Origin of the sequence: Campylobacter sp. (assembly GCF_030528245.1) — a bacterium.
Lineage (GTDB): Bacteria > Campylobacterota > Campylobacteria > Campylobacterales > Campylobacteraceae > Campylobacter_D.
This window is the reverse complement of the sequence record NZ_JAUMZG010000001.1, coordinates 1-56100: the sequence shown is the minus strand read 5'-3', so window position 1 is coordinate 56100 and position 56100 is coordinate 1. Positions and strand designations below refer to the sequence as shown.

Genomic DNA, 56100 nt, shown 5'->3' with positions numbered 1-56100 from the left:
AAACCATTGCTCGTAAGACCCAGATCGATATCGGCCTTGTAGGCTTTTATCATCCCGATAAAAGCGCTCAAATCCTTACGCAGCAGGGGCTCACCCCCTGTGATGCGGATTTTACCACCCCCCTATCGATGAGGGCGCGCACGAAGATAAAAAGCTCCTCAAAGCTCAAAAGATCCTCTTGCAGGACGTGGTCGAAGGGTATTTTTGGCATGCAATACAGGCAGCGGAAATTGCATTTTTGCGTAACAGAAAGGCGCAAATAATTGATTTCTCTACCATGAGCATCGACTAGCATGCGTTTTACTTGATGATTTTTTTAAATTTCAGCACGAGCTCCACATTTCCCGTGCCTATGCGTAAGTCTTTGGCGATCTGCTCGATGCTCCTGCCCGCCTTAAACAAATCAATGATTTTCTGCTCCTCAGCGTCATAATTGGGTGTGAGTTTGCTCATGCTTTGCGCCTTTTGCTCGAGGCTTAAAATCCGCTCCTGCTGCTCGTTTTGAAAGCGCTCGATGATGTGCTCCATCCCTTGCAAACTTTTCAAGATCGGCAAAATTTTACCCGCCACTTCCTTTTCCAGCATGATTTGCATTTCATTTTTCAAAAGCTCGTTGTTATAGTCCTCGTCCAAATTTTCCCTGCTCAAAAGCTCTTTTTTGATGTAGTGCAATTCCTTACTCATATCCTCAACCGCACTCACAAATTTCGCCACTCTCACGCTCTGCTCTTTGTCCTTGATATACATGTAAGCAAAAACCGCCCCCAACAACACAAGGCTAAAGACCCAGTAAAGCACATCTTCCATCATTTTCCCCTGCTATTGATAATATTTTCCCTCTGAATCGCCACGACAAAGGCGTCAAACACTGCCCTATCTTCGGGCTTGATCTTCACAATTCTCGCCAAATTCTCACTCTCTGCCCTGATGAAAAGGGCTAAAATTTGATGATTAAGCCCCGCTCTCAAATAATAAATTTTATCCCTTTCCAAAACCCCCTCGGCAAAATCAAAATGCTCAAAATTCAAGGCCCTAATCACTGCTCTTTGTTTGAGGGGTAAAAGTTCCCTATCCGCACTCAAGGCGTTTTCAAGCCTCAAAATGTCCTCCTTCAGACTCAAAAGCAGGTCAAAAATGATCCTCTCTCCCTCTTCAAATTCCACCCGTGCGGCAAGTTTTTTCCACTTGCTAAGGGCCGAGAGGGCGGAGAGTTTTAGGTATTCTTGCGAGAAGGGGTTGTTTTCGAGCTCGCAGCACTCTAAATCCACCTCCAGTCCTGCTGCAAAAAGCTTCAACTCCATAATAAATCCATCCAAATGAAGACAAAAAACACCACACTCAAGTAGCCATTGAGCGTGAAAAAGGCCCTGTCAATGTGGGCGAAATTCTTCCGCACGATGGAGTGCTCAAAAAACAAAATCCCCCCGCAAATCCCAACCCCTACAAAGGCCACAAACCCAAGCGGCGCCATCCAAACGAACAAAAGCCAAAAAAGCACGGCCAAGAGATGACAAAGGGCTGCGATGAAGAGCGTGGCTGGGGCGCCAAATTTCGCCGGGATGGAGTGCAGACCCCTCGCCCTGTCATACTCCATATCCTGCAGGGCGTAAAGCAGGTCAAAGCCTGCGGTCCAAAACATAACGCCCAAGCACAAAACCACGCTGAAGATGTGAATTTCACCCAGCACCACCACACTGCCCGCGATGGGTGCAAGTCCCAAGCAAAGCCCTAAAACCAGATGCGCCAAAGCGCTAAAACGCTTGAAGGCTGAGTAAAAAGCTAGGATGAAAAGCACGGGAAAAGAAAGGTAAAAGGCTAGGGCGTTGATAAAAGAGCTGCAAAGCACGAAAATGGCGGCGTTGGCTAGGATGAAAAGCACGACACTTTTGCGCCCTATCTTGCCGCTGATGTTGGGGCGGTCCTTGCAGCGGGGATTGTCCCTGTCGATGTCCTCATCCATGAGGCGATTGACCGCCATGGCGAAATTCCTTGCACTCACCGCACAAAGCGCCCCTAAAATCAAAGATGAGAGGCCAAACCAAGTACTGCCGTTTTGAATTTGCGAGGCCACAACCATCGCCGCGAATAAAAAAGGCAGGGCAAAAATGGAGTGTTTGAAGACCACAAGCTCTAAAATGTCCTTGAATTTGAGCCATAGTTTTGCCATCTTTGCCCTTTTGCTTTTTGTTATAATTTTACAGGAATTTCATAAATTTTTAGGAAAAAGCACGATGTTTTTCGAACTCGCCCTCATCGGCACCACCGCAAGCGGAAAAACCGCCCTTGCCAACGCTTTAGCCTTGGAATTTGGGGCTGTGGTTTTGAGTCTGGATAGCCTCTGTGTTTATCGGGAAATCAACATCGCCAACGCCAAAACTTCGCCACAGGATTTAGCGCGGATGGATTATTTTGGCGTGAATCTTTTAAGCGTGAGGGAGCGCTTTAATGTGGCCTTGTTCATCAAGGAGTATGAGAGGGCTAAACGCCACGCTAGGGCGCAAGGCAAGGCTCTCATCATCACGGGGGGGACGGGTTTTTATCTCAAAACGATGCTGGATGGCCTGAGTGAAAAGGTAGAAGAAGGTCCCGTTTTTTTAAGCAATGATGAAATTTACGCGCTGCGCTGTGAGCTGGATCCTCATTTTAGGGTGGAGAAAAACGACAGCTATCGCTTGAAAAAATGGCTCAACATCTACGAGAGCACGGGTCAAATCCCCAGTGAATTTTTGCAAAATACCCGTCAAAAAGGGGTGCTTGAGGGTATAGAAATTTACGAGCTGCTTTGGGAGAGGGAGGACTTGAAAAACAAGATCGCCAAACGCACGAAAATGATGTTAAAAAACGGGCTGCTCGAGGAGGCTAGTTATCTTTTTAAAAATTTTGATGGGAATTTAAAGCCGCTAAATTCCATAGGTCTAAAAGAAAGTAGGGATTTTTTGGAGGGTAAAATTTCTCGCGATGAGCTTGAAATCCGCATCAACACTCACACCGCGCAGCTTGCAAAAAGGCAGAGAACCTTCAACAAAAAATTCTCCGCCAAGCCCCTCAATCATCAAAACGCTTTGACAATCCTAAGGAGCAAATTTTAGCTGCCTATCACGCCGCCATCAAGCTTTCTGATCTGCATGATTGTGCTTTTTGGAGTGGTGTTGCCCCCGCCTGGAAAATGGCTTTCTATGAGCTTTTCGCCCGGATGCTGGATGCCCACAAACATAGTCGTGTAGTCCTCATTGAAGGCCAGCCCCGTGATCTCACTCGCCACAGGCCCGGTTAAGAAGCGCTTGATTTCGCCTGTTTTGGGGTCGGCGGCTAGCATTTGATTATTTCCCATACCCTCGTAATCGTCCTTGTTTGAGTAGGCCCCGTCCGTTTGTATCCAAAGCCTGCCATCCTTGTCAAAACCAAGGCCATCTGGGGAGTTGAATTTGTTCTCACTGGTGATATTGCTAGAGCCTTTGTTGAGGGTGCTTTGATTGTCAGGATTGCCTGCTAGGACGAAAATTTCCCAGCTAAAATCCTCATCTTTGTGTGAATTTTTAGGGCCCCACTTGATGATTTGCCCGTAAACATTTTTCGCTCTAGGGTTTGCTGCGTTTGGCTCCTTGCGGCTTTTATTGTTTGTGAGGGTGGCAAAAACCTCTTTCGAGCCGCTTTCCTTGTGGCTGGCTATCCACTCACATCTATCCATAGGAGTCGCGCCGACAATGGAGCCTGCCAGTCTTGGATTGATCAAAATATCCGCCTGAGACTTGAAGCCCTTGCTCTCATCCAAGCCGTTTTTGCCAAATTCTAGGGCGATCCACTTTCCACTGCCCTTCATATCGCCCACAGCGCCGTTAAACTGCCCCACATACAAAGTTCCCTCATCCAAAATTTTACTCGCATCTTTGCCCTTTTGATATTTGTGCTTGCTTACGAATTTATAGATGAACTCACCCGCCTCATCATCGCCCATGTAGGCAACGACCGAGCCGTCTTTTTCCACGATGAGCTCCACATTTTCGTGCTTGAAGCGTCCCAAAGCCGTCCTTTTCACAGGGGTGCTTTTGGCATCGTAGGGATTGATTTCAACAACCCAGCCGAAGCGATTGGCCTCGTCAGGGTTTTTAGCCAAGTCAAATCTCGCGTCAAATTTTTCCCAGCCGTAAGCGCTTTTTGTCTTAAAGCCGAAGCGCTTTTGCCCCTCATCAAAGCTGATATTTTCATCCGAGCTTCCAAAGAAGGTATCGACATTTTCCTCACAGGTTAGGTAGGTGCCCCAAGGCGTTTGGCCATTCGCGCAGTTGTTTAGGGTCCCATAGACAAATTTCTCGCCCTTAAGCACGGCTTCTTTGGCCCCTCCGCTCACGGTCATTTTGGTGTTCGCATCGATGCGGCGGTTGTATTTGGAGTCCTTGACCACGCTCCACACATCGCCCTTTTTTTCTATTTCCACAATGCTAACGCCAAGGCTAGCCTGCTCGTAAGCCACATCATCTTTGGTTAAATTCTTACCATTGTGATTGAACATAAGCTCGGGATTGACATATTCATTATTAACCGCCAAAATCGCCCGCGTTTTTGAAACCGGAAAATAGCTCATCCCGTCATTATTATCGCCGAAGACAAGTTGGGCGTTTTTAGCGTATGCGGGGCTGATATTTTTAGCCTCATCAAAGGGCAAAGCCTTACTGAAAAGCGGATCGCCCCAGCTCACCAAAACCTTAGCCTCATAGCCCTCAGGCACGACAAAATTATCCTCCGTGCTAATACCCACAGCCTTAAAGCCGAGCAAATCCTTGCCCCCGCTCACTGCAGCACTCAGGCTAGAAGCACCCAAAAAAGCCACCATAGAAGCAGCCGAACCCTTTAAAAAAGTCCTTCTTTGCATATTTATCCTTTTGTTATGAAATGAAATTTTGCACTTAAATTTTAAAGATTTTTGGAAACTTTTTAGAAACTTTAGACCCTCGCGCGGATGCTGATTGGGTCCGTGAAATCACCATTCTATGAAGGTTTTAGCCTTTTTGATCCGCTCCCAAGCGATGCAAATTTTGCTCCCATTGACCCCAAGCTCTATCTCCTCCCCCCTCACGGCCAAAAGCTTTCCGCAAATTTTGCTCTCATCCTCTAGGCTGAGTTTGACCCCTTCTCCGATGCTTTTTTGAAAATGCTCCAAGGTGCTGAGTTTCCTTTCCAGTCCGGGTGAGGACACCTCCAAAAAATACTCCCCCGACACGGGCGGACAGACATCAAAAATGGGCGATAAAATTTCACTCAAACGCGCACAGTCGTCCAAATTCACGCCGCCTTTTTTCGTGATGAAGATGCGAAAAATTTTTTTGCCGCTTTCATTCGCTAGCTCATGGTCGTAAAATTCCACCCCTGCTTCGCGGCACAAGGCTTCATAATCCATCATTTTTCCTTTTTTATCTTCTCAAAAAGCGCATCCAAATGATTTTGGTACTCCAGCCTATCGTCAAATTTAAAGTGAAAATTCGGGCAGCGATACCAGCCCTGCTCCCCCATGCAATAATTTTGCAAGGCCTTGGAGGCTTTTTTGAGTGCGTTTAAAATTCGCTCCTGCTCCTGCGTATTGAAAAACATCTTATCCAAATATACAAAGGCATCATAGCGCCCCCTTTTGCATTCCACATCCACCACGCAAAGATTTTTTAAATTCTCATCGTCCAAGTGCGCCAAAGCCTCAGGGATAAGCTCCCTCAAAACGCTTTCAGTGCGAAGCCTCTTTAGCGTGTCCGCCCTCATAGACTGGCCTGATTTTCCACCTCTTTATAGCTTTCTATGTAATCCCCCACGCGCATATCCTCACAGCCCTCTATGCCCACGCCGCATTCATAGCCCCTAGCGACCTCTTTGGCATCATCCTTAAAGCGCTTGAGTGAGCTGACATTGCCCTCAAAAACCACCACTCCCTCACGGATGAGGCGGATTTTAGCCCCGCGGTTTATCACGCCCTCTGTAACCATACAGCCCGCGATTTGACCGATTTTTGGCACAGAAATGACCTGACGAATTTCAGCCTGCCCCAACTGCTCCTCAGAAATGACCGGGCTCATCATCCCGCCCAGCAGGGCCTTCACATCATCGATGAGATTGTAGATGACATTGTAGGTTTTGATTTCCACGCCCTTGTCCTTAGCCTTCTCCTTCATCTCTCCTGTCGGGCGGATGTTAAAGCCCAGCACGATGGAGTCCTCACTCGCGCTAGCCAGTTCGATATCGCTTTGTGTGATGCCGCCCACGCCGCTGTGGATGATATTGACCTTGATTTCATCGTTTTTAAGCTTTTCCAAACTCGCCCTCAGTGCCTCCAGTGAGCCCTGCACATCGGCTTTTAAAATCACGGGCAGGGCCTTGAGATTGCCCTCTTTGATCCTCGCTCCAAGTTCATCAAGGCTCACCTTTGTGGATTTGCTCAATTCTCTCTGGCGGTTGTATTCTTGGCGTTTGCTTGCGTATTCTCTCGCCTCTTTATCACTTTTAACGGCGATTAAAATTTCACCCGCCTCCGCCACGCCACTAAGCCCCACGATGACCCCGCACTCTCCGGGGCGGATTTCTTTCAGTGCCCTGCCCCTATCATCGCTCATCGCCCTGACTTTACCATAGGCCGTCCCCGCCACGACGGTGCTTCCCACCTTGAGTGTGCCATTTTGCACGATGAGCGTGGCCACCGCGCCGCGGCCTTTCTGCACAGAGCTTTCTATGATGCTAGCCTTGGCGAAATTCTTAGGACTCGCTTTAAGCTCCAAAAGATCGGCTTGCAAAAGCACGATTTCCAGCAAATCCTCAATCCCCGCACCCGTCCTGGCCGATACGGGCACGAATTCGTAATGCCCGCCCCAATCCACCGGCATGATTTCAAGCTCGGCAAGCTGCGTTTTTACCATGTCCGGGTTAGCGGCTTCTTTGTCCATTTTATTGATGGCGATGATGAGCGGCACTCCTGCGGCCTTGGCGTGATTGATCGCTTCTTTGGTTTGAGGCTTGACCCCATCATCAGCCGCCACGACAATGATCACGATGTCCGTGATGCTAGCCCCCCTCGCACGCATCGCCGTGAAGGCCTCGTGTCCGGGAGTGTCGATGAAGGTGATTTTGCGCCCATTTTTCTCCACCATGTAAGCGCCCACATGCTGCGTGATGCCCCCCGCCTCGCCGCTTGCTACGCGGCTATTGCGTATGTGGTCTAAAAGTGAGGTTTTGCCGTGATCCACATGCCCCATTATCGTGATAACCGGCGCCCTAGCCTCCAAATCCTCAGCCTCACTCTGCGCATCATAGTCCTTGACATAGTCAAATTCGCTCGATTCATCGATGATGCTCACCTCCACGCCAAATTCCTCGGCTAAAATTTCAATCGCCGCCTCGTCCAAAAAATCATTCTTAGTCGTCATCATGCCCAGCATGAAAAGCTTTGAGATGATTTCGCTTGTGTTTTTTCCAAGCTTGTCGGCAAATTCATAGACGCGAATTTCTTTAGGAATTTCCACCCTTGTGATGGCCTCGTTTTCCTTTTTTTCCACGCGTTTTGGCGGCTTTTTGCGACCCCTTCTTTGTATGCCGCCCTCAGTGAAATTTGCAGAATTCCCCACAGCTTGGCGTAAAAAATTCGGCGGCTTTTTGATGGTGTTTTGCACCTGAGGCTGCTCCCTGACGCTAAAGTCTGGCAAAACCACCTCATCCTCATCCTCAAGCGAAATATCGGCAAAATCATGATCGCTCAAAAAATCCATCTTTTCAGCGCTTTCTTTTTTTGTCGCCTGAGTGGGCTTTTTTTCTTTCTTCTTTTTTTTCAAGTTCTCATCAGTATGGGAAAAAATCATCGACAAACTTGGCCGCTCAGAATTTGTCGCCGAAGGGCTTGGCTTCGGCTCTTCTAGCCTTTGCTCACCATCCCTTTTCTTTTTGACGATGACAAGCCCGCGCCTCTTAGCTAGGGTCGCACTGGCGAGGCTTTGAGGCGATTGGCTGGGTGGGATTTGCGCGGTTTGCTCAGCGGCGACCTCCTTTGCAGGCTCCGCTTCTTTAGGATCGGGCTCTTTTTTTGACGCAGTGGCTTTTTTCACTTCTTTGGCGGGGGTTTTTTCTGTTTTTTTGGGCTTTTTGTCCGCGCTTGTTTTTTTAACTTTTTTGAAAATTTCTGGGACGATCTTTGTTTGTATGTATTCATAAATCCCCGCCGCGATCTCAGCATCCACGGCGTTTGAAGCGGTTTTAATGCCAAGCCCTAGCTCATTAGCCTTTTGGATGATGTCCTTGCTGTCATAGCCGAGCTCTTTTGCGATTTCGTGTATTCTAATTTTTGCCATTGAAAACCATCTCCTTCAAATCCTGTTGCGAAGTTTTTATCGTGCTTTTACACGCCTTTGAAAGTGCCTTGTGCCATTTTTTATGCGTATTTTCAATGCAAATTCCACACAAATAAACCCCCCGTCCTGATTTCACACCAAAACAAAGCGCATTATCTTGAACGACAAAACGATAAAGTTCTTTTTGCTTGAAACGATTTTTGCATAGAATACACATCCTAACAGGCCTGCGTTTGGGCGTGATTATACTTTTTTTTGCATCTTTTAGCAAATTTCAAGCCCCTCGTTATCAAATTCCAAGCACATCGTGCGAAAGTCCCTAAATTTATCCCGCATTTTTTTGGCGAGGAATTCTGCCCCGTCCTTGTAGGCTAGATTAAAAAAACTTGAGCCCGAACCCGACAAAGTGCTCATCAAGGCCCCATTTTGCAGGGCAAATTTCTGCACTTCAAAAAGCTCCGGCAGGGTTTGCATGCGTTTGAATTCGTGCAGTTTATCCCTGCTGGCAAGCCGCAAAAGCTCGTATCTTTTCTCCAAAAAGCACGCCGTCAAAAAAGAAGCGTGCGTGAGGTTGAAAACCCCATCATCAAAACTCAAATTTTTGGGCAAAACATTGCGACTCTTCTCGGTACTCATCGATACATTAGGCACGACGATCACCCCGCGCAAATCCTCATCGATGTCCCTTTTGATGCTATGAACGCGGTTTTTCTCCACCACAGAGCAAACAAAGCCCCCAAGCGTGGCGGGGGCGATGTTGTCGGGGTGATTTTCATAAAGGAGAGCCTCGTTTAAAATGCTCTCCTTTTCAGGCCTAAAGCCACTCATGTGAAAGGCCGCCGCGATCGCTGCCACTATCACGGCCGAAGAGCTCCCAAGCCCCCTTGAAAGGGGGATGTTGTTTTGAAAAATGAAGCGAAAATTATCCCGCTTTCCGTTCAATCTCTCATAAATTTCATTAAAAATTTTCACAAAAATATTTTGCTTTTTGAGGTAGAGACTCTCACTGCCCTCGCCCTTGATACTGATGCTAAAAAAGGGGCTTTTTTCCACGCGCACTTCGTTAAAAAATTTCAAAGCAAGTCCCAAGCAGTCAAATCCCGGTCCCAAATTCGCACTCGTGGCTGGGGTTAAAATTTTCAAAACCTATCCTAAATCACATCCAAAAAATAAAAGGGCAAATTGTCCCCACTCAGGGCGAGCTCCTGCAGGCTCAGGGGCAGATGAAATTCTCCAGCGACGTCCTTTTTCAGGGTAATCTCACCCCCATCATACACGAAGCAAAAATGCCGATTCGCCGCTATGGGAGCGAAGTTATTGAGGGCAAAGGCGCTAACGGCAAAAAGGGGAATGCCCCTAACGATGCTGAGGGTTTTAAGGCTGATGTAAGAAATTTTAATCCCCATGTAAGAGCCGGGCCCATTGGCGTAAATGAGCCGCGAGAGGCTGAATTTCTCCAGCACTTCTTGCAAAACTTGAGGGACAAACTCACTCGCCCTCGCCCAGCTTTCGTATGTTTTGATGAGCCTGTCCTGCGCGTAAATTCCTAGCATCATGGGCTTAGAAAGGGCGTTGAGCAAAAGCGTGTGCATCTAGGCAAAGACCCTTTCGTAGGATTTTTCTGTGCCTTTTTCAAGGCTTACAAGCTCGTAGCAGTCTTTATTTTTCAGCACCTCTTTTGTTAGAAGATGATTGAGATGATGGCTGCCCGCATAAGCGATGTAGTCCCCAAAAACTCTATACCCCAGCAGGCTTAAATCCCCAATCGCGTCTAAAATTTTATGCCGCACAAATTCGTCCTTAAAGCGCAGTCCTTCGGGGTTTAAAATGCGATTTTCATCCAAAACGATGGTGTTTTCTAGGCTCCCGCCCAGTCCCAAATTCGCCGCTCTTAGGGCCTGAACCTCCCTTAAAAATCCAAAGGTCCTAGCCCGGGCGATGTTTTCGATGTAATTTTTCTTACTGAATTCAAAACTATAGCTTTGCTTGCCGATGAGCAGATGGTCAAATTTAATCGTGTAGTTGATTTTAGGCTCTTTGCTCGGCACAAGGCGCACAAATTTCTCCCCGTCTCTGACCTCAATGGCCCTTTTGATCACCATGATCTTCTTCGCCGCGTCCTGCTCCACCACGCCCGCCTCATCCAGCATCATACAAAAGCTAATGCTCGAGCCGTCCATCACGGGCGCTTCGTTGGAATTTAAAACCACGCGCACATTATCGATGCCATAGGCATTGATCGCACTCATCAAATGCTCTATGGTAGAAATGAAGCCCCTCTCATCACCGATGACCGTAGCAAGGCGCGTGTTGATGACATTGCGAGGCTCTGCCTTGTAGCTGGCGTTGAGATCGCTTCTGAAAAATACCACCCCGCTGTCTGCTTGCAGCGGCTCTAAAATGATATCGATGGGCTCGCCTTTGTGAAGCCCTATCCCCGTGCCTTTGACCGTCTTTGCTAGCGTGAGTTGTCGCATCATTTTCCTCCTAAAATGGCTCTTCTGCCCTCGTTGAGAATTTTATAAATATTATTTTCAAGCCACTTCCTATCCTGCCACTGCTCAGGTCGCGTTTCCACGCCCTGTACCAAAACGCCAAAATGCAGATGATCCCCCAGGGCCAGGCCGCTAAGACCCGTGCGCGCGATGACGCTTCCAGCGCTCACCATCTCCCCAAGCTCCACGCTTTTGGAGGAGCAGTGCCCATAGAGGCTATAAAGCCCAAAGCCGTGGTAGAGGATGAGATTGAGGCCGTAAATTCCATTTTCCTCCGCAAAAACCACCCTTCCAGCGTTATTGCTGATGATGGGCGCTTGCGCCACGCTGGCCAAATCAAGCCCCATATGATACGAGTCGCTGATGAATTCCTCCTCGTAAGAATAATACCGATGATCGGCAAAATCAGCCACTTTCATCGCATTTTTGAGCGGCAAAAACAGATGGATGCTGAAATTCTCAATCTTCTCCTCGGGCACTTGCGCGGTGATTTCGCGAATGAGCTTTTCGTTATCATCGCGCAGGGTTTCATTGACGAATTTAAATTTCTCAAAGCGCGTTAAATTACTGCTTTGCGGGGCATATTGATGGGCTAGGCTCTCTATCTTGCCATCCAAAAATTTATCGCTGAGCTTGATGTTAGAAATGCGATATTTTCGCTTCAAGGCCTGATACTTGATGCGCTCTTTTGTGGCATTACCCGCCCTGTCCTCAGCCATGATGAAGGCTTCAAATTCCTCATCCTTAGCATCCCAAGCAAGCAGGGCCGCATAATAGCCCTCCTTGAGGTAGGGGATGGCTTTGAAAATTTTACCCTTTTTTGTCTGGATATAAACCCGCGCCAAATTCGCATCACTGGCCTCAAAAACAACGCTCCCCGCCCCCCCTTGCTCGATTTGTCGGGAGTGGCTTAGGACCTCAACCTTGGGCCTGGTGGTATCGGTGATGATCAAAACCTGCTTTTTGCTTTCGTTGCCCAAATTCCACAGGCTAGAATCCTTCGCCCAAATTTCCATAGTGTAGGACTCTATCTTTTCCTTAAAGCCCGCTTTGGGTAGGTTGATTTGCAAGCTCAAATCTTTCTTCATCCCAACCCTCCCGTCGGCTAGCACCGTGCCGGGGTCATTTGCGCTCTTTTTGAGGGTGATTTTGATATTTTTCATTCCGCTTTCCTCGTCCTTGATGCGCACCCAAATGGGCGTTTTCAAGTCCGTATAAAGCACATCATCGACCAGAATTTGCGGGGAATTTCTCTCGAAAATGCTCAAATTTGACGCGAAAAACACAGCCATAGCGATGAGGATCAGCATGAGGCCGATACTTTTGCTTTTTTTCATCCGTTCAACATCCCCCCAATTCAAACCCGAGGCAAAAATTTAATATCAATTGAGTAAATATCCAGCAAATCACAATATCTCCCTTAGAGCGTTGGCCCTGCGCATCCACTCCTTGAGCTCATCCTCTTGGCTATTTTTTATCAACTCCTTGCAAAATTCCAGCTCCTTTTGGAAGCACTCGATGGAGGCTAAAATGTTGTTTTTATTCTGCAAAAAAATGCTACCCCACATCAGCGGCGAGGACTTTGCGATGCGGCACATATCCTTGAAAGAGGGGCCGCCAAGGTGGGCGATGTTGCGCTTGTCCTCCTCGCGCATGACAAAATTCGCCAAAGAAAAACTCAGCGCGTGGGGCAGGTGCGAAATGATGGCCGTGTGATGATCGTGAGCGATGCTGTCCATAAAAACGATGCGCATGCCAAGATGTGAGAAAATTTCCACCGCTCTTTTTTGATGCAGATCCTCAGCCACCTCGCTATCACAAAGCACACAAACCGCATCTCTGTAAAGGAACTTAAAGGCCGCTTTAGGGCCGCTATTTTCCGTGCCCGCCATGGGATGGGCAAAAATCGTTTGCCTCGCGAGGCTGGGGGGTAGATTTTCTATGATTTTTCTCTTGGTGCTGCCAAATTCCACAAGCGTGGTGCTTGAACTTAGGCCCTGCAAATTTTGCAGGATGGTAATGATGGCATCCACGGGCGTGGCGATGAAGATCATGTCGCAGTTTTTCAAGCCCTCAAAGGTAATAAGCTCGTGTATGAGACCTAAATTTAGGGCTTCTTTTGCATTTTCTGCGTCCGCATCCAAGCCATAAACGGCGCTGATGAGCTTATTCTCCCTCAGACAAAGCCCCAAAGAACCCCCCATCAGTCCAAGTCCTATAATCGCTACCCGCATCGTCCATCCTAAAAATGTGAATCATTAAATATTTTCGGTTATTATACAAAACATTCAATCAACGCTCTTAGGTGAAAATTTATGAAGAAAGTTATGAGCATTTGCGCATTTTGCTCACTTTTAAATGCGGCACACATCAAGGAAATAAAATTCAACGGACTGCAGCATCTTTCTTACGAGACGGCGCTGAGGCTTAGCGGTCTCAAGGTCGGCGAAGAGATCGATGCGGCCAAGATCAACGCGGCGATTTTGAACCTTTATAGGCAAAATTATTTTAAAAACATCGTTGTGGAAGAAAACGATGGAATTTTATCTTTCAATCTCAGCGAAAAGCCAAGCATTGCTAAAATCACGATCAAGGGCATAGCCTCCAACGACAGAAAGCACATTGAGGGGATTTTAGGCATCAGGAGGGGGGCCCTGCTTGATGAGGCGACGATAAGGGAGGCTAAGGAGAGGATCAGGGGCTACTACGAGGCGAAGAGCTATTTTGACACTGTGGTTGAGACCGAGCAAAAAAATCTTGAAAACACTGAGGGCTTGGAGCTTGAATTTATCGTCAATCGCGGTGAAAATATCATCATCGATAGCGTCCATCTTAGTGGGGGGGAGAAATTTTCCTACGCGGACATCGAGCCTGCCATTGTCAACAAAGAGCAGGAATTTATGGGCTGGATGTGGGGGCGCAATGATGGCAAACTGAAAATTTTTGAGCTTGATAATGACCGCTCGAGAATAAGCGATGAATATATGAAGCGGGGGTATTTGGATGTGCAAGTGTCCCCGCCACAGCTTAAGGCCTATACCGACTCTTACAGGGCGGATTTGACCTATGTTATCAAAGAGGGGCAGCCCTATAAAATCACGAATATCAGCATTGAAAATCCTCTTTTTGACGCAGAGGCTAATGAGGAAATTGTGAGTGATTTAAAATCAGAGGTCGGCGACATCATCAATATAGAGAAGGTTAGGAGGGACATCAAAAGCATAGAAACGCAGATTGCGGATTTGGGCTATGCCTTCGTGGAGGTTATCCCCGACATCCAAAAAAATAGCCAAACGCAGGAGGCCGATGTCGTTTTTAGGGTTATCCCGAATGAAAAGGTTACCATCAGGAATGTCATCATCTCTGGGAATTTGCGCACTGTGGATAGGGTGGTGCGCAGGGAGCTCTTCCTCACCGAGGGCAATCTTTACCACCGCACCGACCTCATAGAGTCCATCAACGCCCTCAAGCGAACCTCCTATTTTGAAGATGTCGACATCAGGGAGGAGAGGGTTGATGATACGCATATGGATTTGATCGTCGAGGTGAAAGAAGCCTCCACGGGCTCAATTTCTGGCGGGATAGGCTACAGCTCAAGCGGCGGCCTACTCCTCAACGCCTCGCTTTCTGATAGCAATATTTTCGGCTCAGGCCTTAAAAGCTCCGTGAGCGTGGATAAGGACGATGATACCTTATCGGGTAGGATCAGCCTTGAAAATCCTAGAATTTTAGACAGCGCTTACAGTTTGGGGGGGGTGCTTTACTCTAGCGATTACGATTGGAATGATTATTCTGAGAAAAACTACGGCTTTGAAATCACGCTGGGAAGGCAGTTTGCAAGGTATTTCAACGCCAACATCACCTACAATTTAGAGCAAAGCGACATTTACTCCCTGAGTGAGACCCTGAAGAGAACGGGCTATCAACTGGGAGAGAGCATTAAAAGCTCCATCACTCCAGCCCTTAGCTTCAATAATACCGATGACTATTACTTGCCACGCTCAGGCGTCATCGCCTCCACTAGCCTAGAATTTGCAGGGCTTGGCGGGGATCAGAAATTTTTATACTCCAATTCTAAATTCAATTTTTATCAGGGACTGGAGGATTACATAGGATACGATTTGATTTATCGCTATAAGGCGAGTTTTTATAAGGTTTGGGATAGGGGATATTTGCCGATAAATGAGAGGATTTTTTTGGGGGGGATTCGCTCCATTCGTGGTTTTGAAAATCGCACCGTGAGCCCTAAAAACGAGTATGATGACGAGATAGGCGGGAAAATCGCCTTTGCAAATTCTGCCGAGCTTAGTTTTCCCTTAATCGACAGGATCAAGCTGCGCGGGAGTATGTTTTTCGACTACGGGATGATCGGCAAAAAGAATTTGGACGAAATTCAAAGGATGAGCACGGGGCTTGGGGTGGAGTGGATAACGCCCATAGGACCTTTGCAGCTTGTTTTCGCCAAGCCCCTCAACGACAAAAAGGGCGATGATACGAATTCGTTTGAGTTCAGTCTTGGGACACGATTTTAAGGGGTGGGCATGAATTTTGCAGACATTTTTTCCAAGATCAGAAAAAAGCAATCAAGCCCCGCCGAAGCGCCCAACCACTGGGTCAAATGCCAAAGCTGCCACGCTTTGATGTATTATAAAGAAATCGAGTTTTGCTTCAATGTCTGCCCAAAATGCTCCCATCACATGAGAATTTCGCCCCTGGATCGCATCAAGCTTTTGAGCGATGAGGGGAGTTTTACGGAGTATGATAAAAATTTGGAAGCCGTCGATCCGCTCAAATTCGTAGATAGCAAGTCCTACAAAAAACGCCTGCTTGAGGGGGAGCATAAAACGGGCAGAAAAAGTGCCCTCATCAGCGGGGAGTGCGAGATGGACGGGCTAAAAATTCAGCTTGTGGTTTTTGACTTTGCCTTCATGGGTGGGAGTTTGGGCTCGGTGGAGGGCGAAAAAATCGTCCGCGCCGTGCAAAGGGCCATCAGCGGCAAAACCCCCCTGCTCATCGTCAGCGCTAGCGGGGGCGCGAGGATGCAGGAGAGCACCTACTCGCTCATGCAGATGAGCAAAACGAGCGCGGCCCTGAAGCTACTGAGCAAGGAAAAATTGCCCTACATCAGCGTTTTGACAGACCCTACTATGGGGGGAGTTTCGGCGTCTTTTGCGTGGCTTGGGGATTTGATCATCGCAGAGCCGGGCGCATTGGTGGGTTTTGCGGGCGCTAGGGTCATCAAGCAAACCATAGGGGCGGATTTGCCTGAGGGCTTTCAAAGGGCGGAATTTTTACTCGAGCACGGGCTTATCGATGCGATTGTTGAGCGCGGTGAGCAGAAAAAATTTATCAGCGATGCCTTTAAATTTTTTAGCGGAAAATAAATTGCGGATACATATTTTTTACATCCAAAAAAGCGATGAATTGCCCTTTTTGAGCGAAAAATACGCAAAACTCCTCGCAAAATACGCCCAGCTGAGAGAAAAAAATCTCTTCAGCAAAAAGATCGCCGCCGCGCAAAGTCAAGGCGCCAATGAGGCACAAAAAAGCTACGAAGAGGCCTTCATGCCCTACAAAAAGGGCTTTTGTATCGTGCTTGATGAGGGCGGTAGGGAGTTTTCGAGTGTGGAATTTTCAAGACTGATCGCAGATAGGGGCGGGCTGAGCTTTTTCATCGGCGGGGCCTATGGCTTGGGCGCGGAATTTGTGAAAAAATTTGACCTCAGTCTCGCCCTCAGTCGCCTCACCCTGACGCATCATTTTGCGCGAGTGCTTTTGCTCGAGCAGCTTTACCGTGCCTTTTGTTTGCAGCACAATCATCCGTATCATAAGTAGGATTTTTATGAAAAAAAAGGAATTTGACTTTTTTGAAAAATTTTTGAGGGATAGAAGAAAGATTATTTTGGACAATTTGCAGAATAATTTTGAGGAAATCAAGGCCCTGCACAACTCAGCGCCCAGCGATAGTGTGGATTTTTCAGTCATAGAAAGCAATTCGCAAATCGATCTTGCCATCAGCGCCAACCTCAAACAAGAGCTAAAAGACATCGAAGAATCGCTTCAAAAAATCACCCAGGGCCTTTATGGTATCTGTGAGGCTTGTGATGAATTTATCGACATCAAGCGGCTTAAAATCAAGCCCCACGCAAGGTATTGTTTCGCATGCAGGCAAAGTTTAGAAGGGAGGAAGGTATGAGGATCAGATTGTTCATTGTGGCGAGCTTGATTTATGGTGCTTTGGTGGCGGCGGCCTGTGTTTTTTACTTGGACTTGGGCGATTATCAGCTGGTTTTGGGAGCTATCGATGTCAAGCTTCCTGTGGTGGTTTGGATGCTTGCGCCCCTTGCGCTTTATTTTGTGTTTGCCCTTTTGCATTTGAGTTTTTATAGTTTTTTGAACCATCTCAAATTCAAGCATTTTTTTAAGGATGCGAAAAAATTTGAAGATTTTACGAAGGATTTACTCTTGGAAAAAAATCCCAAAATTGCCTTTCAAACCAAAGAATTCAAGCAGGTTGGCGAGCTGAGCAGGAGCTTGAGGACCCAGCAAAAACTTCCCGATCACCCCAAGATCAATGAAATTTTTGATTTGCTCGATGGCCTAAGGCGGGGGGAGGTGCTAAATCTTGGCAAATTTAAGCTTGAGGCGAAGAACATTTTATCCATCCAAAATGAAAAAAATCGCATCAAAAACGATGTGAATCACGCCCATGCTCGTTTGAAAAATGTCCATCAAATCAACGATGATTTGGAGGATCTTGCCTTTGAGAATGTGCTAGAAAAGGGCACTTATGAGCAGATTAAATCCATCAAAATCGCAAAAAATCCCCAGCAAATTTTAAGCCTCATCGCCCGCTTTCAAAGGGGGGATTTGGAGCTTTCTTTGAGCGAATTTGAGGTTTTGATTTTGCAGACTCGTTTTAACGAAGCGGAGTATTTGAGCCTCGCTAAGATGAGCGTGAATTTTTTTACCCCCGATGCCATCCTCAACATTTTTTTAAAGATTAAAAGCCAAAATAACGAAGCCTTGAAGGGCTATTTGTATTTGTTGGCTGAGTTTTCCATGTATGAGGAGCTTGAAAATCAAATAAGAAACGCAGATGAGGATTTCACCCCCTTTAAGGCCCTGCTACTTTTGCGGGAGAAAAATATCAAAATCAAACCCGATCATCTCATCCAATGATAAATTTTAACAAAAAGCCCCTGTTTTTAGCCCCGATGGCGGGTTTTTCGGACCGGCCCTTTCGCAATGTGGTGAAGAAATTTGGCGCGGATGTAACGGTGAGTGAGATGATAAGCTCCAACGCCCTCGTTTATGAGAGCGCTAAAACCCTGCAAATGCTGGAAAAAGCGGAGCTTGAAAAGCCCTACATCGTCCAAATCGCAGGGGGTGATGAGGAGGTCGTCAAAAGGGCGGTTTTGATGCTGAATGATTTTGATTTTATTGATGGGATCGATTTCAACTGCGGCTGCCCGGTCAATAAGGTCCTCAAGCAGTGCGCTGGCAGTGCTTTGCTTGAAAATTTAGAGCTTTTTAAAAAACTCATTTTCACCCTCAAAAAATACAACAAAAAGCCCTTGACGAGCGTGAAATTTCGTTTGGGCTTTAACGAAAAATATCCCGAAAAAATCGCCAAAATTTGCGAGGAGCTGGGGGTGGATTTTGTCAGCATACACGGACGCACGAGGAAGCAGCTTTACAGCGGAAGGGCTGATTATGAGGCGATCGCTAGGGCGAAGGCCTGCGTGAGTATCCCCGTCATCGCCAACGGGGACATCGATGCTACTAACGCGGATGAGGTTTATAAAATCACCGCTTGCGATGGTTTGATGATAGGCAGGGCTAGCGTGGGGCGGCCTTGGATTTTTTATGAGATTAAAAGGGGCGAGAGTGTGGATGGGGCGCTGAAAAAAACCATCATCCTGAGCCATTTTGAGGAGATGATGCGCCATTATGGGAATTCTGGGGTGGGAATTTTTAGAAAGCATCTGCACGAATACTCCAGAGGGCAAAAGGACGCTTCGGTTTTTAGAGATGCCATAAATCGCATCAATGATGCCGATCAAATGCGGATGATGATCGAGGATTTTTTTGGCTCACTGTGATAAAAGAGCGTTTTTTTCCCTGCACAAATCCTGCCAAGTAGAATTTTCTCCCAGTTTCAGGCACTCCTCAAGGCTTTTCCTTTGCGCCTGAGTGTCTTTGAGGCTTTCATAAATTTGACTTTGAGCATAAAGGGCGCGCGCCCTGTCGCCCGTGGAGAGCTGCTTGAGCTTTAGCAGGTCCCTTAAAAGCTCCAGTCCTTTTTCGTGCTGGGCTGTGTTTTGCAGGGCTTCGAGATAGATAAATTCTAAATTCGGGCTGAAAAGATTGATGCCCTTGAAATTTTGATAATCAATAGCCTTGGGCGCATAATTTAAAATACTGGTCGTCATTTTGTGATCTTGCGCGTAAGAAACCAGAGCGTCATAAGCCTCCACCATAGTAAAATTCATGGGAAAGCCTTCTAAAATTTGCAAAATTTTAATCGCCTCATTGTACTCGCCCTGACGCAAAAGCGCGATAAACTGCAGATAATAGGCCCTGAAATTTTCTGCTTCTTCTTTGAGTATCTTTGAGGCAATGATGTGCTTGGAAAGGCTTATAACCTTAGGGTATTGCTTATTTTCCAGCAGAATTTCAGCTTTTTTTAAGCTATAAAAAATCTCATCTTCTGGCATATTTTTGTCGATGTATTCTAGGGCCTGCTGATTGTGCGAGGTCCTTTGCAGGCACGATAGCATTTGCTTTTTATCCTCGATTTTTTGTCCGATCGCATAGGCGCTAAATTCATTGAAAGTTTTCACCGCTTTGATGCACTCATCGGCTTTTAGCTCCTCCTTCAAGGCTAGGGTCGCAGACTGCTCCAAAAGCTTGAGCGCTGCAGGGATCTTACCCTCCTCAATCTGCGCCTTATAAGCTAAGATCGCGGGGAAATTTTGCTCCTTAAAATACAGCTTCACATCCTCCTCTAGGGCCCGGTTTGCAAGCTTTTCATCCGTGTCTTTGTAGTCCTTCATCAGGCTTTGATAGCGCTCGTGCAAAAGGGTGGCATTATTTTCCCCGACATAAAAAAACACCTCATCGTTCGCCTTTTTGAGGGCATCCAAATAATTACCATCATGAAATTCGTTCAAATATAAATCGATATACTTCTTCGCCTGCTGCGCCTTGCCGTCTTGGGCCAGAGTGAGGGCTACATTTTTCAAGGTCTCCTCATAGCGCTCGTCAATTTTTGGCATTTTCAAAAAGGCTCTTTCATAAATTTGAGAGCTGGTGTGGACATCATGATGCTTGTCGAAAAGTTTGGCCAGCTCCAAAGCCTTCGTTATATCCTCTCCAAAATAATCGCCATTGGCTCTCAAAACCGTGTTGACAAATTCCACAGCCTCGCTGGGATTTTCATTAAGGAGCTCATCTTTGGCTAGGGACAAGGCCGCTCTGGAGGCTAAATTCAAATCCTTCGTATTGAAATAAATATCCTCATAAATCAAAACCGCCGCCTCTTTTTCATTGAGGTGATAAATATAATCGGCATATTCAAGCCGTGCAAGCTGGGTGAAATCATTGCGCACGAATTCATTATTCAAAATCGACATCGTGTAGTCCACATCCGCCCTTTGCGAGAGGGCGATGTAAGTCCTCAGCATCATGTAGAGCACCTCGGCGTAATTTCTATCGCTGGTGAAGGTTCTGGTGTAGTGCTTGAGCTCATCGATCATGTTTTCTAAAATTTTTTGATCCCTGATGCTGGGGTCGGCTGTGTGAATTTCATTTTGCGCTCTGAGTTTGTAGAGGATGAACTCACTCATGAAAATACTGCCCTTGTAGCGCGTGATGGCATTTTGCGCATCCGTAACAACCTGAGGATAATTGTGCTTTTCGTATTCTCTTTTGATGCGCAGGTAGGTGTTAATGTCCGCGCTTTGCGGGATGATGACAGGATCTGAGTTTAGATCAAGCGCCCCCACGAAGGGCAGGGTTTCGTGCGGGAAAATGACATTAAAATTCAGGCCATCCCCCTCATCCTCCCTGCCAAGCTGGGAAGAAAAGATAAAGGTGAAGCCCTTTGATTGGTGTGAGCTGGAGGCCTCAAGCTCTTTATCCTTGTAGATATCCTGAGACAAATCAAACATTTTAGCCGCACTTTTGGGGAGGATGAGCATTTTGATTTTTTGAGGTTCTTTAAGAAAACGGAGGTCAAAAAGGGCAAAGGACTGATCTTTTAGCGTGTTGGTAACCATGCCGTTGATTTCGCATTCAAAATAGGGCTTGTTGTCGCTTTCTTTTTGCGCACAAATAAAGGGCTCGTCATTTTTAGCATGCAAAACGCTGAAAGGCTCATTCGCCTCGCGTCCTGCGTTTAAAACAAGCTCGAAACCAAAAAGATAAGAAAAACTGAGTAGGATAAAAGGGATGACTTTCATAAACTCAATGATAACAAAACACTTTTATAGCATTAATAACAGGGCGAAAATATTTACCAAAACACAAACAATGAGGACAAATTTTTGCCTCGGGTGAAGCTTGAGGGTAAAATTCGCCTCGCTCTTCACAAAAAAACCATGAATGATAAGCCTCAAATAACTACCGAGCATCAGCACAGAGGTCAAAGCCACAACAAGCGCACAATACCACCACTTACTAAGAATAAGGGTTTGAAAGATCATAAATTTACCCCAAAATAAACCGAAGGGCGCGACCCCAGCCAAAGAAAGCACGCAAGTGGCCAAAGCGAAAGCTACGATGGGATTTTTTGCGAAAAGATTGTTGAGGCTGTTGAAATCGCTTTTTTCAAAGAGGCTTAAAATGAGGAAGAGTCCGTAATTGGCAAAGGCGAACAAAACCCAGTATCCAAAAACTAAAAAAAGCGCTGAATTTATGCCCTTTTCCACATACTCCGCATGCAAAAATATCGGCACCATAGCAAGGACAAGCAATGAAGACTGCACCACAGAGGAGTAGGCGAGCATTTTTTTCGCATCCTTTTGGGCGAGGGCGGCAAGGGCAGCGACCAGCATGGAAAAAATCGCTAGGGCGCAAATGACGATGGCGCCGTGTGGGTAAAAAGAAAAAATTCTCAGCAAAACGACCAATATGGCAATCTTTGGCACGACTGAGATGAAGGCGGCTAGGTTGGAATTTGAAGCGTAGTAAACATCCCTCAGCCAAAAATGAAAGGGCGCTAAAGAAAGCTTGATGGCGCATAGCACCAAAATGAGCGTTTTGGAGCCTGAAAGCAAAATGCTTTCTTCGGCGTAGTGAAAAAAAACACGAATGCTAAGACTGCCCGTTTGAGCATAAATCAAAGCGGAGGCTAGGACGAAAAACCCACTCCCCACCGCCGCTACGCTGAAATATTTGAGGGCTGAAGAGATGGCGTTTTTACTACCCTGCATCGCGATGAGCGTGTAAAGTGCCAGGGATGAGGCCTCAAGTCCTATGAAGATGAGGGCCAAATTTGAGCTTGAAACCATCAGCATCAAAGAGGCGATCATGAAGAGAAAAAGCGTGTAAAATTCGCCCCTGTGCTCTTGCTTGTCCATCAAAAGATAAAGAAAGGAAAAAAGCAAAATCACACAAATGGCGCAAAAAGCTACGATGTCGTTGTTTAAAGTGCCAAAAAAAGCCCTGCTTTGCAGTCCGAAAGCATTGACATTAGAAAGGCTGAGGAAAAAGCTCACAAGCAGGGCCCAAAGACTGCTACTAAGATAAAATTTAGAGCTGAGCTTACAAAAGGCCACGCAAAGCAAAAGCACAAGAGCCGCAAGGATTAAAAATAAAAAAGGATAAGCCAAATCCATACGCAGATCGGTTAGGGTGAAAAATTCATTCATTGTAGGCTCCAAGCTGGGATAAAAAGTCCAAAGTATCTTTTTCAATCGCCCTTAAGTGCATCACCTTGTGCAAATTTTTGCTTTCATTTTCCAAAGGCTCAAGCAAGAATTTTGGAGCGATGCCCAAATAAAAAATCAAAAAAACCATAGGGGAGAGGGCTAGAATTTGTCGCGCTTTGAGTCTGAAAGCACTAAGCGGTACTGATGTTTGCATGAAGAAAATTTTCCTGAATACAGCGAGCATATAAACCGCGCCCAAAATCACCACAAGCCCCGCCAACAAAGCATAAAGAAGATGCACCTTAGCCAGGGCCAAAAGGACTAAAAATTCCCCCACAAAAGAAAGGGTCAGCGGCAGAGAAACCCCCGCAAGAAGCAAAAGGGCGAAGAAAATGCTAAAGCCGGGCGCCTTTTTTGCAAGGGAATGCAGGTCATCAAGGCGCACAGAGCCGTATTGTTGCTCCAAAACCTCAGCCATCAAAAACAAGCCTCCCGTCACCAGTCCATGCGCAAACATATAAAAAACCGCTCCGCTAATGCCAAAACCACTGAAAGAAAAAATCCCAAGCACCATGATGCCGATGTGGGAGATGGAGCTGTAGGCGATGAGCTCCTTGAGATCCCTAGCCCTAAAGGCGATCAGGGCACAATAAAGCACGCTGATTATGCAAAGTGTCATCACAAAGGGCGCAAGATACACGCTAGCATCGGGGAAAAGGGGCAAACAAAACTGCAAAAAACCAAAAGGCGCCATCTTAAAGGCTACAAGCATGACAGAGACGACTATGGGCGAGCGCGCATAAACCTTTGGCGCCCAAGTGTGCAGGGGAAACAAAGGCGCCTTGATGGCAAAGGCGGCGAAAAAGAGGGCGAAGAGTAAAATTTGCCAAGAGAGCGGTGTGGCGGAGACATTATTTTTCCAAAGGTCCAGATCAAAGCTGAAAATTCCCAAAACTTGATAATTCAAATAGGCCTGACAAATCATCGCTACAAGCATCAAAACCGAGCCCGCAAAGGCGTAGATGAAAAATTTAATCCCCGCTTTAAAATTCTCGCCATAAAGGCCCAAAATGTAAATGAGGGGCAGCAAAGAAAGCTCCCAAAAAATATAAAAAAGCAAGGCATCCTTAGCGCTAAAAAGCCCCATCATGGTCCATTGCAGGAAAAAAATCGAAGCGATGATGGCCTTTCGCTCTATCCTTAAAAAAAGCAAGGTGAGAAAAATCATCAAGGAGCAAAGCAGCATCAGCACCAAAGCAATGGCATCCACGCCGACATGATAAGTGAAAAATCTAAAAAATTTAAAAAAAATGCGGTGATCAAAAAGCTCCCCGTCCAAAAAGGCAAGGAAAATTTTAAAATTCAGCCCCAAAATCGCCAAACTCGCTATAAGCCCAAAAAACCTCGCCCCGCGATGATCTAAAAGCAAAATCGCAAGGGCAATGAATAGCGGGAAAAAAATCAAAGCATTCAGCATCACAAGCCTCCCCAAAATAAAACGCACAAGACGCCTAAAATCACAAAGCCGCCCACCAAACAATAAAGCATTAAATTCAGGCTATTGGGGACGATGATTTTTGAGGAAAGCAGGAGGCAGGATGTGGCGATTTTCTCCACGCAAAGGTCTAGGCCCCTCTTGTCAAAATGCCTCACAAATTCACAAAATCTCACGCACCAAGCCACTAAAATTTGATGATAAAAATGCGGAATAAAATAATCATTGCTCAAAAGTTTGTGAAAGAAATTTTGCTCCACGCTCTCCCTAAACCAGCCCCTACCGTAAGCCAAAATCGCCAAAAAGATCCCAAGTCCACTCGCCATACTTGCTAAAATCATCACCAAAGAATTTTCCGCGTCGATAAGGACTAGCTTTGTGCGGATGAATTCAAAAAAACCATGCTCAAAAAATCCCGCAATCACAGCCAAAACAAGCAAAGGACTCATCGCCAAAAGGGCGATTTTGCTTGCCTCGTGAGGATGGGCGCTGTGGCGTGCTGGCGTGAAAAAGACAAGCATCAAAAGTCTAAAACTATAAAAAGCCGTCATAAAAGCGGCGATTAAAAGCGTCAAAAAAATGCCGTGATGAAAGGAGATGAAAGCGTAGCCTAAAATCAAATCCTTAGAAAAAAAGCCGGACAAGGGATAAATTCCAGCCAAAGCCAAGCTTGCGATGCTCATAAAAATCGCCGTGATTTTGAGAGGACTGAAAAGTCCGCCCATTTTTTTGATGTCTAGCTCATCGTTCATCGCGTGCATGACATTCCCCGCGCCTAGGAATAAAAGGGACTTGAAAAAGGCGTGGGTTGTGAGGTGAAAAAGCGCTAAAGAATAGGCCCCAAGCCCTGCAGCTACGAACATATAGCCAAGCTGCGAAAGGGTGGAGTAGGCTATGATGCGCTTTAAATCCCTCGCAACCAAGGCCATCGAGGCGGCAAAAAGAGCCACAAAAGCGCCTATCAGGGCGATGAGATAGGAAAATTCTGGCACCAAATCATAAAGAGGGTTCGCCCTCACGACCAGATAAACCCCCGCCGTTACCATAGTCGCGGCGTGGATGAGGGCGGAGACGGGTGTGGGGCCTGCCATCGCATCGGCTAGCCAAGTGTGGAGGGGGAACTGGGCGGATTTTCCCATCGCACCGATGAAAAGACAAGCGGCGATCAAAAGGAGAGCACCGTGATCTAGCCCCTGTAAGAGAGCAAAAACCTCCTCGTATTTGAGCGTGCCCACCTGCAAATAGAGCCAAAAAATCCCCAAAAGCATGCCCAAATCGGCGATTCTGTTCATGATAAAGGCTTCGTTTGCAGCAAAAGAATATTTGTCGTTATGATACCAAAAGCCTATGAGTAGCCACGAGCAAAGCCCCACGCCCTCCCAGCCCACGAAGAGCCCGAGAAAATTATCACTCATCACCAAAAATAGCATGGAAAAAACAAAAAGCCCCAAATAGGCGAAAAATTTATTAAAGCCCTCGTCCTTTTCCATATAAAAAATGCTATAAAAATGCACGCAGGTCGCGACCACGCCCACAACACTCATCATCACTAAAGAAAGTGCATCGATATCAAAGCCAAAATTCACCCCCATGAACCACTCAAAAAGCGTGAGGTTGAAGCTTTGATCGTGCCAAAGCAAATAAAGCGAGGAAAGGGCACTGAGTCCTATGAGCAGGGAGCAAAGCGTGGCGATGAGGAGATTTTTAGGACGCAGAGCAAAACAAGCCGCAAGGGCGAAGGAAAGAAGCGGCGCAAAAAGGGCGATGAGGGCTAAATTTTGCATCTAAGCCCCCTCTTCTTTCAGGCTTTTAAGCTCTAAAGAGCCCGTTTTTCGATACCACAGCACGCACAGGGCCACGCCCACAGCCACCTCAGATGCTGCCACCGCCATCACAAAAAGGGCAAAAATTTGTCCGCCAAGGTCGTTGTGAAGCTTTGAGGCGGCGATGAGGGCGAGGTTGGCGGCGTTGAGTAAAATTTCTGTGGCGATGAAAAGCATGATGAGATTTTGCCGCTTTAAAATCCCCACCAGTCCCAAAACAAACATCAAAAACGCTACGAAAAAATATTTTTCTATCATCGTTTTTCTCCCGCAAGGTCCTTTTGCGTCAAAACCACCGCGCAAACTAGGGCGATCAAAAGCAAGATGGCTACAAATTCAAAGGCGAGGAGGAATTTTGAAAAAATGGCCAAAGCAAGCTGCTCGTTGAAGTCAAAAAATTTCGTCGCCCTAAGGGGCAAATTCCCACCGCCCTCAACCCACCTAAATCCCACAAGCGTCGAGGAGAGAAGGGCTAGACTGGAGAAAATGAGGAGAAAAAAGCTTTTTTTGGCCCTGATTTTTTCCTTAAAATCCGCAGAAGCATCAAAAAACATCATCGCAAAGCTGTAAATTCCAAGCACCGCTCCGCTATAGACGATGATTTGTATCGCGCCGATAAATTCCGCATCCAGTAAGAAATAAAAGCCCGATAAAAACACCATCCCCCCCGCTAAAGCTGAAAGCGCATGGAGCATATTTTTGCTCCACACCGCCACGGCAAAAAAGCCCAAAACTATGACGCTAAAAAACACAAAAGAAAGCTGCTCCATCATCATTTTTCTCCCTCAGTTTTAGGCAGGGTGCATTTTTCCTCATCGCATAAATCCCGCTCCCTGCTTTGCAAAATTTCATAGTACTGGGGCGTTTTCTTCACAAAGGCATCCGCATCCTCCCTCAAACTCCCCGCTCCTTCAAATTCCACTTGATTTTTAAGCTTGTCGATGGGCGTTAAAAAATCTTCTTTATAGCCAAAATACGATCTCTGCTCGGCGGCGTTTTCAAATTCTGTGCCGTGGACTATGGCGAGCTCGGGGCAGACCTCCGCGCAAAATCCACAATAAATACAACGCCCCAGATTGATGCTGTAATTGCCCACTTTTTTGCGTCCGTTTGCGTCCAGTGAGGTTTCCATTCTGATGCAGTTGCTGATGCAAATTTTTTCGCACAAACCGCAGCCTATGCACCTTTCATTTTCGCTTTCTATGAAACGCATCAAGCGATGCACAGCGCGGTAGCGATTGTCCGTTTTGACCTTTTCAAAGGGGTATTTGATCGTGGCGGAATTTCCCCTTTTCAAAAGCTCTCGCATCACCACCCACAAGCCCACAAAAAGCTCCAGTTTCACGCTGCGTTTTATGACTCTAGCCCATTTTTCACCGGGACTGAGTTTTAATTTTCTCTTTTCATCCACTAAAAAATAGTTTTTCATCATCGCTCCTAAACCAATGCGGCCAAGGCCGTTAGTAAAAGATTTAAAACCGCTAGGGGGATTAAAATCAAATAGCACATTTTCATCACCTGATCGGGTCTTAACTGCGGAAAAGCCGCCCGCGCCCAAAAATACCAAAAGAAAACAAAGCTTGTTTTTAAGATCATCATCACCCAGCCCGGGATGATCCAAAATGCATTAAATCCCCCCAAAAATAAAAGCGTTACCAAGATCGCCCCAGCCATCATCGAGGTGTACTCGCCGATGAAAAACATCCCCCAGCGAAGCCCCGAATACTCCGTGCCATAGCCTGAGACGATGTCGGCTTCGTTTTCAGTGAGGCAAAGCGGGGTGCGGTTTGTCTCAATGAAAAGCGCGATGATGAAAAGCACAAAAGCTAGGGGCTGCTTGAAAATGAGCCACGAAAAAATTCCCTCGCTTTGATAATTATTGATCTCGATCAAAGAAAAGGATCCCACCAGCATCACCACAGCCACCAGGGCCAGCGCGCTCACGCTTTCGTAGGAAATGATGGCCACAAGAGCCCTTGCGGCGCCGATGATGGAGTATTTGTTATTACTTGCCAGTCCGCCCAAAAATATCGCATAAAAACACAGCCCTGAGGTGCCGATGACAAAGAGCAGGGCGACATTAATGTCAGCGATGATGGGCCTTATGGTGTGGCCAAAGAGCGTGAATTCAGGCAGCATGGGAATGGCGGCTAGGGATACGAAGGCGCAAATGGCCGCGATAAGCGGGGCGATGGCGAAGATGAGCTTTTGTGAATTTGAGGGGATGATGTCCTCCTTTGTGAAAAGCTTGATCATATCCGCCACAAGCTGGATAAGCCCAAAGGGGCCTACCATATCGGGCCCTATGCGCCTTTGAAAATAAGCCAAAACCTTCCTCTCTGCATAGGTCGCAAAACCCGCCAAAGTCGCTAAAAGCGCCAAAACCAGTAGGCATTTTATGAAAATTTCTAGCAGTAAAAAGGCAAAATCACTCATTTTTTGCTCCTATTTTTTCTAGCTTTGCCGCCACAAACCTCTCGTCAAAAAATTTCAAGGTATCCAAACTCGCGTCAAAATAGGGCAAGTAAGCGCCATTGCTCAAATTTTTATCCACCCTAAGGCTTAGGGTTAGCTTTTCGTTTTTGATTGTGAGGCGAATTTCATCGCCATCTTGCAGCCCCATCTCCTTCGCCAAGCCCTCACTCAGGCCCAAAAAAAGCTCTTCTTTGATCGCGCTGGCCCTGTTTGAAAAGCGTCCAAAATGATGGCTGGGATTAGCGCTGTGGAGCAAAATTTCATCTTCTTTCAAATTTAAATTTGCAAATTCAGGCTCTTCAAACCGCAAACGCGCCTCCCCCTCAAAACAGGCTAAATTTAGAGCATAGCCCCTTTTGTTGGCGCCGCCGTTGGTGTAGTGGTTTTCAAGGCTGTCAAATTCAAGGGGCAAAAAGCCTTTATCGCTCGGCAGTTTCGGGGTGTGATCGATGGTGTATTCTTCATCAAAGCCCAAGCTTTGCGCGAGATCGTTGAGAAAATAGCCTTCAAATTCCAAGGCCGCATTGGTTGGAACGACCCTTTTATCGTAGTTTAGAAAGGTGCCCTCCTGCTGATTGAGGCTAGCGCTAGCCAAATCGCTTCCCTCCTCGTAAGAAAAGCTAAAATCGCCCCCTTCGTTATAGCCCAAAGTTTGACCCTCCTGTGCCTCCGTATCCAAATCACAAATCAAAGCCACGCCCAAAGTGTTCGTGTGGGTGGGGTTTAAAAAGACCTTAAAGGGCGTCGTTTTTTGCACGAGAGCTAGGAGGCGGGCGAGTTTTTTACTCCGCGCATGAAAATAAAAATCACTCCCCACCACGAGGGTAAAACTAGACTTTTTCAGCAGCAAATCCTGCAATTTGTCCTCATCCACTCCTAAATTTTTAGCAAAAATGCTGCGTTTTACTGGGACGATTTTTTTGACCTTTTTATTGATGGTTTTTTTGACCTCTTTTTGAATTTCATTTCCCGCCTCGTCCTTTTCGCTCACAAGCTCGATAACCTCCTCACTGACGCTCTCCTCAAGCTCCCTATCCTCCTGCGTGAAAAATTCCTCAAGCTGCGCCCTCAAGCCCTCATCGGTGCTGAATTTTTGCAGGATGAAATACAAAATTTGCTCCTCATCCCCGCTTTTGTGCGTGTGGGTGATGAAATTTTTGGCGTATTTTTCCACGCCCTTATCTTTAAGCGGATGGAAATAAAGCCCCGCGCCCTTGTTCATCACGAGGGCGTTGTTGATTTTATAGCTCAAAGTTGGCGCATCATAGCGCAAAAGTGTGCCCGCAACGACCAGAAAATCGCTCCCCGACACATCCTCACTCGTGGCATTGTAAAGCGCACCACAATGGGCGATGAACTCCTCTAAAAATTCCTTGAATTTCAAGGCTTCTTCGTTGATGAGCCTGAGCTTGAATTTTTCCTTCAAATTTTGCAAAATCAAGGCCTCTTCATTGGTGATAAAGCTATTGAATTTAAGATTCTTAAACACCCCATTTTTAAGCCCCTCCACAAGCCGCCCAAAAGCGGCCTCGTCCTTTTTGGCCTCATTTTGCGTGTCAAATCCAAAGCGTGCCGCCCGGTTGAGCGGTGCAAAGGCAAAATCATTACTCACGCGGTAAATTTTAGGCTTTTGCAGGGCGATCCCGCCTTGCTTCACATCATAATAAAGCAGCTCACAATCGCTAGAATGTGGATTGGAAGCGGGGATGCGATGCAGCTCCCAGATGTTTGAGGTGTATTGGAATTTGGCCCCGATTAAGGCGCCTGTGGGGCAGACGCTCGTGCATTCTCCGCAGCCCTCACAGTCGAGCTTCTCGCCTCCTGTGGCGGGCGCGATGAGGCTTTTTTGAAATTTGCTCCACACCGCAAAAGCGTCCTTTCCCATGCTTTCTTTGAAGCTATTGTCAATGCCATCGCCGCCTCTTGGGGTCGTTTTTAGAGCGCTTTCGCCGATTTTATCCTTGCACACCGTGATGCAGCGCTCACAAACGATGCAAAGAGCGGGGTCGTAATTGATGTGTCCCCAGTGCTGATGGGGCTTGTGCGTGTCCCTGATCCAGTGCTTTTGCGTATCAACGCGAGCCTTGTGCGTGAAATTTTGGAGCTCACACTCGCCCGATTTATCGCAAACGCCGCATTCTAGGGGATGGTTGATGCAGTAGGCCTGCATGATCTCATCCCGCTCACTCCACAAAGCGGGCAAATCGCTCTCCACCACCATCCCCTCTTTGGCCTTGGTATTACAGGCGTAGGTCTTTTTGCCATCCGCCTCCACCATGCACATGCGACAGGCTAGGGTCGGGCTGCAGTTTGAAAGGTAGCAAATGGCCGGGATGAAGATGTCGTTGCGTCTAGCGATATTGAGGATGTATTCGCCCTCGTCAAAGGTGCAAATTTTGCCATTGATTTGTATCGTCATTTTGCTTCCTTTATGCGGATTTGAGTGAAGTCAAAGCCCAATTTTTCATTATCCAAAAGGGCAATAGTGCCCTGCAGGGCCTCATCCAGTTTTAAAAGTGCCCTAAATTTAAAACCCCCAGCCTCCACTTCAACCTCGCTTTTATCCTGACATCTTGCGAGGCTCAAAAACTGCCGCGAGCAGTGCAAATACCCATCCTGCAAGGGCACCTTAAAGAGCACCAAGCCATCGTAATTATCAAGCTCCTTTAGGGCAGCGCGTTTGCTATTTTTAAAATCGCATCTTTCCCCCCCGCTATTGAGAATTTCGAGCTGGAATTTTTGACTGAGAAAATTTAAAAAATACTTTATATTTTCACCGTCCTTAGTGGCGTTTAAATTCTCATCAACCACCAAATACTTCGCCGTTTGCAAAAAGCTTAAAATCTCCGCCGCCTCCTCCTCGCCCAAGCAAGACTCCGCACTCAAATAGCCCTCGTCCAAGTCGCCAAACGCATCCGCATCGCTCATCTTGCAAAGCAGGGCTAGGACAAAGCTAAGGCTGGCGATTTCGCATTTGTAAAATTTGGCTGGTAAATTTTTATCCTCAAGGCAAGAAATGAGGACATTTTCCCCGCTGAATTTCTCGCAAAAAGAAGGATTTTTAAGGCTGGGCATATCCATCAAAAAAAGCGCGTTTTGATACCGCATTAGCCCACCTTTTTAATCACTATGGTCCAATCGACCTGATTAAATTTTAAGGAATTTAAAAGCTCACAATTGTGTTCTTGCACAAAGGCAAAGCTTTGCTCCACTGCCGTAAAATCGCCAATTTCAAAAAGCACCACCAAAACCTCGCCCACCTGCGCGTTCGCGATAAGCTCCTTGAGGCTTGCAAACAAATCCTCGCTCTTTCTCAAATCCACCCGTCTCATCGATCGATCTCACCCAAAACGATATTCACATTCCCCATAATCGCCACAACATCGGCCAAATAAGTCCCCACAAGCATCTCCTCAAAAAACGCACAGTGCCAGAAGCTAGGAGTGCGCGCCTTGAGGCGATAGGGCCTACCCGTGCCATCGCTGTGGATGAAAAAACCAAGCTCACCCTTAGGGCTTTCAGTCGGCACATAAACCTCGCCTTTTGGGGGTTTGAGCCCCTGAGTGATGAGGACGAAGTGCTGCATTAGAGAGTAATTTTGCGTGAGAATTTGCTCCTTAGAAGCGCTGACATACTCAGGATGATGGGCTAAAATTTCAGGCGGTGTGTCTTTGTAGAGCTGGGCGCACTGGTGTAAAATTTTGACGCTTTGCCTGAATTCCTGCATATAGACCTTATATCTGGCATAAGAATCGCCCTGAGTGGCGTAAGGCACGGCAAAATCCACCTCGGCATAAAGCAAATAAGGCTCTTCTTTGCGGATGTCATAGCACACCCCGCTGCCCCGAAGCATCACGCCCGAGCAGCCCCAATTCATCGCCTGCTCCTTGCTCACCACGCCGACATTTTCCGTCCGCAAGCGCCAAATTCTGTTGTCATCCAAAAGGGCTTCATAGTCCTTGACATCGTTTGGAAATTTCGCACAAAAGGCCAAAAGCTCCTGCAAAAAACCCTCGGGCAAGTCAAGCATCACCCCACCGATACGCATGGAAGAGTGCGTAAGCCGCGCCCCGCAATAGCGCTCTATCAAATCAAGCACATATTCGCGCTCTCTGAAGCAATACAAAAACACGCTCATCGCCCCAATATCCAAGGCGTGCGTGGCAAGCCAAAGCAGGTGTGAGGCGATGCGATTGAGCTCCAAAAGTATCATGCGGATCACCGCTGCGCGGCGTGGAATTTCAAGCCCACAAAGCTTTTCAACCGCCGCGCAATATGCGTAATTATTTGCCGAAGCAGCGATATAGTCCATCCTATCAGTAGTGGGGATGAACTCCTGATAAATCATATTCTCAGCCATCTTTTCCATCCCGCGATGCATGTAGCCTATGCAGGGGCGCGCCTTGACAACCTGCTCCCCATCAAGCTCCAAAATGAGTCGTAAATTCCCGTGCGCGGACGGATGCTGGGGGCCAAGATTGATGATCATCGTTGAATCCTCGCGCTCGAAGGCGATGTTTTCGTAATAGGGCTTCAGTTTGCTAGGAATTTGCATTTATCGCCTTTTCTCTAAAATTTTAGCCCCATCTCGCGTGGCTCTTTTGACGAAAGCAACGCCTCCCTCCTCCTGATACTCCTGCTTCGAAAATGCCCTACTGCGCGGCTCTCCCTTAGGATTTTCGTGATACAGCCTGGCAAAATTTAAAGTGTCCTTATCGTCCGCAAAGCCAGGATCCCTCTGCTCCTCACCCACGACAGAGCGATACTCTTTGCCAAAAATTTTATCGATCTCATACCACCTTGCAAATTCATCACCCTGCAAGGGATAGCTCTTTAAAAAAGGATGCCCGAACCAATCATCAGGCATTAAAATTCGCTTGAGATTAGGATGCCCCACGATGAAAACACCAAACATGTCATAAATTTCCCTCTCGCTCCAATTGGCCCCCTTAAACACGCTCACAACGCTCTTCAAACGCTCCTTCACGCCGACGAAGGTCTTCACGCGCACCCTTAGCTTTTTCTCCAAATTCAAAAGCTGATAAAAAATCTCAAAACCCTGCTTTTGAGCCACAAAATCAATAGCACTCGCCTCAGTGAAGACTTGAAAGCCTAGATTTTTGAGGCATTGTAAGGCTTTGACATTGTCCTCTTTTTGAATTTCTACCACCCAAAAATCAAGCTCCACGAAAGAATTCATCACAGTGATTTCATCCTGCACGGCGGCTAAAAATTCCGCAAAAACGCTGCCCTCCACTGCTTGCTTTGCCGTGTGTGGAGCGTGGTAGAATCTATCTTTGTAGTAGTTTTGAAGCTGGGCGTTTTTTTTATCGCTATACTTTCGCATCACACGAGCCTTTTGGGAGGGATTTTGCGTGAGGCTTTTTCCCTGCGAATTTTTTTCTGCAAAATCATCAAAGCGAATTGAAAGCTTTCGGGGCGGGGCGCGCAGCCTGGGATGTAAATATCCACGGGGATGATCCTATCCACGCCCTGCACGGTGGAGTAGGTGTTGAACATACCGCCCGTGTTGGCGCAGCTGCCCATGGAAATCACCCACTTGGGATCGGGCATCATGTCGTAGAGGCGACGTGTGAATTCGGCGTGCTTTTTACAAAGCGTGCCCGCGATGATCATCACCTCGCTATGACGCGGTGAAGCCCTAAAAATCGTCCCAAAGCGGTCAAAATCATAGCGCGAACCTCCCGCCGCCATCATCTCAATCGCACAGCAAGCAAGCCCATAGGACAGGGCCCACAAAGAATTACTCCTGCCCCACTGCACAAGCTTATCTACGCTTGTCAAAACCACGGGCAAACCGCTCGCATAATCTACCTGATGCTCTGCCACGCAAACGCTCCTTTTTTATACGCGTAGATGAATCCCACGCCCAAAAGCAAGATGAAAATGACAATTTCCCAAAGTCCAAACCAGCCCAAATCCCTAAAAATCAAAGCCCAAGGGAATAAAAACACCACCTCAATATCCAAAAGAATGAAGACCAACGCCGTGATGAAAAACTGGGAGTTGATTTTATTGGCTTGTTTGACGGGGATAGGACCGCACTCGTAAATGCCTGAGCTCAGTTTTTTGCGATTTTTGGCGGCGAAATGATTGCCGATTTTTGAAGCCAAAAAAACCAAGCCGAAAAAAATCAGGCTTGATAAAACAAGCATGACAAAAATGCCTAGATAAGGGTGGATGGGGCTTGAGTGGGTCATTTTTATCCTTTTTTTAACTTCGCAAAAATCTTACATAAAATTTCTAAAATCAAAACTTATATTAAGATAAAAATTATGCGAATTAAAGCGATGACTTAAATTAATATTAAATTTTAAAAATAGAATGAGCAAGATCCTTAAAAAATTCCTCCTGATGCGTGATAAAAATGTAAGCGATCGAATTTTCTTTTTGATAGGCTTTTAAAAAATCAATAATCCTCATGGAATTTAAAATATCCAAAGCACTGGTTGGCTCATCCAGTATGAGGATTTTAGGCGAGGGGATGAGCGCGCGCAAAATCCCCACCCTGCTAGCCTCCCCGCCGCTTAACTGCGCTGGCTTTAGGGTCAAAATGCTCTCCTTGAGCGCGAAATTACCAAGCATTTTCTCCACCCAGCTCCTATCTTTTTTCATCTTAAAATTTGAAAAAACGCCATAAATGAGCGTGTCGATGCTCTTGTAGGGATTGAGAGCGAGTTTTTGATTTTGAAAAACATACTGGATATTTTGCTTAAAACGCCCAAAATTCCGCGCCGTGTGGATGTTTTCACCCTCGTATAAAACCTCCCCCGAGCTGGGCCTTTGCAGACCGCATAAAATTCTAGCCAGAGTGCTTTTTCCCCTGCCGCTCTCCCCAATGATGAGCAAATTTTCTCCAAGATTTAAAGAAAAATTGATATTTTCAAAAATCAAACGCTCCTCTTTCCTCACATACCAGTGTCGCCTTAGCGCGTAGCTTTTCGCCAGTCCCCTCACCTCAAGCATAAACCCTCCCATGAGCCCTCAGCCACGCGTTATCTTCGCTAAAAAATTCGCCGCTTTTGCAAAATTGCGCCACCCCTCCACGCTCTAAAATCAAAATCACATCGCTCAATTCTTTAGCCAAATTCAAATCGTGCGTGATGAGGATTAAATTTTTTTTCTCTTTCAAAAAATGGATGATTTTTTTCTCATTTTCCCTATCCAGCGAAGTGGTGATTTCATCACAAACTAAGTATTTTGGGGAGCTTGAAAGGGCAAGGGCTAGGCCAAGCCTCCTTGCCATTCCCACGCTTAACTGATGCGCAAAAGAGTGCCACAAAAGCTCCAAATCCTCAAATCCAAGCCTCCTCATGCACTCAAAGGCCCTTTGCTTCCTCTGCGCGGCGTTAAGCTTTGTGTGCGTTTTAAGGACGATATGAAACATATCGCCTAAATTTAAGTAGGGATAAAAGCTATCGCTCGCTTCTTGCAAAACTAGGGCAAATTTAGCCCTAAAAAGCCGCAAATCCTCAGCCCCCATCCCCAAAACGTCCTCACCATCCACGCACAAGGTTTTTGCACTGAGCTCATACTGCGTCCCAAAAAGCCCGATGAGTGCTCGTGCTAAGAGGCTCTTCCCGCTCCCGCTTTCGCCCATTATGGCGAGATTTTGTCCGCTTTTCAAGGAAAAAGAGATATTTTCCAAAAGCCCCTTTCCCCCAAGACTGAGGCTCAAATTTCGCACCTCTATCACAATTTTATCCCGAAATACTTTTGCAAATGCGCACTCAGGGCCAAAAGCGGCAAGATGAGCAAAAGTAGGGCTAAAAGGGGGTGGATGATGAGCCACCACGCTCCCATAAAAACGGCCCCAGAGGCCTCTGCTAGCATGGTGCCAAGACTTGGAATTTCAAAGGCAAGGCCAAGCCCAAAAAAACTCAGGGTCGCCTCCGTGCCTATGGCGTGGATGATGTTTAGGATGAAAAGCACCGTCAAAATGGAAAAACAAGGCGGCAAAAGCTCACAAAAAAAGGCCCGAGTCCTTGAGCTGCCAAGCACCAAAGCCGCCTGATAAAATTCCAAACCCTCAAGCCTCTTAAGCTCGCTGGCAAGGAGCTTGGCGATGAAGGGCCAGTGGGTCAGGGCGATGAGGATGATCATGCTCGCATATCCTCCGGCAACAAAGCTTTGAAAAAACATCATCAAAAGCAAAAAAGGCAGGGCCAAAAACATGTCCAAAAAACGCATCAAAACATCACAAAAGCGCGCCAAAAACACATAAAAAACCGCGAATAAAAGCGTCAAAAAAGACGCGGCAAGGCCTATGAAAATGGAGGAGCGCAGGGCGTAAAAAAGGCGCGTGAAAAGGTCGCGTCCTAAATGATCGGTGCCGAAAAAATGCTTTGAATTGGGCGCTTGATAAAGTGCGGATAGGGAGGCGAGGTTGATATCATGAGGGCTAAAATGGGGGATGAAAAACGCCAAGAATGCCAACGTAAATAGGGGCGCTAAAAAGAGCGAAAATTTTATTCGATGCTTGGATGGATGAGCCTGCATAAACAATCCGCCGTGAAAGTAAAAAATCCCGCCAGCAAAACGCTGATGAAAACGAGGGCCAAAACCACGGGATAGTCCTTATAAAGGATGCTTTGTATCATTAAATTCCCCACCCCTGCGTAGGAAAAAACGCTCTCCACCACATAAGCGCCCATCATGAAACTCAAGGCACAGGCGCCAAAGTATGATATGATGGGCGTTAGGGCGTGTTTTAGCGTGAGGTGCAAGAAAATTCGCCTCCGTCTGAGTCCCCGCGCGTAGGCGTTTAAAATAAAGGGCTTGTGATGGCTTTCGATCAAGGCATTGCGCGCCACTTGCATGAAAACCGCCAAATGAGAAAGCACCAAGACGCTAAGGGGGAGTGCGAGGTGGCTTAGGCGGTTGGAAAAATCATTCTCAAGGCTTATATCGCTGGTGCCAGAGGTGGGTAAAATTTGCAAAAAAGCACCGAAAAATAAAATGAAAAGCAGGGATAGGGCAAAGCTGGGCAGGGCAAGAAAGCTCATGCAAATGAAGCTCAACGCCCTATCCAAGAGGGAATTTTCATAAAGCAAGCAAAGCAAAGCCAGGGTCAAAGAAAGAAAAAACAAAAGCATCAAGGCGCTCAGGCTTAGGATAAGGGTGTTGAAGATCCGCTCTTTCACGAGGCTCAAAACACTCTCCCCGCTGATGAGTGAAAAGCCCAAATCCCCCCTCAAAGCCCTAAAAATCCACGCCACATACTGCTCCATCAGGGGCTTATCAAGCCCAAATGTCGCCTCGAGCCTTTGTCTGGCCTCAAGGCTCACGGCATTGCCCCTCTTGGCAAAGGCCGCGCTTGCCTTGCTAAAATGCAGCATCACAAAGCACAAAAACGAACTGAAAAAGGCGATGAAAACGACAAAAACGAGGCGTTTTAGCACTATTTGCTCCACTCATGGACATTCCAAGTGAAGCCCACGCCGTGATGCCCCAAAATATGAGGCTTGACGCCCTGCAAAGCCGCATCATAAACCAGGGCAAAATCCAAATACGCGATGAAAAGAAAGGGCGGATTTTCCTGCAGGGCGCGGATGAAATTCGCATAATACCCCTTTCTCTCTTCTTGCCCCAGCGAATTTCTGGCTTTTAGCAGGGCCTCATCGACCCTTTCGTCTTGGTAGTGTCCAAAATTCCAGCCCTGAGGATTGAGGGCGCTATCTTGCGAGCTGGCAAAGACCCTAAAGGTGTGAAAATCTGGATCCAGCGGACTCCCCCAGCCGATCAAAAAGCTATCCACTTTGGAGAGATCAAAGCTTCCTGCTGGCTTGACGATGACCTTGGTTTGCACGCCTATTTTTTTGAATTCATTCTGCAAGATGCCCGCCAAACTCACGCGCAAAGGGTCCGAGCTGAACGCATACATCTCAAATTCCAAAGCCTTGCCGTCTTTTTCGTAAAAGCCTGAAGGATTTTTCACAAAACCCGCCTCTCTCAAAAGCTGCTCCGCCCTAGCCGCATCGTAGGCCGGGCCCTTAAAATCCTGCGGCGCTGCCCAAGAATTTTGCAAAGGATGCCAAGCGGCAAAGCCGTAGCCGTGGAGGATTTTATCTGCGATTTCTTGTTTATTGACCGCATGATTTAGGGCAAGGCGCACCCTTTTGTCCTTGAAAAATTTGTTGTTTAAATTAAACATCAGTGCCCTGTAATCGGCGGATTTTTCGCGCAAAATCTTAAATTGAGGATCTTTTTCAAAATTTTTCAGCAAGGCAGGCTCTATCAAAGCCGCATCAATCTTACCCCCCTTAAGCTCCACCGCAGCCACATTAAAATCGCTAATGCTCTTTAAAATCAGCCTCTTGCTAGCCACCCTCGCCAAATGATAATTCTCATTCGCCACGAAGCTCACATACTCGCCCTTTTTCCACTTTTCAAATTTAAAGGGTCCCGTGCCGATGGGGTTTTGATTGAAGGGAGCGGTGTTGAGATCCTCATTTTCAAGCAAATGCTTGGGCAATATCCCCACGCTCAAGGCGTCCAAAAAAGCTGGAAAGGGCTGTTTGAGCGTGATTTTAATTTTATAGTCGTTGAGGATTTCAAGGCCCTTCACATCCTCAAAATTCACATAAATGGAGGCGTTGGTTTGAGGATTTTTAAAGGCCTCGATGCTGAATTTCACATCTGCGGCGCTGAATTTTTTGCCATCGTGCCAAAGCACATCCTCGCGCAGATCAAACACATATTCCAAGCCGTCCTCGCTCACACTCCAAGCCTTCGCCAGATCGGGCTGGGGCTGCATATTTTCATCCATGCGCACCAAGCCAGAAAATACCAAAGCGACCGCCGCATCGTGATCCTCGCTGTAAGCGGGATTGATTTTCGCCACCTCGCTCTCAACGCCTATAATCAAAGTATCCTTGGGGGTTTTCGCGTGAAGAAAAAAAGCAAAAAACAAAATCAAGGCCAAAATTCGCAACATCCTCTTCCTTTCAAAATGAATTTTGCGAGATTTTAAAATAAAATCAAAGGCCTTACAAGCCTATGGGGGGGTTGAATGCGGATGTGAATTTAACGCAGTTGCTCCAGTCTTTCTTTTTTTGTGCCGATTTCTGTGATTTGCACGCCGAAATTTCCATCCACGATGACCACCTCCCCGTAGGCGATTCTCTTATCTCCAATGAGAATTTCCAGCGGATCGTTGGCGAGTTGATTGAGCTCGACCACAGAGCCTATGTCCATCGTCAGCACATCCTTAAGAAGCATTTTTTTGTTGCCTATGCGCACTCGCACGGGTAGGCGCACATCCATGATGAGGTTGATATTTTTGAGCTCCTCACTGACGGGGTGAGGTTTTTCTTCTGCGTTGCTTGATTCTTGAGATTCATCGCCGCTTTGCGTGAGCTGCTTGTGAAGCTTTTCATCCATCGCCAAAGAAAGCTGCTCGCTCAAATCATCAATCTTCACATCAAACTGATAAAGCTTTGCAAAGCCTTTCAAATCAAGCTGCTCGGCGACAAATTCACAACTCGCAAGGCTAAATTCCATCTTTGGCAATTCTTTTTGCGCGCCAAGACTGGTCGTGAGGGCGGAGATGATGTTTTGCACCACTTCTTTGGCCGCATCCATCTCATCGTCCCCGAGCTCGGCTTTTTTGCTGATTTGCTCCTCACCCATCATCCACTCACCCACCGCACTCATCAGCACAGAGGTGGCCAAAATGCCCACTTTCCCGCCGGTATTCGTGGTAAAGCTCACATAAACCAAAGGCGGCTTGAGCGTATCGCTGCTGCCCACATCAAATTCTTTATACTCGCTAAATTCAGCATTTTTCCCCGTCAAGCCCTCGATGGTACTGGCACACTCATTCGTAAATAGTTTCAAAAATTCATTCATCATATTTCCTCATCCTCCAAATCCTCAATTTCATCATAAACACTCGCCTTCGCCTTTCTCTCTTCTTCGTATTTTTCTAAAATTTCTTTGATTTCATCCTTGTCGGTGCGGATGAGTTCTATGATTTTAATGGACTTTCTAAAACGATGCAGACCGATTTGCGCGAGGAAGACATCCTTTTTATCGATGCTTACGATGGACTTATCGTCCGCTTCTCTATCAAGCCTTAAAATATCACCCTGCTTAAGCTCCAAGAATTCATGGACATTGATGAGGGTTTTGCCCAAGATCGCCTCAAAAACAACCTCCGCGCGACCGATGAGGGTTTTAAGCTCCTTGTTTCTCGATTTTTTCGCTGAGGTTTCACCCATCATGATATCGCGGTTTGCAAGGCGGCTCAAAATACTCTCCAAATGCACGACAGGATAGCAAATATTTACCATACCGCTTGAATTTCCTATGATAATCTCCATCACCACCATAATGATAATCTCGTTTTGAGAGACGATTTGCACGACATTGGGGCTGCTCTCCTTAGCCTCGATGCTGGGATAAATTTCAGTCACGGATGACCAGCTTTCTTTAAGCCTTTGCATGATGATACGCAAAATACTATCAAGCAAATTTAATTCTATGTCCGTAAGCTCACGACTCGCCTCATAGCTATCGCCCTGCCCTCCTAAAAGTCTGTCTATCATAGGAAAAGCAATGCTTGGGTTAATCTCTAGAACACAATTTCCATCAAGAGGCTTAATAGAAAAGACATTGAAGCTTGTAGGACTTGGCAGGGACATCAAAAATTCCCCATAAGTCATTTGATCGACCGAGTGGAGCTTGGTTTCGACGATACTGCGCATCATTGAAGAAATTTGAGAGGCTAAATTTCTGGCCAATTTATCGTGTATGCCCTTGATGGTGCGCAGTTGCTCTTTGGAGACCCTGTTGGGGCGCTTGAAGTCATAAACGACAATGTTGCGCTCGTCTTTTTCTTCTTTGGCATTGGAGCTGATGTTAGAGTCGGCGTTATCATCAACAACCTCCAAGAGGGCGTCGATTTCTTCTTGAGAGAGTATCTCTGCCATCAGGCCAACCTTTCTCTAAGCTTTTTGAGAAGCTTTTTGTGCAGTTGTGAAATGCGACTTTCGCTGATGTTTAGAATTTCGCTGATTTCTTTCAAATTAAGCTCTTCGTAATAATAAAGCTGGATGATGAGCTGATCGCGCTCCTTGAGCGTCTCTAAAATTTCAGAAATTTTCTCAAGCAAAGCGTCCTTTTCTATTTTTTCTAGGGTATCGTCCTCGCTGTAAAGCTCCATTTGCTCTTCAATGGGCAGGGTGTAGCTGATGGCATAGGCGGCGCGGACCTCCTTGACCTTTTCAAGCTCTAAATTCAACCTCTGCGCCAAATATTCATCATCAGGCTCGCATTCGTGCTCCCTGTAATACTCATCCACGATATTGTCAATGTCCTTCAAGATGCGGCGATTGTTCCTGCTCATCACATCAAGGCTTCTCAAAAAGTCCAGCATCGAGCCATAGACTCGCTTTCGCGCAAAGCCCCAAAAATTATCGTTTTGCTCCTTGTCATAGCGACGTGAGAGCTTGATCATCTCCTCTATGCCCACGCCGATCAAGTCATTCACATCGATGCTTGCGGGCAGACGCTCTTTGAGACGAAACGCCATAGCTCTAAGGGCTGGCATGTAGGACATCACGAGCTCATCTTGCTCCTTTTTCATCATGTCCGCATAGGCTTTAGGCGGCTCTTTTAGCATTTTTGCGTCTTTCTCGGGATTCGTTTTTCTTAAGCTCCTCCCTTTCTTCATTGAGCTTTTCTAGGATCATATCCATTTTCTTTTCTCGAATGACTAGATCATTGATGATGCTATTGCTCGTTCTTTCGTAATCTTTTTTATTAAAAATTCTGCCGCTGATCTTTTTAAGGTCTATAAAATTCATAATGATAATGTGCACAAAAACATAAAACATAAAGGTTATAAAACAAGTAGAAAGTAAAATATCAAAGGCCTCCTCCACACTCACCACACTGAAGGCAAGCCCTATAAAAAAGCCGCACACGGTAAAAAAGGCCACATAATTTTCAGGTCTCATCTATCCAACTTCCTGCTAAAATCTCTCGATAATTTTCCTAAAAAAGCTTGAAAAACTACGATTTGAAACATCATCAAGCACTTTTTGTTCCAACCTATACAAAAGCTTGGAAGCTAGGGCTTTCACCTCATCACTCGCGTTGGTATTTTCATCGCTAAAAAGGGTCCTTTTTTTGATACTCGCACTCACCTCTTTGGAGGCACTCAGATGCCCCAACAATTCTAAATTTAAGGGATTTTTAATATTAGCACTGGCTACTTTTTTGATGTTTTCAAAAACCCTCAAGGCCTCATTTTCGCTTTTGACGACATTAAAAAGCATCAGCAAATTTTCCTTCGTTTTGGAGGTGGTTTTGATGGTCGCATAGGCATCGGTGATCGCCGCAGGGTCAGGCACAGTAACGACCACAACCTCATCCGCCATTTCTAAGAAATTTAAAATATTTCCCCCGATGCCAGCCCCTGTATCGATGATGAGAAAGTCAAGTCCGTCCAAAATGCTCGCCTGATTCAAAAAGCGCTCGTAAATATTTTTGTCGTTGTATTTTAAAATTTCATCCCCACTCTCGCCGGGGATGAGCCATAAATTGGGCTTAACCTCGATCAAAATATCCTCCAAAGAGCACTCCCCCCTTAGGACATGTAGGAGGTTTTTTTGGACGCGCACATTCAAAATCACATCCAAATTCGCAAGCCCAATGTCCGCATCAAAAAGCCCGACCTTGTAATTATTACCCGCTAAAACATTGGCTAAATTCGCGCTGATGGTGCTTTTACCCACACCGCCCTTACCGCTCGTGATGGCGATGAAATGGGTGCGTTTGCCCGCTTTTTCTTCGTTTTTATTCATCAAATTTCGCAATTTGTTTGCTTGATTATCCATGGTTTTTCCTATCAAATCCCTCCAAGATGCAGCGCACTAAAAAATCACTATTGGCCACTTCCAAATCATCGGGCACCTCCTGCCCCACAGAAAAAAAGCTAAGGGGTATATTTGTCTCGTAAATGAGGGAGAAAATGTTACCAAAAAGCTTACTCTCATCAAATTTAGTGATGATGAGCGTGTCGATGTCAAGAAAGGAAAAATTTTTATAAATCTCCATCAAATCCTCAAATTTGGTATTGGCCGAGATGACGAGATTGACATCGATCTCAGCATTGGCGTGCGTTAAAAATTCCTTCGTTTTTGCGAGCTTGCTTTGATCGTATTGTGAATTTCCTATGGTATCGACCAAGATCACCTCACAACTACTAAGACTCTTTATCGCCTCGTCCAAGTCCTTAGGCTCTATGCTATCGATGATGGGTAGCTTCATCATCTTCGCATACTGAAAAAGCTGCTCAACCGCGCCTATCCTGTAAGTGTCTAGGGTGATGATGCCTGTTTTGTAGCGTTTGTCCCCGTAGGCATAGCGGAAGGCAAGCTTGGCAAGCGTGGTCGTCTTCCCCACGCCCGTAGGTCCCACGAGCATCATAATTTTTTGCTTTTTAAGCTCCCCCTCCACACGACAGGGCAGGATATTGCGCAAAAGTGAGTAAAAATACCTTTGCACCGCTTCTTTGTTGGTCTTCATGCTCGCTGGCATGTTTTCAATGGTCGCCTTCATGATGGCCTCGAGATGATTTTCAAGCATGCCACTTTCCTTAGCCTGCTTGTAGATACTCGCAAATTCAGGCGGGATGATGAGGTTTTTCCTCGCTTCGGCCTTCTCATCCCACATCATATCCACGAGCAAATTCATCTTATCGCTGAGTTTGTTGATTTGCTTTTCAAAGGCTTCTATTTTTTTGTTGTAATTGAGGTCTGTCTCGGGTAAATTCACCCCCGTAACCTTCGTAATCTCAGAACTCACCTCCGAAAGCTTTTCTTTAAAATCATCAAAGCTGGGCCTGCTTTGAGGAGGATTCGTTTGCGATTGGGGCCTGTTTTTCAGGGCACTAGAAAGATCCAAAACCACATCCTCGTCCTTTTGCGCCTCGTGAGTTGGGGCTGGTTTTTTGGCCGTTTTGCTCGGCATAGGCTTACCCATAGCCTTAAGATGCTCCTTATAATCGGCCTCCTCTATCGCGACCATCACCTCATAAAGCCCCTTGCGATTGATGGTTTTGGGACGAATTTGCTTGTTGGTAATGATCAAAGCCTTATCGCCGTAGTCTTCTTTGACCTTTGGTATGATTTCCTCAGTATCCTCAACGGTAAAGGTGTAAATAAGCTGACCCACTTGCTCTCCCTTTCAGTAAGCCCAAAGGCAAAATCACGCTAATCCTCTCTCCAGCCCCGATGTGAGGCACTCTGCACCAAGCGTCCTGTTTGCTTTTTTGCGAAAAATACAAAAGGTCCAAATCAAGCGTCCTTGGAGCATTTTTAAAGGTCCTTTCGCGCTTAAATTTAAGCTCATAATAAAGCAAAACCTTTAAAAATGCCCTCGCGTGCAAATTGGTTTGCACCACCATCACAGCGTTGGTAAAGTCCTTTTGTGCCTCGTAAGCAAAGGCCGCATTGATCAAAAAAGGCGAAGTTGCGATGACCTTAAGCCTCCTATCGTCCATTAAAATTCTAAACAAAGCACAGAAACGCTTTTTTTCATCCTTGATATTGCTCCCAAGTCCCACCCAAGCGAGGTATTTGAAGGTTCTAAATTCTCCACTTTCAAAGGGAAAAAAGCGGCCCGTTTCCAGCCGCCTCGCTCCCTTAATTTTGAGCATTTTGTTGCAAGGATTTTAAATTTTTCACCTGCTGACAAATTTGAATCACCCCCATCAAAGCCAGATGATAACCAAAGGGACCAAAGCCCACGATAGAGCCCGCACACACGGGCGCTAGAAGGCTTTTTTGCCGGAATTCCTCCCGGCGATGGATGTTGGAAATATGCACCTCAACGGTCGGCAAAGCCACCGCAGCGATGGCATCACGCAGGGCGATGGAGCTGTGCGTGTAGGCGGCGGCGTTGATGATGATGCCCTCGTAAATTCCCAGACATTCCTGCACCTTATCCACCAACTCGCCCTCAAAATTACTTTGAAAAAAATCAAGCTCCACGCCATTTTGAGAGGCGGCAAGCCTCATTTGATCGTGGATCTCCTCCATCTTCATCGCCCCATAAATCCCCACCTCTCTAAGCCCGAGCATGTTGATATTGGGTCCTTGAATCACCATAATTTTCATCTTTGCCAACCTTAAAATTCTAGCTTCAAGCCCACATTGTAGCATTTAAAAATAAATTTTTGTTACAATGGGTATCTTTTGGAAAGGAAAATCGTGTTTATCGTTTCTGCGAGATATTTATTTTTATGCGATGAAAATTTCAGCATTTTGGACAATCAGGGCTTCGTTTTTGACGAGAAAATCTTAGAATTTGGCACAGCCAAGCACCTCAGGCAAAAATACCCCCAAGCCAAAATCATCCCAACACCTCCCAACTCCCTCATACTCCCCGCCTTCATCAACTCTCACACGCATTTAGAGTTCAGCGCCAATTCCTACACCCTGCATTTTGGCAAATTTTTACCCTGGCTCAAAAGCGTGATGGCGCACCGGCAAAATTTGAGCCAAGAGGCCAAGGACGCACTGCTCTTAAAAACCCTGCAAGGCATGCTCCGATCAGGCACGGGCACGGTGGGCGAAATTTCAAGCTTTGGCAGCGATTTGGCCCCTTGCGTTGGGGCGAGCAAAAGGGGGATGCGGATTGTATTTTTCAATGAAATTTTAGGCGCCAATGAGGCCGGACTTGAGGAAAAAAAGCAAGATTTCCTGCGCCGCTTTGAGGCCTCGATGACTTGCAAAAGTGAGCTTTTCATCCCCGCCCTGTCTTTGCATGCGCCCTATTCTACCCACAAAAAACTCGCCCATTTTGCCCTTGAATTTGCCAAAAAAAACAGGCTCCTTGTCAGCACCCATTTTCTAGAAAGCAGGGCAGAAATTTTATGGCTATGGGGGGCCGAGGGCGGGTTTAGATGGGCGGGGTTAGAAGGGGGCGGGTTTAAAAAATGGCTCTCAAGCCTCAGTCAAAACCCCAGTCCCTCCTACACTCCGGCCGAATTTATAGGGCTCTTTAAGGGGCTTCGCACCCTTTTTACGCACTGTGTGTATTTGAAGGAATGGGCGCTTTTGGATCCAAAACTGCACGCCATCACGCATTGTGCCTTTTCCAATCGCCTCCTCAGTCAGGGCACCTTCGCCCTGAAAAGGGCCCTAAAAAGCGGCCTGAATGTCCATCTTGGCACGGACGGCCTCAGCTCTAACATCAGCCTTTCAATGCTGGACGAACTGCGGGCCAATTTGCTCATCCATGCGGATTTTGACTTGGAATTTTTAGCCAAAAAGCTTTTGCTCATGGCCACCCTTTATCCTGCGAGGGCCTTGAATTTAAACCTTGGCACGCTGGAGGAGGGCAAGGAGGCGGATTTTAGCGTTTTCACGGTGGGGGAATGCGACAAAGCGCAGCTTCCTTTGCAATTCATTTTGAACGCAAAAGGGGTGGAAAAAATTTTTATCAGGGGACGATCATGCGAATTTTAAGCTTATTTTTTGGGATTTTGGGGCGGACGATTTCCTACATCAACCGCTATTTTAAGACCTTCGTTTTGCTACTTTTGCTACTTTTATTTTTCTGGCTCTTTGCTCCAAGCTCTAATGAAAGCGCCAGTTTTGCTAATTTGGAGCGGATCGATTTGCGGGGCGAAATTTTTGACGCCACGACCGTGCTTGAAAAAATCACAAAGGCCAAAGAAAATTCCGCGATCAAGGGGGTGCTTTTGCTCATAGATAGCCCCGGAGGAGCCTTTGCGCCAAGTATGGAGCTGGCCCTAGCGGTGAAGGATTTAAAGGCACAAAAGCCCGTCATCGTGTATGCGGCGGGGACCATGACGAGCGGGAGCTATTTGGCGGGGGTGGGGGCCGATAAAATCATCGCCAATCCCGCCTCCTTCATCGGCTCCATCGGCGTCATCGTCCATGGTGTGGATTTGAGCGCTTTGGCGGAGAAAATCGGCATCAAAGAGCAGACCCTAAAGGCGGGCGCCTACAAGGAGGCGGGGACCTTTGCGAGGGCTTGGAGTGAGGAGGAGCGGGCATTTTTGCAAGATCTTATCGATCAAAGCTATGGGCTTTTTAGCGAATTTGTGGCCGCAGAGCGGGGACTTGACATCAATGAAAAAGAAAAATGGGCAGATGCTAGGGTGTTTTTGGCCGCAGAGGCGCAAAATTTGGGACTGGTGGATGCGCTGGGGAATTATGAGGTCGCAAAAAAGGAGCTTGAGGGGCTTGCGAAGGTGGAATTTCCTGTTTGGAAAGAGGCCGATAGGATCGATAAATTCCTTGAAAAGCTGGATAAACAGGGTGTGGAATTTTTCTCTCAAATCCTCACGCGCGCGCTAGCGTCTGTGAATAAAACGCAGATATTTTAGCCCGTTAGCCCCTTGAGGGGCTCGGACTTAGCTCGTAAATCCCATAGCTATCATCCCCGAGCTCACCCCTAAAAAGCGGGGTGAATTCTAGGTTTAGATTCAGGCTTTTTTCCTCGACAAGGCGGGAATTTTGAAAGATCAAAAACATATCCATTTCATCCTTGAGTAGCCTTAAAAAATTCTCCCCACCCTCATACATCAAAAAGCGCGCTTCTTGGGGGATTTTCGTGTGAATTTCGCGCCCCTTGACGCCAAAGGCGGGTATGCTGGGGTCGAAATTTTCAAGACTCTGTCGGCTTAAAATGCAAAGATTTGGTGCCCTGCCCCCGCAAAGCCTCGAGTCTAGCAGGGGCCTGTCCTTGCGCATCGTATCGCCCCCAACGACTAGTAAATCGATTTTTGAGCGAATTTTGTGCGCGTAGGTGCGGCTGCGTTCGTTGCTGACGATTTTCCCCAGAGCCGAGCCGTTGAGACTGAGGGCTAGCTTGAAGAGCTTGAATTGCCCCTTCTGCCACTTTAAAAAGGGCTTCAAAAGCCTTTCGCCCTCCGCTTTCAAAATGTCCCACTCCACCGCCACGCCGCCTCGCTTTAAAAATTCCGCCCCGCCCCCCGCTAGGACGCTTTCATCCCTGACGCTGATGTGAATTTTTTTGAAGCCAAGCGCGGCAAAAAGCCTCGCGCAAGGTGGGGTTTTACCCTGATGATTGCACGGCTCAAGGCTCACGAAGGCTTGGGCATCTTGGAGGAGGTTTTGGTGGTTTTTGAGGATAAAGGCGTGCAGGGCGTTAGGCTCGCTTGGAAAGTCAAATTCTGGCCTTAGCGTGGATAGGGCCTGCTTGATGGCGTTGAGCTCCGCGTGGGCCGCGCCGCTACACTCGTGCGCTTTGATGCTTAGAATTTTCTCATTTTTATCCAGTATCACGCAGCCGACGGCGGGGTTGGGGTAGGTCAAAAACTGATATTTCCAAGCCTCAGCGAGGGCCAAATTCATATAAAAATTTTTCACAATCACGCCTTAAAAAGGCTGGATTTTAGCAAATTTAATAGCATATTTTAAGCATTTTTGTTAGAATCGCGCTTTTTTATTAAATTTCAAAGGATGAATCTTGGCAAAAGATGATGTGATAGAGATCGATGGCAATGTGATAGAGGCTTTACCCAATGCAAATTTCAAGGTCGAGCTGGATAATAAGCATGTTATTTTATGCCACATTGCGGGTAAGATGCGCATGCACTATATCCGCATAATGCCCGGCGATAGGGTCAAGGTCGAGCTCACTCCATACAGCCTCGACAAGGGACGCATCACCTTTCGATATAAGTAGTGTTTGATATGGTTATAATTAATAATCCGTTGCCAAATTTAAAGTACAATTTTTTAAATTTTTTATAAGGATAAATCGTGCTTCAAACTTGCATTTTTCCCGCAGCAGGCTATGGCACACGCTTTTTACCAGCAACTAAGGCTTTACCAAAGGAGATGCTTCCTATCTTAACTAAGCCTTTGATTCATTATGGAGTTGATGAGGCTTTAGAGGCGGGTATGGATAATATGGGCTTTGTTACAGGGCGTGGAAAGAGGGCTTTGGAGGATTATTTTGACATCTCTTATGAGCTTGAGCATCAAATTTCAGGCACGAAAAAGGAGTATTTATTAAGCGAGATTCGCTCTTTAATAAGCCGTTGCACCTTTACTTTTACAAGACAAAATGAAATGAGAGGCTTAGGCGATGCGGTTTTGAAGGGGCGACCTTTGGCGAGTGATGAGGCTTTTGGGGTGATTTTGGCTGATGATTTATGTGTCAATGAAAATGGACAAAATGTAATGGCGCAAATGGTAAAAATTTATGAAAAATACCGTTGCACCATCGTAGCCGTGATGGAGGTTGAACCCTCTCAGGTGAGCCATTATGGCGTTATCAGCGGCAATGTCGTGGAGGATAATTTAATTATGGTGCATTCTATGATAGAAAAACCAAGCGTTGAAGAAGCACCGAGTAACTTAGCCATTATAGGGCGTTATATCTTAACGCCTGATATTTTTGGCATTTTAGAAAATACTAAGGCGGGGAAAAACGGCGAAATTCAGCTCACAGACGCGCTTTTAACTCAAGCAACTAATGGTATGGTTTTAGCCTATAAATTTGAGGGAAAACGCTTTGATTGCGGTAGTGTCGATGGATATGTCGAAGCGACCAATTATTTTTACAAAAAAAATTTATGCTAGAAAATACCCTTTTTTTTGAAAAAACAAGCCTAGAGAAGATAGACGCTTACGCTAGACGCATTAATGACGAGCAAGAAAGTGGCGATGTGGGCTATTATCACCTGCATAAAATGGGCGAGACTTTGATAGAAGAAAGCTTGAAATTTATCTCTCAAAAAGCTTATGTTAAAAAGGTCGTTTTAGTCGGTATAGGCGGGTCAAGTTGTGGAGTAAAAGCCCTTAAAGACTTACTTTTTGACGAAAAAGATAATGGTAGAGAGCTTTTGATACTTGATAATACCTCTTCGCATTCTGTCAGTCAAATTTTAAAGCAAATCAAGCTTGAGGAGAGCCTTTTCATCATCACAAGTAAGACAGGTAGCACGGTGGAGGTAATTAGCCTTTTTAAACTCATCATCGCACATTTTAATTTAAATTTAAACGAACTTCATAAGTATTTTGTTTTTATCACTGATGAAAATTCAAATTTGCATAAAGAGGGCGAGAGTTTGGGGATAAAATGCTTTTTTATCCCACAAAATGTCGGTGGGCGTTTTAGCATTTTATCTGCTGTGGGCATTGTGCCACTTTGCTTTTGCGGCTATAATGCCAAAGCACTTTTAAAGGGAGCGGAAGCTTGCTTTGAGGACTTTTTCTCGCATAAAAAAGATGTGATTTTGCAAAAGGCTTATCATTACTGCACGCATAAAAGTGCAAACATTAATGTGCTTTTTTCTTATAGTGATGCTTTTAAGGGCTTTAATGAGTGGTATATCCAGCTCATCGCTGAAAGTCTTGGCAAAAAGCAAGGCTATAAAAGACTAGGTTTAACGCCCATAGCTCTCATCGGTGCTAGAGATCAGCATAGTTTCTTACAGCTTATAATGGACGGACCGAAAAATAAAACCATAACTTTTTTAAAAATTAAGGATAGTCAAAAAGCCCCACTTATCCCTGATATTCATTTTAAATTTTTGGATTCTTTGAGTAATGGCGTGAATTTGCACGAGCTTTTAAACGCCCAGTGCGATGCGACCCTGCAGGCTTTGAGGGCGGAGAATTTGAGTGTGGATTTGATAGAGCTTGATCGGCTTGATGCATGGCACTGTGGATATTTGATGTATTATTATGAGCTTTTTACTTCGGCGTGTGGGCTTATGCTTGGGATTAATACTTACGATCAGCCCGGCGTTGAGGTTGGGAAGCTTATTTTAAAAAATTTATTAAGGAAATAAAATTTTTTTAATTAATAATAATTATTATTTAAGAATTCAATGCTATAATTTTACAAATCTTAAAAAGGAGACAAAATGTCAGTAACAAAACAATTATTACAATTGCAAGCCGATGCGCATAGCTTGTGGATTAAATTCCACAATTATCACTGGAATGTTAAGGGATTTGAGTTTTTTTCTATCCACGAATATACAGAAAAAGCTTATGAAGAGTTAGCCGAGCTTTTTGACGCTTGTGCGGAGAGAGCTTTACAGCTTGGAGAAAAGGCTATCGTTTGCCCTAAGGTTTTGCTAGAAAATGCTAAGGCTCCAAAGGCGGAAAAAGACTGCTTTACCCCGCTTGAGATTTTAGAGCTTGTAAAAAAAGATTATGAATATCTCTTAAGTGAATTTAAAAAGCTAAACGCCGCGGCTGAAAAGGCTAGCGATACTACAACGGCAGCTTTTGCGCAGGAAAACATCGCTAAGTATGAAAAGGCCCTTTGGATGCTTGGCGCCAGTTTGCAAAACACTCACAAGGCTTGATTTGGTGGGATGAATTCATCCCTTCTCGCGCTCTTGTAAATTCATTAACACACACGCTTCAATGCTATAATTGTCCTTTTTAAAAGGACAATTATGAAGATTCTTAATTTTTTCTACGAAAATCCTCCAAAATTTGAGCGAAGCTATGAAAGAAAGATAAAAATAGAGCGCCCCAACATCGTGCTAAAGGGTCCCAGGCACTGCGGGAAAAGAACCTTGCTTTTCAATTTTTTGGCGGATTTTGATGCGGAGGCGGTGCTGTTTTTGGACCTGAAGGATCTGCGTTTTGAAAAGGAGAGCTTGGATAATCTGCCCTATTTTTTAAGGCAAAATTCTCAAATCAAAATTCTATGCCTTTACAATCTGGACTTCATCCCCAATTTGCAAGCGATACGAGTGCCCATTTTACTCAGCATCGAGGATAGGACATTGAATTTTGAGGATCTTGAAGAGCTTGAGCTTGATTTTTTTGACTTTGAGGAATTCATCAGCGTGAGTAGGAAAAATTTGCCCGCTAATCACTTTTTGGGCCTATTTTTGCAGACAGGACGCAGTGCGTATGGAGACAATAGGGCACTTTTGAGGGCTGATTTTAGCGCGTTGGAGCTTGAAATTTTAAAATATCTGGCGCATCATTTGGGCAAAGAAGTGAGTATCAATCAAATTTTCACCACCCTCAAACAAACCCTCAAAACCTCCAAAGATAGCCTTTATCAAGCGGTTAAAGATTTGGAAAATCGCTACATCATTCACACCCTGCATCACGGAGAAAAAAGGCTTTTTAAGATTTATTTTAGAGATTTCGCCCTCAAAAATGTCCTTTGCATTCAGAAGGATTTCGCGCATCTTTTTGAAAACATGATTTTGTGTGAGCTTTTCAAGCTGAAAAAGGCGTTTTTTTATAATAAATTTTTTCATTTTTATGGTGAGGGCGCGGCTTACATTTCAAGCCCAACCTTGCATAAGGATTTGATCAAAATCAAAGCCAAAAAAATCCTACCCAAAGCCCTAGAGCTAGGGATATTTCACATTTCTTTCATCACGCTTTCCAATGAGGGGAATTTTTTTGAGCGGGGGGTGAAATTTGACATTCTACCCTTTGACAAATGGGCTCTTAGCTTCTGATTTATCGTATTTTTCCAAATCATAGCGCTTGATGACGCGCAAAAGTATGTCGATGTATTTTTCCTTAAGCTCTGAGTAAGAATGCAGGGTTTTGATGGCCTCTAAGGTGGTGAAATTTTTGCCCTTCTTGGCAAATTCATAGCGCTTGTTGCGAAAATTTTCGTAGGCAAAATGGCGATTGAGATTGAGCACATAAGAATCCACGCTGTCCTGAAGGCTGTCAAAAATTTTGACCTTATGCCTCTCATTGGGATGCCTAAGATCGGGCACCAGCCCCCTCCCACCCCAAGTGCGCTCGCCAAAAAGATTATTCGCCTCCCTCGCAAAGCGACTCGTCCCTGCCGCACTTTCAACCAAGGCCTGAGCCATGCCCATAGCCTTAGGGATGGGGCGAATTTTCTTGTCGTATTCTTCCCACGAAAAAAGATTATTGATGCGGTATTTTTCCCGCAAAAAGGCAAGGCGCTCTAAGCCCTTTTGATGATCCACCCTAAGGCCCTGTTTGAAATTTTCCTCCAAAAAAGCCCTCACAAAGGCCCTTTCTCGTTCTATTTCTTCAAAAGATTTTTCCAACATCGCATTCATTTTTGCGAAAAAAATTTGCCTCTTTTGCGCCCTATCCAGTGCGTAATAATCCTCGCCAAACCCCATTTTAGCAAAGCTAAGGCAAAAAAAACTAAGCAAAATAATAATGAGCCTCAAAGCAGCACTTCACCTTCCCCTTAAAATAAATTTTTTCTTCAAAAAATTTAAAAAAAAGCTCCTCCCCACTTTTAGGGATGAGTTTAGCCTCCCTCACAACCCTCCCCTGCATCAAGGCCAGATAAAAGCAGGCCCCCATCCCCGTCCCGCAGGCTAGGGTCTCTCCCTCCACACCCCGCTCGAAGGTCCGCACCCTGATGCAGCTTTCATCGATGATTTTTGCAAAATTCACATTCGCATCGTATTTTTCGCGCATTTTTTTGCAAAGGCTCAAGTCAAACGCCTCCAAATCCTCGCAAAAATGCACCAAATGCGGCACTCCCGTATCACAACCCTGCCAAATTTTACCCTCCTCCTCAAAGGGCGCTCTTAGGTCCCTAGCCCCACCAAGGGCGATTTCAACGCCATCTTCAAGCACCTTGGCTTCTATCGCACCTGCCTCGCTCAAAAAGCATATTTTTGCATCTTTTTGCAGCACAAAATGCGCAAAGTGCGCCGTCGCTCTAGCTCCGTTGCCGCACATTTTGGGCCGCGAGCCATCGCGATTGTAAAATTCCCATTCAAAATCGTATCCTTCACAAGGCAGCACGACGATCATGCCATCGGCCCCCACGCCCTCATACCTGTCGCAAATTTTACGAGCCAGCGCGGATCTGTCGGCTCTTTTGAGCGCATCAAAAATGACAAAATCATTCCCACTCGCGCAGTATTTAAAAACCCTCAAATTCTATCCTTACTGAGCCTTTCAATGAGCTCAAGGCAATTTCGCCTGAAAGCTTCAAAATCTCCCGTATTTTCAAGCACAAAATCGGCCAAGGCTATTTTTTTTTCAATATCCATTTGAGAATCGATGCGCCTTAGGGCCTCCTCCTCGCTCAAGCCATCCCTTCGCATCAGCCTTTGCAAACTCAGTTTTTTAGGGGCGTAGATGAGGATGACGGGGGCTAAATTTTTGTAAAATTCGCTCTCAAAAAAAAGCGGCACTTCTGCGAAAAAAATTTTACCCTTCTCATCCAAAATTTGCATTTGCCCCAAAAGCTCTTCGCGGATTTTAGGGTGCATAAAATTTTCAAGCTTGGCCTTAGCCCTTGAATCCTTAAAAATTTTTAAAGCCAAGCTTTTCCTGTTGATTTGACCCTCGCAAACAAGCTCCTCATCCTCCAAAAGCGCGGCGATGAGGGGGGCGTTTTTTTCTAAAATTTGACGTGAAATTTCATCCGCGCTAAGGCTTTCAAAGCCCATGGAATTAGCATTTTTGATAAAAGTGCTTTTACCGCAGGCTATGCTAGCGCTGACAAAAAAAGCGTTTTTCATGCCCTATCCTGTTAAAAATTTTTATCTAAAATTAACGATTATCGTCAAGGAAGGTTAATGAAAATAAGCTACGAGCAAGCGGGGGTTAGCATCGATAGGGGGAATTCTTTTGTTGAGGTTATCGGCCCCTTGGTGAGGGAAACCTTTAACGAAAATGTTCTGGGAGGCATCGGCTCATTTTCAGGGGCATTCAGGATGCCAAAGGGGCTTAAAAACCCCGTGATCTTGGGCGCTACCGATGGGGTAGGCACAAAGCTGCGCCTTGCCATCGATGCGAAGAGATACGATACCATAGGACAGGATTTGGTCGCGATGTGCGTCAATGACCTCATTTGCAATTTCGCCACGCCCTTGTTTTTTTTGGATTATTATGCGAGCTCTAGGCTGGATGTAAATGTCGCAAAAAGCGTTGTATCAGGCATTGCAAGGGGTTGCAAGGAGGCAAATTGCGCCCTCATTGGCGGGGAGACGGCTGAGATGCCCGGACTTTACGCTGGGGGTGATTTTGATCTTGCTGGTTTTGCGGTGGGCATGGCCGAAGAGGAGGAGATCGACAGGAGGCGCTTTGTGAAAAATGGCGATCTGCTGCTCGCTCTGCCCAGCTCGGGGCTTCATTCTAACGGCTACTCTTTGGCGCGAAAGGTGCTTTTTGAGCACCTTAAAATGCGCTTTGATGATGCGCTTGAGGGGCGAAAACTCATCGATATTTTGCTAGAGCCCACGCGCATTTATGTGGGGGATTTTTTGAGGCTCAAACCCTTCATCAATGCCCTAGCACACATCACAGGCGGGGGTTTGGTGGAGAATTTACCCCGCATTTTGCCGCAGGGTTTGGGAGCGGCGATAAGAAAGCATCATCTAAGGACGCCTGAAATTTTTTACCGCATCGGCGAGGCGGTTTGCGAGGATGAGATGTATCGTAGCTTTAATATGGGCGTGGGCTTGGTGATGGTCGTGAGTGCGGAAAATGTCGCCGGGGTGCTTGAAAACTCAGATGCCTTCATCATCGGTGAGGTGGTGCTTAATGAGGGCGTGGTGCTAGAATGAACATCCACGCAGCCAAGGAGCGCATTCAAGATCACCTAGCCTTTAAATTTGGGCAGGCCCTTTTGGACCTTCATGAGGGG

60 protein-coding genes and 1 pseudogene (1 of these 61 only partly in view) are annotated in these 56100 nt (G+C 46.2%); 15 read left to right on the top strand and 46 right to left on the bottom strand.

From position 1 onward, the window contains the following. The 4 genes and pseudogenes from moaA to mqnP form a co-directional block, all read right to left on the bottom strand. A pseudogene (gene moaA / locus Q4A73_RS00305) lies at positions 1 to 295 on the bottom strand (GTP 3',8-cyclase MoaA); it reaches 666 nt to the left of the window's first position. A gap of 5 nt (positions 296 to 300) precedes the next feature. Continuing rightward, positions 301 to 810: a hypothetical protein gene (locus Q4A73_RS00300; protein WP_303205436.1), complete on the bottom strand. Its 510-nt coding sequence runs from the start codon at positions 808 to 810 to the stop codon at positions 301 to 303. Continuing rightward, positions 807 to 1301: a hypothetical protein gene (locus Q4A73_RS00295; RefSeq protein WP_303205435.1), complete on the bottom strand. Its 495-nt coding sequence runs from the start codon at positions 1299 to 1301 to the stop codon at positions 807 to 809. The genes Q4A73_RS00300 and Q4A73_RS00295 overlap by 4 nt, the downstream gene beginning before the upstream one ends. Next, positions 1292 to 2167, bottom strand: coding sequence for a menaquinone biosynthesis prenyltransferase MqnP (gene mqnP, locus Q4A73_RS00290; RefSeq protein ID WP_303205434.1), 876 nt, complete (start codon positions 2165 to 2167; stop codon positions 1292 to 1294). Before mqnP ends, Q4A73_RS00295 begins: the two co-directional genes overlap by 10 nt. A 64-nt stretch (positions 2168 to 2231) precedes the next feature. Here mqnP and miaA point away from each other — a divergent pair, with 64 nt between their 5' ends. Further along, positions 2232 to 3089: a tRNA (adenosine(37)-N6)-dimethylallyltransferase MiaA gene (gene miaA / locus Q4A73_RS00285; protein ID WP_303205433.1), complete on the top strand. Its 858-nt coding sequence runs from the start codon at positions 2232 to 2234 to the stop codon at positions 3087 to 3089. Here the strand turns inward: miaA and Q4A73_RS00280 are convergent. The 10 genes from Q4A73_RS00280 to Q4A73_RS00235 all read right to left on the bottom strand — a co-directional run bounded on the left by Q4A73_RS00280 (position 3086) and on the right by Q4A73_RS00235 (position 13044). Next, positions 3086 to 4870: a PhoX family phosphatase gene (locus tag Q4A73_RS00280; RefSeq protein WP_303205432.1), complete on the bottom strand. Its 1785-nt coding sequence runs from the start codon at positions 4868 to 4870 to the stop codon at positions 3086 to 3088. The genes miaA and Q4A73_RS00280 overlap by 4 nt on opposite strands. A gap of 108 nt (positions 4871 to 4978) precedes the next feature. Further along, entirely contained in the window at positions 4979 to 5395 is a 417-nt protein-coding gene (gene rimP, locus Q4A73_RS00275) for a ribosome maturation factor RimP (RefSeq protein WP_303205431.1), read from the bottom strand. After that, positions 5395 to 5748: a 30S ribosome-binding factor RbfA gene (rbfA, locus tag Q4A73_RS00270; protein WP_303205430.1), complete on the bottom strand. Its 354-nt coding sequence runs from the start codon at positions 5746 to 5748 to the stop codon at positions 5395 to 5397. The genes rimP and rbfA overlap by 1 nt, the downstream gene beginning before the upstream one ends. After that, entirely contained in the window at positions 5745 to 8315 is a 2571-nt protein-coding gene (infB, locus tag Q4A73_RS00265) for a translation initiation factor IF-2 (RefSeq protein ID WP_303205429.1), read from the bottom strand. Before infB ends, rbfA begins: the two co-directional genes overlap by 4 nt. Beyond that, complete coding sequence (locus Q4A73_RS00260) at positions 8302 to 8532, bottom strand: DUF448 domain-containing protein (protein WP_303205428.1); 231 nt, start codon at positions 8530 to 8532, stop codon at positions 8302 to 8304. The genes infB and Q4A73_RS00260 overlap by 14 nt, the downstream gene beginning before the upstream one ends. 47 nt (positions 8533 to 8579) lie before the next feature. Next, positions 8580 to 9458, bottom strand: coding sequence for a homoserine kinase (gene thrB, locus Q4A73_RS00255; protein WP_303205427.1), 879 nt, complete (start codon positions 9456 to 9458; stop codon positions 8580 to 8582). Positions 9459 to 9466: 8 nt separating this feature from the next. Further along, a complete protein-coding gene (locus Q4A73_RS00250) occupies positions 9467 to 9868 on the bottom strand; it encodes a tRNA threonylcarbamoyladenosine biosynthesis protein TsaB (RefSeq protein WP_303205489.1) in 402 nt (133 codons plus the stop codon). A gap of 39 nt (positions 9869 to 9907) precedes the next feature. Further along, positions 9908 to 10792: a UDP-3-O-acyl-N-acetylglucosamine deacetylase gene (gene lpxC / locus Q4A73_RS00245; RefSeq protein WP_303205488.1), complete on the bottom strand. Its 885-nt coding sequence runs from the start codon at positions 10790 to 10792 to the stop codon at positions 9908 to 9910. Continuing rightward, positions 10792 to 12147 carry a M23 family metallopeptidase gene (locus tag Q4A73_RS00240; protein ID WP_303205426.1) on the bottom strand — a complete coding sequence of 452 codons (1356 nt, stop codon included), beginning with the start codon at positions 12145 to 12147 and terminating at the stop codon, positions 10792 to 10794. Before Q4A73_RS00240 ends, lpxC begins: the two co-directional genes overlap by 1 nt. Before the next feature lie 69 nt (positions 12148 to 12216). After that, positions 12217 to 13044, bottom strand: a complete 828-nt coding sequence (locus Q4A73_RS00235) for a prephenate dehydrogenase (RefSeq protein ID WP_303205425.1) — start codon at positions 13042 to 13044, stop codon at positions 12217 to 12219. Between the two features lie 81 nt (positions 13045 to 13125). Here Q4A73_RS00235 and bamA point away from each other — a divergent pair, with 81 nt between their 5' ends. From bamA to Q4A73_RS00205, 6 genes are read left to right on the top strand one after another with little or no spacing between them, the layout of a single operon-like run. Then, positions 13126 to 15342 (top strand): outer membrane protein assembly factor BamA, encoded by a 2217-nt coding sequence (bamA, locus tag Q4A73_RS00230; protein WP_303205424.1) that lies wholly within the window; start codon positions 13126 to 13128, stop codon positions 15340 to 15342. Between the two features lie 9 nt (positions 15343 to 15351). Continuing rightward, positions 15352 to 16194, top strand: a complete 843-nt coding sequence (gene accD / locus Q4A73_RS00225) for an acetyl-CoA carboxylase, carboxyltransferase subunit beta (protein WP_303205423.1) — start codon at positions 15352 to 15354, stop codon at positions 16192 to 16194. A gap of 1 nt (position 16195) precedes the next feature. Next, positions 16196 to 16645: a 23S rRNA (pseudouridine(1915)-N(3))-methyltransferase RlmH gene (locus Q4A73_RS00220; RefSeq protein WP_303205422.1), complete on the top strand. Its 450-nt coding sequence runs from the start codon at positions 16196 to 16198 to the stop codon at positions 16643 to 16645. Between the two features lie 7 nt (positions 16646 to 16652). Beyond that, a complete protein-coding gene (gene dksA, locus Q4A73_RS00215; protein WP_303205421.1) occupies positions 16653 to 17006 on the top strand; it encodes an RNA polymerase-binding protein DksA in 354 nt (117 codons plus the stop codon). After that, entirely contained in the window at positions 17003 to 17992 is a 990-nt protein-coding gene (locus Q4A73_RS00210) for a hypothetical protein (protein WP_303205420.1), read from the top strand. The genes dksA and Q4A73_RS00210 overlap by 4 nt, the downstream gene beginning before the upstream one ends. After that, complete coding sequence (locus Q4A73_RS00205) at positions 17989 to 18915, top strand: tRNA-dihydrouridine synthase (protein WP_303205419.1); 927 nt, start codon at positions 17989 to 17991, stop codon at positions 18913 to 18915. Before Q4A73_RS00210 ends, Q4A73_RS00205 begins: the two co-directional genes overlap by 4 nt. On the opposite strand, the gene Q4A73_RS00200 is transcribed toward Q4A73_RS00205, so the two are convergent. From Q4A73_RS00200 to aroQ, 28 genes are all read right to left on the bottom strand, one after another. After that, entirely contained in the window at positions 18907 to 21276 is a 2370-nt protein-coding gene (locus tag Q4A73_RS00200) for a flagellar protein (protein WP_303205418.1), read from the bottom strand. The two genes, Q4A73_RS00205 and Q4A73_RS00200, sit on opposite strands and share 9 nt — an antisense overlap. A 24-nt stretch (positions 21277 to 21300) precedes the next feature. After that, a complete protein-coding gene (locus Q4A73_RS00195; protein WP_303205417.1) occupies positions 21301 to 22686 on the bottom strand; it encodes an NADH-quinone oxidoreductase subunit N in 1386 nt (461 codons plus the stop codon). Further along, positions 22679 to 24163, bottom strand: coding sequence for an NADH-quinone oxidoreductase subunit M (locus Q4A73_RS00190; protein WP_303205487.1), 1485 nt, complete (start codon positions 24161 to 24163; stop codon positions 22679 to 22681). Before Q4A73_RS00190 ends, Q4A73_RS00195 begins: the two co-directional genes overlap by 8 nt. Then, on the bottom strand, positions 24163 to 25965 hold the full coding sequence (nuoL, locus tag Q4A73_RS00185) for an NADH-quinone oxidoreductase subunit L (RefSeq protein ID WP_303205416.1): 1803 nt from the start codon (positions 25963 to 25965) through the stop codon (positions 24163 to 24165). Before nuoL ends, Q4A73_RS00190 begins: the two co-directional genes overlap by 1 nt. Beyond that, entirely contained in the window at positions 25966 to 26262 is a 297-nt protein-coding gene (gene nuoK, locus Q4A73_RS00180) for an NADH-quinone oxidoreductase subunit NuoK (RefSeq protein WP_303205415.1), read from the bottom strand. Continuing rightward, on the bottom strand, positions 26259 to 26777 hold the full coding sequence (locus Q4A73_RS00175) for an NADH-quinone oxidoreductase subunit J (protein WP_303205486.1): 519 nt from the start codon (positions 26775 to 26777) through the stop codon (positions 26259 to 26261). The genes nuoK and Q4A73_RS00175 overlap by 4 nt, the downstream gene beginning before the upstream one ends. Beyond that, positions 26777 to 27433 carry an NADH-quinone oxidoreductase subunit NuoI gene (gene nuoI / locus Q4A73_RS00170; RefSeq protein ID WP_303205414.1) on the bottom strand — a complete coding sequence of 219 codons (657 nt, stop codon included), beginning with the start codon at positions 27431 to 27433 and terminating at the stop codon, positions 26777 to 26779. The genes Q4A73_RS00175 and nuoI overlap by 1 nt, the downstream gene beginning before the upstream one ends. 8 nt (positions 27434 to 27441) lie before the next feature. After that, on the bottom strand, positions 27442 to 28440 hold the full coding sequence (gene nuoH / locus Q4A73_RS00165) for an NADH-quinone oxidoreductase subunit NuoH (RefSeq protein WP_303205413.1): 999 nt from the start codon (positions 28438 to 28440) through the stop codon (positions 27442 to 27444). Beyond that, the gene (locus Q4A73_RS00160) at positions 28433 to 30898 is read right to left on the bottom strand and encodes an NADH-quinone oxidoreductase subunit G (protein ID WP_303205412.1); all 2466 of its coding nucleotides are present in this window, start codon (positions 30896 to 30898) and stop codon (positions 28433 to 28435) included. The genes nuoH and Q4A73_RS00160 overlap by 8 nt, the downstream gene beginning before the upstream one ends. Then, on the bottom strand, positions 30895 to 31587 hold the full coding sequence (locus Q4A73_RS00155) for a hypothetical protein (protein WP_303205411.1): 693 nt from the start codon (positions 31585 to 31587) through the stop codon (positions 30895 to 30897). The genes Q4A73_RS00160 and Q4A73_RS00155 overlap by 4 nt, the downstream gene beginning before the upstream one ends. Beyond that, positions 31587 to 31811: an NADH-ubiquinone oxidoreductase subunit E family protein gene (locus tag Q4A73_RS00150; protein WP_303205410.1), complete on the bottom strand. Its 225-nt coding sequence runs from the start codon at positions 31809 to 31811 to the stop codon at positions 31587 to 31589. Before Q4A73_RS00150 ends, Q4A73_RS00155 begins: the two co-directional genes overlap by 1 nt. Beyond that, positions 31808 to 33034, bottom strand: a complete 1227-nt coding sequence (nuoD, locus tag Q4A73_RS00145) for an NADH dehydrogenase (quinone) subunit D (RefSeq protein ID WP_303205409.1) — start codon at positions 33032 to 33034, stop codon at positions 31808 to 31810. Before nuoD ends, Q4A73_RS00150 begins: the two co-directional genes overlap by 4 nt. Then, positions 33035 to 33829 (bottom strand): NADH-quinone oxidoreductase subunit C, encoded by a 795-nt coding sequence (locus tag Q4A73_RS00140; RefSeq protein WP_303205408.1) that lies wholly within the window; start codon positions 33827 to 33829, stop codon positions 33035 to 33037. It lies immediately after the preceding gene. Continuing rightward, entirely contained in the window at positions 33826 to 34329 is a 504-nt protein-coding gene (locus Q4A73_RS00135; RefSeq protein WP_303205407.1) for an NADH-quinone oxidoreductase subunit B family protein, read from the bottom strand. Before Q4A73_RS00135 ends, Q4A73_RS00140 begins: the two co-directional genes overlap by 4 nt. Next, positions 34311 to 34700 carry an NAD(P)H-quinone oxidoreductase subunit 3 gene (locus Q4A73_RS00130; protein WP_303205406.1) on the bottom strand — a complete coding sequence of 130 codons (390 nt, stop codon included), beginning with the start codon at positions 34698 to 34700 and terminating at the stop codon, positions 34311 to 34313. Before Q4A73_RS00130 ends, Q4A73_RS00135 begins: the two co-directional genes overlap by 19 nt. A gap of 106 nt (positions 34701 to 34806) precedes the next feature. Next, positions 34807 to 35466 (bottom strand): ATP-binding cassette domain-containing protein, encoded by a 660-nt coding sequence (locus Q4A73_RS00125; RefSeq protein ID WP_303205405.1) that lies wholly within the window; start codon positions 35464 to 35466, stop codon positions 34807 to 34809. Next, a complete protein-coding gene (locus tag Q4A73_RS00120) occupies positions 35459 to 36193 on the bottom strand; it encodes an ATP-binding cassette domain-containing protein (RefSeq protein WP_303205485.1) in 735 nt (244 codons plus the stop codon). The genes Q4A73_RS00125 and Q4A73_RS00120 overlap by 8 nt, the downstream gene beginning before the upstream one ends. Continuing rightward, complete coding sequence (locus tag Q4A73_RS00115; protein ID WP_303205404.1) at positions 36193 to 36927, bottom strand: ABC transporter permease; 735 nt, start codon at positions 36925 to 36927, stop codon at positions 36193 to 36195. The genes Q4A73_RS00120 and Q4A73_RS00115 overlap by 1 nt, the downstream gene beginning before the upstream one ends. Positions 36928 to 36968: 41 nt before the next feature. Next, on the bottom strand, positions 36969 to 37901 hold the full coding sequence (locus Q4A73_RS00110) for an ABC transporter permease (RefSeq protein WP_303205403.1): 933 nt from the start codon (positions 37899 to 37901) through the stop codon (positions 36969 to 36971). After that, a complete protein-coding gene (locus Q4A73_RS00105; protein ID WP_303205402.1) occupies positions 37901 to 39436 on the bottom strand; it encodes an ABC transporter substrate-binding protein in 1536 nt (511 codons plus the stop codon). Before Q4A73_RS00105 ends, Q4A73_RS00110 begins: the two co-directional genes overlap by 1 nt. Positions 39437 to 39525: 89 nt before the next feature. After that, a complete protein-coding gene (fliY, locus tag Q4A73_RS00100; RefSeq protein WP_303205401.1) occupies positions 39526 to 40353 on the bottom strand; it encodes a flagellar motor switch protein FliY in 828 nt (275 codons plus the stop codon). After that, the gene (gene fliM / locus Q4A73_RS00095; RefSeq protein ID WP_303205400.1) at positions 40350 to 41432 is read right to left on the bottom strand and encodes a flagellar motor switch protein FliM; all 1083 of its coding nucleotides are present in this window, start codon (positions 41430 to 41432) and stop codon (positions 40350 to 40352) included. Before fliM ends, fliY begins: the two co-directional genes overlap by 4 nt. Continuing rightward, complete coding sequence (locus Q4A73_RS00090) at positions 41432 to 42124, bottom strand: RNA polymerase sigma factor FliA (RefSeq protein ID WP_303205399.1); 693 nt, start codon at positions 42122 to 42124, stop codon at positions 41432 to 41434. Before Q4A73_RS00090 ends, fliM begins: the two co-directional genes overlap by 1 nt. Next, positions 42105 to 42461, bottom strand: a complete 357-nt coding sequence (locus Q4A73_RS00085) for a hypothetical protein (RefSeq protein WP_303205398.1) — start codon at positions 42459 to 42461, stop codon at positions 42105 to 42107. Before Q4A73_RS00085 ends, Q4A73_RS00090 begins: the two co-directional genes overlap by 20 nt. A gap of 15 nt (positions 42462 to 42476) precedes the next feature. Next, positions 42477 to 43343 (bottom strand): flagella biosynthesis ATPase FlhG, encoded by an 867-nt coding sequence (gene flhG / locus Q4A73_RS00080; protein WP_303205397.1) that lies wholly within the window; start codon positions 43341 to 43343, stop codon positions 42477 to 42479. Beyond that, the gene (gene flhF, locus Q4A73_RS00075) at positions 43336 to 44682 is read right to left on the bottom strand and encodes a flagellar biosynthesis protein FlhF (protein WP_303205396.1); all 1347 of its coding nucleotides are present in this window, start codon (positions 44680 to 44682) and stop codon (positions 43336 to 43338) included. Before flhF ends, flhG begins: the two co-directional genes overlap by 8 nt. After that, on the bottom strand, positions 44651 to 45166 hold the full coding sequence (gene folK / locus Q4A73_RS00070) for a 2-amino-4-hydroxy-6-hydroxymethyldihydropteridine diphosphokinase (protein ID WP_303205395.1): 516 nt from the start codon (positions 45164 to 45166) through the stop codon (positions 44651 to 44653). Before folK ends, flhF begins: the two co-directional genes overlap by 32 nt. Then, positions 45153 to 45626, bottom strand: a complete 474-nt coding sequence (aroQ, locus tag Q4A73_RS00065; protein WP_303205394.1) for a type II 3-dehydroquinate dehydratase — start codon at positions 45624 to 45626, stop codon at positions 45153 to 45155. The genes folK and aroQ overlap by 14 nt, the downstream gene beginning before the upstream one ends. 93 nt (positions 45627 to 45719) lie before the next feature. Between aroQ and Q4A73_RS00060 the strand changes: the two genes are divergently transcribed. Beyond that, positions 45720 to 46979: a metal-dependent hydrolase gene (locus Q4A73_RS00060; RefSeq protein WP_303205393.1), complete on the top strand. Its 1260-nt coding sequence runs from the start codon at positions 45720 to 45722 to the stop codon at positions 46977 to 46979. After that, a complete protein-coding gene (sppA, locus tag Q4A73_RS00055) occupies positions 46967 to 47866 on the top strand; it encodes a signal peptide peptidase SppA (RefSeq protein WP_303205392.1) in 900 nt (299 codons plus the stop codon). The genes Q4A73_RS00060 and sppA overlap by 13 nt, the downstream gene beginning before the upstream one ends. A 4-nt stretch (positions 47867 to 47870) precedes the next feature. Here the strand turns inward: sppA and ribD are convergent, their stop codons facing one another. Continuing rightward, positions 47871 to 48872: a bifunctional diaminohydroxyphosphoribosylaminopyrimidine deaminase/5-amino-6-(5-phosphoribosylamino)uracil reductase RibD gene (gene ribD / locus Q4A73_RS00050; protein WP_303205391.1), complete on the bottom strand. Its 1002-nt coding sequence runs from the start codon at positions 48870 to 48872 to the stop codon at positions 47871 to 47873. A gap of 100 nt (positions 48873 to 48972) precedes the next feature. Between ribD and infA the strand changes: the two genes are divergently transcribed. The 5 genes from infA (at position 48973) to Q4A73_RS00025 (ending at position 52957) form a co-directional block, all read left to right on the top strand. Further along, on the top strand, positions 48973 to 49191 hold the full coding sequence (gene infA / locus Q4A73_RS00045) for a translation initiation factor IF-1 (protein ID WP_027305093.1): 219 nt from the start codon (positions 48973 to 48975) through the stop codon (positions 49189 to 49191). Positions 49192 to 49268: 77 nt separating this feature from the next. Further along, the gene (galU, locus tag Q4A73_RS00040; protein ID WP_303205390.1) at positions 49269 to 50093 is read left to right on the top strand and encodes a UTP--glucose-1-phosphate uridylyltransferase GalU; all 825 of its coding nucleotides are present in this window, start codon (positions 49269 to 49271) and stop codon (positions 50091 to 50093) included. Continuing rightward, the gene (locus Q4A73_RS00035) at positions 50087 to 51307 is read left to right on the top strand and encodes a glucose-6-phosphate isomerase (protein WP_303205389.1); all 1221 of its coding nucleotides are present in this window, start codon (positions 50087 to 50089) and stop codon (positions 51305 to 51307) included. The genes galU and Q4A73_RS00035 overlap by 7 nt, the downstream gene beginning before the upstream one ends. Positions 51308 to 51382: 75 nt before the next feature. Beyond that, the gene (locus tag Q4A73_RS00030; RefSeq protein ID WP_303205388.1) at positions 51383 to 51832 is read left to right on the top strand and encodes a Dps family protein; all 450 of its coding nucleotides are present in this window, start codon (positions 51383 to 51385) and stop codon (positions 51830 to 51832) included. Between the two features lie 93 nt (positions 51833 to 51925). Then, the gene (locus Q4A73_RS00025; protein ID WP_303205387.1) at positions 51926 to 52957 is read left to right on the top strand and encodes an AAA family ATPase; all 1032 of its coding nucleotides are present in this window, start codon (positions 51926 to 51928) and stop codon (positions 52955 to 52957) included. Here Q4A73_RS00025 and Q4A73_RS00020 read toward each other — a convergent pair. From Q4A73_RS00020 to coaE, 3 genes are read right to left on the bottom strand one after another with little or no spacing between them, the layout of a single operon-like run. Beyond that, entirely contained in the window at positions 52925 to 53659 is a 735-nt protein-coding gene (locus tag Q4A73_RS00020) for a glucosaminidase domain-containing protein (protein WP_303205386.1), read from the bottom strand. The two genes, Q4A73_RS00025 and Q4A73_RS00020, sit on opposite strands and share 33 nt — an antisense overlap. Next, positions 53634 to 54383 carry a diaminopimelate epimerase gene (dapF, locus tag Q4A73_RS00015; RefSeq protein ID WP_303205385.1) on the bottom strand — a complete coding sequence of 250 codons (750 nt, stop codon included), beginning with the start codon at positions 54381 to 54383 and terminating at the stop codon, positions 53634 to 53636. Before dapF ends, Q4A73_RS00020 begins: the two co-directional genes overlap by 26 nt. Further along, positions 54380 to 54973, bottom strand: coding sequence for a dephospho-CoA kinase (gene coaE, locus Q4A73_RS00010; protein WP_303205384.1), 594 nt, complete (start codon positions 54971 to 54973; stop codon positions 54380 to 54382). The genes dapF and coaE overlap by 4 nt, the downstream gene beginning before the upstream one ends. Before the next feature lie 57 nt (positions 54974 to 55030). Between coaE and purM the strand changes: the two genes are divergently transcribed. Continuing rightward, the gene (purM, locus tag Q4A73_RS00005; RefSeq protein WP_303205383.1) at positions 55031 to 56020 is read left to right on the top strand and encodes a phosphoribosylformylglycinamidine cyclo-ligase; all 990 of its coding nucleotides are present in this window, start codon (positions 55031 to 55033) and stop codon (positions 56018 to 56020) included. Positions 56021 to 56100: the final 80 nt, after the last annotated feature.

Excerpts from the sequence above, each read along its gene's own strand:
- accD (WP_303205423.1), top strand. The coding sequence starts at position 15,352 with ATGAATTTTGCAGACATTTTTTCCAAGATCAGAAAAAAGCAATCAAGC.
- fliM (WP_303205400.1), bottom strand. The coding sequence starts at position 41,432 with ATGGCAGAGATACTCTCTCAAGAAGAAATCGACGCCCTCTTGGAGGTT.
- sppA (WP_303205392.1), top strand. The coding sequence starts at position 46,967 with ATGCGAATTTTAAGCTTATTTTTTGGGATTTTGGGGCGGACGATTTCC.
- nuoD (WP_303205409.1), bottom strand. The coding sequence starts at position 33,034 with ATGCAAATTCCTAGCAAACTGAAGCCCTATTACGAAAACATCGCCTTC.
- Q4A73_RS00160 (WP_303205412.1), bottom strand. The coding sequence starts at position 30,898 with ATGACGATACAAATCAATGGCAAAATTTGCACCTTTGACGAGGGCGAA.
- Q4A73_RS00125 (WP_303205405.1), bottom strand. The coding sequence starts at position 35,466 with ATGCTTGAGGTGAGGGGACTGGCGAAAAGCTACGCGCTAAGGCGACAC.
- nuoK (WP_303205415.1), bottom strand. The coding sequence starts at position 26,262 with ATGATAGAAAAATATTTTTTCGTAGCGTTTTTGATGTTTGTTTTGGGA.
- lpxC (WP_303205488.1), bottom strand. The coding sequence starts at position 10,792 with ATGCGACAACTCACGCTAGCAAAGACGGTCAAAGGCACGGGGATAGGG.
- nuoL (WP_303205416.1), bottom strand. The coding sequence starts at position 25,965 with ATGCAAAATTTAGCCCTCATCGCCCTTTTTGCGCCGCTTCTTTCCTTC.
- Q4A73_RS00175 (WP_303205486.1), bottom strand. The coding sequence starts at position 26,777 with ATGATGGAGCAGCTTTCTTTTGTGTTTTTTAGCGTCATAGTTTTGGGC.
- Q4A73_RS00235 (WP_303205425.1), bottom strand. The coding sequence starts at position 13,044 with ATGCGGGTAGCGATTATAGGACTTGGACTGATGGGGGGTTCTTTGGGG.
- fliY (WP_303205401.1), bottom strand. The coding sequence starts at position 40,353 with ATGATGAATGAATTTTTGAAACTATTTACGAATGAGTGTGCCAGTACC.
- Q4A73_RS00035 (WP_303205389.1), top strand. The coding sequence starts at position 50,087 with ATGCTAGAAAATACCCTTTTTTTTGAAAAAACAAGCCTAGAGAAGATA.
- purM (WP_303205383.1), top strand. The coding sequence starts at position 55,031 with ATGAAAATAAGCTACGAGCAAGCGGGGGTTAGCATCGATAGGGGGAAT.
- Q4A73_RS00025 (WP_303205387.1), top strand. The coding sequence starts at position 51,926 with ATGAAGATTCTTAATTTTTTCTACGAAAATCCTCCAAAATTTGAGCGA.
- Q4A73_RS00300 (WP_303205436.1), bottom strand. The coding sequence starts at position 810 with ATGATGGAAGATGTGCTTTACTGGGTCTTTAGCCTTGTGTTGTTGGGG.
- miaA (WP_303205433.1), top strand. The coding sequence starts at position 2,232 with ATGTTTTTCGAACTCGCCCTCATCGGCACCACCGCAAGCGGAAAAACC.
- Q4A73_RS00190 (WP_303205487.1), bottom strand. The coding sequence starts at position 24,163 with ATGCTGAATGCTTTGATTTTTTTCCCGCTATTCATTGCCCTTGCGATT.
- folK (WP_303205395.1), bottom strand. The coding sequence starts at position 45,166 with ATGCTCAAAATTAAGGGAGCGAGGCGGCTGGAAACGGGCCGCTTTTTT.
- Q4A73_RS00210 (WP_303205420.1), top strand. The coding sequence starts at position 17,003 with ATGAGGATCAGATTGTTCATTGTGGCGAGCTTGATTTATGGTGCTTTG.
- Q4A73_RS00205 (WP_303205419.1), top strand. The coding sequence starts at position 17,989 with ATGATAAATTTTAACAAAAAGCCCCTGTTTTTAGCCCCGATGGCGGGT.
- infB (WP_303205429.1), bottom strand. The coding sequence starts at position 8,315 with ATGGCAAAAATTAGAATACACGAAATCGCAAAAGAGCTCGGCTATGAC.
- Q4A73_RS00200 (WP_303205418.1), bottom strand. The coding sequence starts at position 21,276 with ATGAAAGTCATCCCTTTTATCCTACTCAGTTTTTCTTATCTTTTTGGT.
- Q4A73_RS00250 (WP_303205489.1), bottom strand. The coding sequence starts at position 9,868 with ATGCTAGGAATTTACGCGCAGGACAGGCTCATCAAAACATACGAAAGC.
- Q4A73_RS00150 (WP_303205410.1), bottom strand. The coding sequence starts at position 31,811 with ATGAGACGGGTGGATTTGAGAAAGAGCGAGGATTTGTTTGCAAGCCTC.
- flhG (WP_303205397.1), bottom strand. The coding sequence starts at position 43,343 with ATGGATAATCAAGCAAACAAATTGCGAAATTTGATGAATAAAAACGAA.
- Q4A73_RS00280 (WP_303205432.1), bottom strand. The coding sequence starts at position 4,870 with ATGCAAAGAAGGACTTTTTTAAAGGGTTCGGCTGCTTCTATGGTGGCT.
- Q4A73_RS00155 (WP_303205411.1), bottom strand. The coding sequence starts at position 31,587 with ATGCGGTATCAAAACGCGCTTTTTTTGATGGATATGCCCAGCCTTAAA.
- Q4A73_RS00260 (WP_303205428.1), bottom strand. The coding sequence starts at position 8,532 with ATGTGTATTCTATGCAAAAATCGTTTCAAGCAAAAAGAACTTTATCGT.
- nuoH (WP_303205413.1), bottom strand. The coding sequence starts at position 28,440 with ATGAGTGATTTTGCCTTTTTACTGCTAGAAATTTTCATAAAATGCCTA.
- mqnP (WP_303205434.1), bottom strand. The coding sequence starts at position 2,167 with ATGGCAAAACTATGGCTCAAATTCAAGGACATTTTAGAGCTTGTGGTC.
- bamA (WP_303205424.1), top strand. The coding sequence starts at position 13,126 with ATGAAGAAAGTTATGAGCATTTGCGCATTTTGCTCACTTTTAAATGCG.
- Q4A73_RS00090 (WP_303205399.1), bottom strand. The coding sequence starts at position 42,124 with ATGCTAAAAGAGCCGCCTAAAGCCTATGCGGACATGATGAAAAAGGAG.
- aroQ (WP_303205394.1), bottom strand. The coding sequence starts at position 45,626 with ATGAAAATTATGGTGATTCAAGGACCCAATATCAACATGCTCGGGCTT.
- nuoI (WP_303205414.1), bottom strand. The coding sequence starts at position 27,433 with ATGAAAAACTATTTTTTAGTGGATGAAAAGAGAAAATTAAAACTCAGT.
- Q4A73_RS00105 (WP_303205402.1), bottom strand. The coding sequence starts at position 39,436 with ATGTTGCGAATTTTGGCCTTGATTTTGTTTTTTGCTTTTTTTCTTCAC.
- coaE (WP_303205384.1), bottom strand. The coding sequence starts at position 54,973 with ATGAAAAACGCTTTTTTTGTCAGCGCTAGCATAGCCTGCGGTAAAAGC.
- dksA (WP_303205421.1), top strand. The coding sequence starts at position 16,653 with ATGAAAAAAAAGGAATTTGACTTTTTTGAAAAATTTTTGAGGGATAGA.
- Q4A73_RS00195 (WP_303205417.1), bottom strand. The coding sequence starts at position 22,686 with ATGAATGAATTTTTCACCCTAACCGATCTGCGTATGGATTTGGCTTAT.
- rimP (WP_303205431.1), bottom strand. The coding sequence starts at position 5,395 with ATGGATTATGAAGCCTTGTGCCGCGAAGCAGGGGTGGAATTTTACGAC.
- Q4A73_RS00240 (WP_303205426.1), bottom strand. The coding sequence starts at position 12,147 with ATGAAAAAAAGCAAAAGTATCGGCCTCATGCTGATCCTCATCGCTATG.
- Q4A73_RS00295 (WP_303205435.1), bottom strand. The coding sequence starts at position 1,301 with ATGGAGTTGAAGCTTTTTGCAGCAGGACTGGAGGTGGATTTAGAGTGC.
- Q4A73_RS00130 (WP_303205406.1), bottom strand. The coding sequence starts at position 34,700 with ATGACCCACTCAAGCCCCATCCACCCTTATCTAGGCATTTTTGTCATG.
- Q4A73_RS00030 (WP_303205388.1), top strand. The coding sequence starts at position 51,383 with ATGTCAGTAACAAAACAATTATTACAATTGCAAGCCGATGCGCATAGC.
- Q4A73_RS00085 (WP_303205398.1), bottom strand. The coding sequence starts at position 42,461 with ATGAGACCTGAAAATTATGTGGCCTTTTTTACCGTGTGCGGCTTTTTT.
- rbfA (WP_303205430.1), bottom strand. The coding sequence starts at position 5,748 with ATGAGGGCGGACACGCTAAAGAGGCTTCGCACTGAAAGCGTTTTGAGG.